Origin of the sequence: Shinella granuli, assembly GCF_004341885.1 — a bacterium.
Classification (GTDB): Bacteria; Pseudomonadota; Alphaproteobacteria; order Rhizobiales; family Rhizobiaceae; genus Shinella; species Shinella granuli.
This window is the reverse complement of record NZ_SLVX01000002.1, coordinates 165,907-222,114: the sequence shown is the minus strand read 5'-3', so window position 1 is coordinate 222,114 and position 56,208 is coordinate 165,907. Positions and strand designations below refer to the sequence as shown.

At 65.1% G+C, this 56,208-nt stretch carries 52 protein-coding genes and 1 tRNA gene (1 of these 53 only partly in view); 33 read left to right on the top strand and 20 right to left on the bottom strand.

Going from position 1 to position 56,208, the window contains the following annotated elements:
* Positions 1–43: 43 nt before the first annotated feature.
* The 5 genes from acpS to rpoZ form a co-directional block, all read right to left on the bottom strand.
* Positions 44–454: a holo-ACP synthase gene (gene acpS, locus EV665_RS04240; protein ID WP_133033202.1), complete on the bottom strand. Its 411-nt coding sequence runs from the start codon at positions 452–454 to the stop codon at positions 44–46.
* Complete coding sequence (locus EV665_RS04235; RefSeq protein WP_064329581.1) at positions 451–1,044, bottom strand: DUF2062 domain-containing protein; 594 nt, start codon at positions 1,042–1,044, stop codon at positions 451–453. The genes acpS and EV665_RS04235 overlap by 4 nt, the downstream gene beginning before the upstream one ends.
* A gap of 105 nt (positions 1,045–1,149) precedes the next feature.
* A complete protein-coding gene (locus EV665_RS04230) occupies positions 1,150–1,302 on the bottom strand; it encodes a DUF3563 family protein (protein ID WP_064496053.1) in 153 nt (50 codons plus the stop codon).
* Between the two features lie 169 nt (positions 1,303–1,471).
* Positions 1,472–3,703 carry a RelA/SpoT family protein gene (locus EV665_RS04225; RefSeq protein ID WP_064329580.1) on the bottom strand — a complete coding sequence of 744 codons (2,232 nt, stop codon included), beginning with the start codon at positions 3,701–3,703 and terminating at the stop codon, positions 1,472–1,474.
* A 194-nt stretch (positions 3,704–3,897) separates the two neighbouring features.
* Complete coding sequence (rpoZ, locus tag EV665_RS04220; RefSeq protein WP_064329579.1) at positions 3,898–4,302, bottom strand: DNA-directed RNA polymerase subunit omega; 405 nt, start codon at positions 4,300–4,302, stop codon at positions 3,898–3,900.
* A 411-nt stretch (positions 4,303–4,713) separates the two neighbouring features.
* Between rpoZ and EV665_RS04215 the strand changes: the two genes are divergently transcribed.
* Both EV665_RS04215 and EV665_RS04210 read left to right on the top strand, forming a co-directional pair.
* Positions 4,714–5,289, top strand: coding sequence for a LabA-like NYN domain-containing protein (locus EV665_RS04215; RefSeq protein ID WP_064329578.1), 576 nt, complete (start codon positions 4,714–4,716; stop codon positions 5,287–5,289).
* A 230-nt stretch (positions 5,290–5,519) separates the two neighbouring features.
* Positions 5,520–5,996 (top strand): hypothetical protein, encoded by a 477-nt coding sequence (locus EV665_RS04210; RefSeq protein WP_133033201.1) that lies wholly within the window; start codon positions 5,520–5,522, stop codon positions 5,994–5,996.
* Between the two features lie 126 nt (positions 5,997–6,122).
* Here EV665_RS04210 and smpB read toward each other — a convergent pair whose 3' ends face one another.
* Together smpB and dapA are read right to left on the bottom strand one after the other, a co-directional pair.
* On the bottom strand, positions 6,123–6,602 hold the full coding sequence (gene smpB / locus EV665_RS04205) for an SsrA-binding protein SmpB (protein ID WP_064329576.1): 480 nt from the start codon (positions 6,600–6,602) through the stop codon (positions 6,123–6,125).
* A gap of 1 nt (position 6,603) precedes the next feature.
* Complete coding sequence (dapA, locus tag EV665_RS04200; protein ID WP_133033200.1) at positions 6,604–7,488, bottom strand: 4-hydroxy-tetrahydrodipicolinate synthase; 885 nt, start codon at positions 7,486–7,488, stop codon at positions 6,604–6,606.
* Positions 7,489–7,811: 323 nt separating this feature from the next.
* Between dapA and EV665_RS04195 the strand changes: the two genes are divergently transcribed.
* A complete protein-coding gene (locus EV665_RS04195; RefSeq protein ID WP_162852969.1) occupies positions 7,812–9,881 on the top strand; it encodes a lytic transglycosylase domain-containing protein in 2,070 nt (689 codons plus the stop codon).
* A gap of 249 nt (positions 9,882–10,130) precedes the next feature.
* Positions 10,131–11,006, top strand: coding sequence for an alpha/beta fold hydrolase (locus EV665_RS04190; RefSeq protein ID WP_133033199.1), 876 nt, complete (start codon positions 10,131–10,133; stop codon positions 11,004–11,006).
* 142 nt (positions 11,007–11,148) lie between these two features.
* On the opposite strand, the gene EV665_RS04185 is transcribed toward EV665_RS04190, so the two are convergent.
* Positions 11,149–12,189, bottom strand: a complete 1,041-nt coding sequence (locus tag EV665_RS04185) for a porin (protein WP_064329573.1) — start codon at positions 12,187–12,189, stop codon at positions 11,149–11,151.
* A 798-nt stretch (positions 12,190–12,987) separates the two neighbouring features.
* Between EV665_RS04185 and EV665_RS04180 the strand changes: the two genes are divergently transcribed.
* Positions 12,988–13,077, top strand: a tRNA-Ser gene (locus EV665_RS04180).
* 276 nt (positions 13,078–13,353) lie between these two features.
* Positions 13,354–14,466, top strand: coding sequence for a calcium-binding protein (locus tag EV665_RS04175; RefSeq protein ID WP_133033198.1), 1,113 nt, complete (start codon positions 13,354–13,356; stop codon positions 14,464–14,466).
* Between the two features lie 185 nt (positions 14,467–14,651).
* Here the strand turns inward: EV665_RS04175 and EV665_RS04170 are convergent, their stop codons facing one another.
* Both EV665_RS04170 and EV665_RS04165 read right to left on the bottom strand, forming a co-directional pair.
* Entirely contained in the window at positions 14,652–18,002 is a 3,351-nt protein-coding gene (locus EV665_RS04170; RefSeq protein ID WP_133033197.1) for a caspase family protein, read from the bottom strand.
* 98 nt (positions 18,003–18,100) lie between these two features.
* On the bottom strand, positions 18,101–19,222 hold the full coding sequence (locus tag EV665_RS04165; protein ID WP_064329559.1) for a Gfo/Idh/MocA family protein: 1,122 nt from the start codon (positions 19,220–19,222) through the stop codon (positions 18,101–18,103).
* A gap of 213 nt (positions 19,223–19,435) precedes the next feature.
* Between EV665_RS04165 and EV665_RS04160 the strand changes: the two genes are divergently transcribed.
* The 5 genes from EV665_RS04160 to iolB all read left to right on the top strand — a co-directional run bounded on the left by EV665_RS04160 (position 19,436) and on the right by iolB (position 26,145).
* Complete coding sequence (locus EV665_RS04160) at positions 19,436–20,308, top strand: MurR/RpiR family transcriptional regulator (RefSeq protein ID WP_133033196.1); 873 nt, start codon at positions 19,436–19,438, stop codon at positions 20,306–20,308.
* A gap of 106 nt (positions 20,309–20,414) precedes the next feature.
* Entirely contained in the window at positions 20,415–22,343 is a 1,929-nt protein-coding gene (locus EV665_RS04155) for a bifunctional 5-dehydro-2-deoxygluconokinase/5-dehydro-2-deoxyphosphogluconate aldolase (RefSeq protein ID WP_133033195.1), read from the top strand.
* An 81-nt stretch (positions 22,344–22,424) separates the two neighbouring features.
* Positions 22,425–24,275, top strand: coding sequence for a 3D-(3,5/4)-trihydroxycyclohexane-1,2-dione acylhydrolase (decyclizing) (gene iolD / locus EV665_RS04150; protein WP_133033194.1), 1,851 nt, complete (start codon positions 22,425–22,427; stop codon positions 24,273–24,275).
* Between the two features lie 122 nt (positions 24,276–24,397).
* Positions 24,398–25,315: a myo-inosose-2 dehydratase gene (iolE, locus tag EV665_RS04145; RefSeq protein WP_133033193.1), complete on the top strand. Its 918-nt coding sequence runs from the start codon at positions 24,398–24,400 to the stop codon at positions 25,313–25,315.
* A gap of 35 nt (positions 25,316–25,350) precedes the next feature.
* Complete coding sequence (gene iolB, locus EV665_RS04140) at positions 25,351–26,145, top strand: 5-deoxy-glucuronate isomerase (protein WP_133033192.1); 795 nt, start codon at positions 25,351–25,353, stop codon at positions 26,143–26,145.
* 7 nt (positions 26,146–26,152) lie between these two features.
* Here iolB and EV665_RS04135 read toward each other — a convergent pair whose 3' ends face one another.
* A complete protein-coding gene (locus EV665_RS04135) occupies positions 26,153–27,181 on the bottom strand; it encodes an extracellular catalytic domain type 1 short-chain-length polyhydroxyalkanoate depolymerase (RefSeq protein WP_064329553.1) in 1,029 nt (342 codons plus the stop codon).
* A gap of 229 nt (positions 27,182–27,410) precedes the next feature.
* Between EV665_RS04135 and EV665_RS04130 the strand changes: the two genes are divergently transcribed.
* From EV665_RS04130 to EV665_RS04115, 4 genes are all read left to right on the top strand, one after another.
* Entirely contained in the window at positions 27,411–28,634 is a 1,224-nt protein-coding gene (locus EV665_RS04130) for an acyl-CoA dehydrogenase (RefSeq protein ID WP_064329552.1), read from the top strand.
* A gap of 116 nt (positions 28,635–28,750) precedes the next feature.
* Entirely contained in the window at positions 28,751–29,107 is a 357-nt protein-coding gene (locus EV665_RS04125; RefSeq protein ID WP_064329551.1) for a hypothetical protein, read from the top strand.
* Positions 29,108–29,234: 127 nt separating this feature from the next.
* Positions 29,235–29,663 (top strand): PilZ domain-containing protein, encoded by a 429-nt coding sequence (locus EV665_RS04120; RefSeq protein ID WP_064329550.1) that lies wholly within the window; start codon positions 29,235–29,237, stop codon positions 29,661–29,663.
* A 121-nt stretch (positions 29,664–29,784) separates the two neighbouring features.
* Positions 29,785–30,906 (top strand): pyridoxal phosphate-dependent aminotransferase, encoded by a 1,122-nt coding sequence (locus EV665_RS04115; RefSeq protein ID WP_133033190.1) that lies wholly within the window; start codon positions 29,785–29,787, stop codon positions 30,904–30,906.
* A gap of 98 nt (positions 30,907–31,004) precedes the next feature.
* Here the strand turns inward: EV665_RS04115 and EV665_RS04110 are convergent, their stop codons facing one another.
* The gene (locus EV665_RS04110) at positions 31,005–31,274 is read right to left on the bottom strand and encodes an SEL1-like repeat protein (protein ID WP_024270734.1); all 270 of its coding nucleotides are present in this window, start codon (positions 31,272–31,274) and stop codon (positions 31,005–31,007) included.
* Positions 31,275–31,740: 466 nt separating this feature from the next.
* Here EV665_RS04110 and EV665_RS04105 point away from each other — a divergent pair, with 466 nt between their 5' ends.
* From EV665_RS04105 to vapC, 7 genes are all read left to right on the top strand, one after another.
* Positions 31,741–32,079: a DUF2147 domain-containing protein gene (locus EV665_RS04105; RefSeq protein WP_133033189.1), complete on the top strand. Its 339-nt coding sequence runs from the start codon at positions 31,741–31,743 to the stop codon at positions 32,077–32,079.
* 349 nt (positions 32,080–32,428) lie between these two features.
* A complete protein-coding gene (locus EV665_RS04100; RefSeq protein ID WP_064329547.1) occupies positions 32,429–32,608 on the top strand; it encodes a hypothetical protein in 180 nt (59 codons plus the stop codon).
* A 31-nt stretch (positions 32,609–32,639) separates the two neighbouring features.
* Positions 32,640–32,816: a hypothetical protein gene (locus EV665_RS32220; protein ID WP_162852968.1), complete on the top strand. Its 177-nt coding sequence runs from the start codon at positions 32,640–32,642 to the stop codon at positions 32,814–32,816.
* 120 nt (positions 32,817–32,936) lie between these two features.
* A complete protein-coding gene (locus EV665_RS04095) occupies positions 32,937–33,257 on the top strand; it encodes a YnfA family protein (protein ID WP_064332465.1) in 321 nt (106 codons plus the stop codon).
* 60 nt (positions 33,258–33,317) lie between these two features.
* The gene (locus EV665_RS04090; RefSeq protein WP_064329546.1) at positions 33,318–34,820 is read left to right on the top strand and encodes an AMP nucleosidase; all 1,503 of its coding nucleotides are present in this window, start codon (positions 33,318–33,320) and stop codon (positions 34,818–34,820) included.
* Between the two features lie 62 nt (positions 34,821–34,882).
* Complete coding sequence (locus EV665_RS04085; RefSeq protein WP_133033188.1) at positions 34,883–35,122, top strand: type II toxin-antitoxin system VapB family antitoxin; 240 nt, start codon at positions 34,883–34,885, stop codon at positions 35,120–35,122.
* Positions 35,106–35,495, top strand: coding sequence for a type II toxin-antitoxin system VapC family toxin (vapC, locus tag EV665_RS04080; protein WP_133033187.1), 390 nt, complete (start codon positions 35,106–35,108; stop codon positions 35,493–35,495). The genes EV665_RS04085 and vapC overlap by 17 nt, the downstream gene beginning before the upstream one ends.
* A 6-nt stretch (positions 35,496–35,501) precedes the next feature.
* Here vapC and EV665_RS04075 read toward each other — a convergent pair whose 3' ends face one another.
* Entirely contained in the window at positions 35,502–36,875 is a 1,374-nt protein-coding gene (locus EV665_RS04075; protein ID WP_133033186.1) for an aspartate aminotransferase family protein, read from the bottom strand.
* Positions 36,876–37,022: 147 nt separating this feature from the next.
* On the opposite strand from EV665_RS04075, the gene EV665_RS04070 reads away from it, so the two are divergent.
* Positions 37,023–38,381: a glutamine synthetase family protein gene (locus tag EV665_RS04070; RefSeq protein WP_133033185.1), complete on the top strand. Its 1,359-nt coding sequence runs from the start codon at positions 37,023–37,025 to the stop codon at positions 38,379–38,381.
* A 168-nt stretch (positions 38,382–38,549) separates the two neighbouring features.
* On the opposite strand, the gene EV665_RS04065 is transcribed toward EV665_RS04070, so the two are convergent.
* Complete coding sequence (locus EV665_RS04065; RefSeq protein ID WP_133033184.1) at positions 38,550–39,488, bottom strand: diacylglycerol/lipid kinase family protein; 939 nt, start codon at positions 39,486–39,488, stop codon at positions 38,550–38,552.
* 355 nt (positions 39,489–39,843) lie between these two features.
* Here EV665_RS04065 and EV665_RS04060 point away from each other — a divergent pair, with 355 nt between their 5' ends.
* Positions 39,844–41,082: an MFS transporter gene (locus EV665_RS04060; protein WP_245507642.1), complete on the top strand. Its 1,239-nt coding sequence runs from the start codon at positions 39,844–39,846 to the stop codon at positions 41,080–41,082.
* Positions 41,083–41,294: 212 nt separating this feature from the next.
* Positions 41,295–41,711: a DoxX family protein gene (locus tag EV665_RS04055; RefSeq protein WP_064329539.1), complete on the top strand. Its 417-nt coding sequence runs from the start codon at positions 41,295–41,297 to the stop codon at positions 41,709–41,711.
* 109 nt (positions 41,712–41,820) lie between these two features.
* Here EV665_RS04055 and EV665_RS04050 read toward each other — a convergent pair whose 3' ends face one another.
* Positions 41,821–42,291 (bottom strand): Lrp/AsnC family transcriptional regulator, encoded by a 471-nt coding sequence (locus EV665_RS04050; RefSeq protein WP_064329538.1) that lies wholly within the window; start codon positions 42,289–42,291, stop codon positions 41,821–41,823.
* 140 nt (positions 42,292–42,431) lie between these two features.
* Here EV665_RS04050 and EV665_RS04045 point away from each other — a divergent pair, with 140 nt between their 5' ends.
* Positions 42,432–43,340 (top strand): DMT family transporter, encoded by a 909-nt coding sequence (locus EV665_RS04045; RefSeq protein WP_133033183.1) that lies wholly within the window; start codon positions 42,432–42,434, stop codon positions 43,338–43,340.
* Between the two features lie 66 nt (positions 43,341–43,406).
* On the opposite strand, the gene EV665_RS04040 is transcribed toward EV665_RS04045, so the two are convergent.
* The 5 genes from EV665_RS04040 to EV665_RS04020 form a co-directional block, all read right to left on the bottom strand.
* The gene (locus tag EV665_RS04040; protein WP_064329536.1) at positions 43,407–44,294 is read right to left on the bottom strand and encodes an ABC transporter permease; all 888 of its coding nucleotides are present in this window, start codon (positions 44,292–44,294) and stop codon (positions 43,407–43,409) included.
* Positions 44,295–44,443: 149 nt separating this feature from the next.
* Positions 44,444–45,442, bottom strand: a complete 999-nt coding sequence (locus EV665_RS04035) for an ABC transporter substrate-binding protein (protein WP_064329535.1) — start codon at positions 45,440–45,442, stop codon at positions 44,444–44,446.
* A 375-nt stretch (positions 45,443–45,817) separates the two neighbouring features.
* Positions 45,818–46,447, bottom strand: a complete 630-nt coding sequence (locus tag EV665_RS04030) for a L,D-transpeptidase (protein WP_133033182.1) — start codon at positions 46,445–46,447, stop codon at positions 45,818–45,820.
* Positions 46,448–46,524: 77 nt separating this feature from the next.
* Positions 46,525–46,935, bottom strand: coding sequence for a DUF3592 domain-containing protein (locus EV665_RS04025; RefSeq protein WP_162852967.1), 411 nt, complete (start codon positions 46,933–46,935; stop codon positions 46,525–46,527).
* A gap of 557 nt (positions 46,936–47,492) precedes the next feature.
* Positions 47,493–49,157, bottom strand: coding sequence for an electron transfer flavoprotein-ubiquinone oxidoreductase (locus EV665_RS04020; protein ID WP_133033180.1), 1,665 nt, complete (start codon positions 49,155–49,157; stop codon positions 47,493–47,495).
* Positions 49,158–49,420: 263 nt separating this feature from the next.
* Between EV665_RS04020 and EV665_RS04015 the strand changes: the two genes are divergently transcribed.
* From EV665_RS04015 to EV665_RS03995, 7 genes are all read left to right on the top strand, one after another.
* Positions 49,421–50,836 carry an FAD-binding oxidoreductase gene (locus EV665_RS04015; RefSeq protein WP_133033179.1) on the top strand — a complete coding sequence of 472 codons (1,416 nt, stop codon included), beginning with the start codon at positions 49,421–49,423 and terminating at the stop codon, positions 50,834–50,836.
* An 11-nt stretch (positions 50,837–50,847) separates the two neighbouring features.
* Positions 50,848–51,636: an SDR family oxidoreductase gene (locus EV665_RS04010; protein WP_064329532.1), complete on the top strand. Its 789-nt coding sequence runs from the start codon at positions 50,848–50,850 to the stop codon at positions 51,634–51,636.
* Between the two features lie 395 nt (positions 51,637–52,031).
* Positions 52,032–53,324 carry an Hsp70 family protein gene (locus EV665_RS04005; protein ID WP_133033178.1) on the top strand — a complete coding sequence of 431 codons (1,293 nt, stop codon included), beginning with the start codon at positions 52,032–52,034 and terminating at the stop codon, positions 53,322–53,324.
* Between the two features lie 50 nt (positions 53,325–53,374).
* Entirely contained in the window at positions 53,375–54,241 is an 867-nt protein-coding gene (locus EV665_RS04000) for a uracil-DNA glycosylase (RefSeq protein ID WP_133033177.1), read from the top strand.
* A gap of 212 nt (positions 54,242–54,453) precedes the next feature.
* Positions 54,454–54,630, top strand: coding sequence for a hypothetical protein (locus EV665_RS32215; protein ID WP_162852966.1), 177 nt, complete (start codon positions 54,454–54,456; stop codon positions 54,628–54,630).
* 57 nt (positions 54,631–54,687) lie between these two features.
* Positions 54,688–54,831 (top strand): hypothetical protein, encoded by a 144-nt coding sequence (locus tag EV665_RS32210; RefSeq protein ID WP_162852965.1) that lies wholly within the window; start codon positions 54,688–54,690, stop codon positions 54,829–54,831.
* Between the two features lie 648 nt (positions 54,832–55,479).
* Positions 55,480–56,208: the 5' portion of an MFS transporter gene (locus EV665_RS03995; RefSeq protein ID WP_064329529.1), read on the top strand. Its footprint extends 552 nt past the window's final position; only the first 729 of its 1,281 coding nucleotides appear in the window; its start codon is at positions 55,480–55,482; its stop codon lies beyond the right edge, outside the window.

Sequence of the window (56,208 nt, the reverse complement as noted above, 5' to 3'; positions counted from 1 at the left end):
TGGCGTCGGTGGGTGGGCAAGGTTCGTCAGCAAATCGCGCCCCTTATCCCGGCGTTCCGGCCGGCAGCGCCTCGATGATCACGAAAGCTTGAGCGAGCGGGAAGTCGTCCGTGATGGTGATGTGGATGCGCGCCTCGTGGCCCTCGGGCACCATCTGCTTCAACCGCTCCAGCGCGCCGCCGGTGAGCTTCATGGTCGGCTTGCCGCCCGGCAGGTTGACGACGCCCATGTCCTTCCAGAACACGCCCTGCGCGAGCCCCGTGCCGAGCGCCTTGGAACAGGCCTCCTTGGCGGCGAAGCGCTTGGCATAGGAGGCGGCGCGGTTCCTGCGCTTGTCGGACTTCGCCCGCTCGATCTCGGTGAAGCAGCGCTGCGTGAAGCGCTCGCCGAACCGCTCCAGCGACTTCTCCACCCGGCGGATGTCGATGAGGTCGCTGCCGATGCCGATGATCATAGGGATTTGTCTCCACGGGAAAGGACGGGGCTGGCCGCCGCAAGACCGGCGCGCTCCAGAAGACGCGCATGGCGGCGGGCCTTGAAGGAGCGCACGGCAAAGCGCGTGACGGCGTAGGCCAGCACGGCGGCGGCCGTGCCCAGAAGGCCGGCGCCGGCCAGCATGGGCTTCAGGACGGGCTGCCACAGCTCGGACAGCTCCAGGTGCTCCAGCCGATGAAAGAGTTCGGCGGCCGTCACCGCCTCGGCGGATTTTATGCCGAGCAGCGCCTCGCCGACGCGGAAGGTCGCGAGCGCGATGAGCGGAATGGTCAGCGGGTTGGCGATGGTGGTGGCGAGCGCGGCGGCGAGCAGGTTGCCGGCCATCAGATAGGCGAGCGCCAGCGCCAGGATGACATGAAAGCCGATGAGTGGCGTGAAGGCCGAAAAGGCGCCGGCCGCAACACCTGCGGCCACGGCATGCGGCGAGGCGGACAGGCGCAGAATGCGCTTGGCAAGATAGCGCGCCGGACGCGTGAAGCCCTTGCGCGGCCAGAAGAATTCGCGCAATCGGTCAAGCCAGCCGGCCTTCTTTCGGCGTCGGAACAACATGGCCCAGACATAGCCGATCCGTTAGTGGCATTTCAATGGCGCCCTCATGGGGCCACATAGGGCGGTCGCCGTGGCGCCGGAGGGGCGCCACACGGTTCCGCGGGCTTAGTAGGACTTGCGGAAGAGGCCGCGGTCGATCTGACGCTGGCGGTATTCCAGGTCGATCCGGTCGATGGCGCCATTGAGGTAGGCCATTTCGCGGTCTTCGGCGGTCGGGATGCGCAGGGCGCGGGTGAAATTCTTGATCTGCTTCAACATTGGTAAACCTCTTTCGGTTGACCTCCCGATGCAGAAGATAGGATCTCCACCCCAAAGACACCAGCGACACTATGCCAATACAGCTATGCAAGGCGCGCATAATGACTGGTCAAATCTTGGGCAAACCTGCCTTATTCAGGGCAGGATGCCACATTTTTGCATAGAACCGTCATGTGAAGACCCGGCTGATCGTCGAGACGCACTGGAGTTCCTTGAGCTGGCTCATCAGTTGGTTGAGCTGGCGCAGGTCCCAGACCTCCAGATCGATATGCACCTCTGTGAAGTCGGCCGCGACCCGCGTCATCGACATGGAGCGGATGTTGACGTCGCTGGTGGCAATCGTCTGGGTGACTTCGGCAAGCGTCCCAGGCTCGTTCAGCGCGTTGATCATGATGCGCGCCATGAAGCGGGTGTTGTTCGCTTCGTCGAGGTCCCAGCGCACGTCGATCCAGCGCTCCGGCTCGTCGTCGAACTTCTGCAGTGCCGGCGACTGGATCGGGTAGATGGTGATGCCCTTGTCCTTTTCCATGATGCCGACGATGCGATCGCCCGGCACGGCGCCGCCGGCGGAGAAATGCACCTCGGCATTGCCGGAGAGGCCACGGATCGGCAGGGCCTCGGGGCCGGTCTCCTGGGCCGCGCCTTCGAGAGCCGCCTTGGTCTTGCCCGGCAGCTTGAACACCATGCCGGCGGCGCTGCGCATGTTGAACCAGCCGTCGTCGGAGCTCGGCTTCACCGTGACGCGTTCGTCCTGGTAATCCGGGAAGACGGCGCGCAGCACGTCGAGCGAGGAGAGCTCGCCGCGGCCGACCGCGGCGATGGCATCCTCCACCTCCTTCTGGCCGAGCCGGTGCAGCACGGGCTTCAGGCCGTCGCGCGAGAAGGATTTGCCGGCGCGGTCGAAGGTGCGCTCCAGGATGCGGTAGCCGAGGCCGGAATATTGCTTGCGCACGGCGGCGCGGGTGGCGCGGCGGATGGCGGCGCGCGCCTTGCCGGTGACGACGATCTCCTCCCAGGCCGGCGGCGGCACCTGGATGCCCGAGCGGATGATCTCCACCTCGTCGCCGTTGCTGAGGCGGGTGACGAGCGGCATGATGCGGCCGTTGATCTTCGCGCCGACGCAGGTATCGCCGATATTGGTGTGGACCGCATAGGCAAAGTCGATCGGCGTCGCGCCGCGCGGCAGGGTGATGAGCTGGCCCTTCGGGGTGAAGGTGAAGACCTGGTCCTGGAAGAGCTCCAGCTTGGTGTGTTCCAGGAATTCCTCGGGATTGTCGCCTTCCGCCAGCGATTCGATCGTCCGGCGCAGCATGGCATAGGCGTTGGAGCGGGGCGAACGCGTGCGCTCGTCGCCGTTCACCACTTCCTTGTCCTTGTAGAGCGAATGGGCGGCGATGCCGTATTCGGCAATCTCGTGCATGCGCTTGGTGCGGATCTGCAGCTCGATGCGCTGGCGCGACGGACCGACGATGGTCGTGTGGATCGACTGGTAGTCGTTCTGCTTCGGCGTCGAGATGTAGTCCTTGAAGCGGCCGGGCACGACGCGCCAGCGCGTGTGCACGATGCCGAGCGCCGCATAACAGGCGGGAATGTCGTCGACGAGGATGCGGAAGGCGTAGACGTCGGAAAGCTGCTCGAAGGACAGCGACTTCGACTGCATCTTGCGGAAGACCGAATAGGGCGTCTTCTGCCGGCCCTTGACGAGGGCGTCGGGCAGGCCGTTCACCACCAGCAGCTCGCGCAGTTCGTCCTCGATCTTGCGGATCAGGCCCTCGTTGCGCTGGGAAAGGTCCTCCAGCTTGCGGGTGACGGTGTCGAAGGCTTCCGGGTTGATGTGGCGGAAGGAGAGGTTTTCCAGCTCCTCGCGCATGTCCTGCATGCCCATGCGGCCGGCGAGCGGCGCATAGATGTCCATCGTCTCCTCGGAGATGCGGGCGCGCTTTTCCGGCGTCATATGGTCGAGCGTGCGCATGTTGTGCAGCCGGTCGGCGAGCTTGACGAGGAGCACGCGCACGTCATCGGAAATGGCGAGCAGGAGCTTGCGCAGGTTTTCCGCCTGCTTGGCCTTCTTGGAGACGAGATCGAGCTTCTTGATCTTGGTGAGGCCTTCGACCAGCGTGCCTATATCCTCGCCGAACAGCTCGTCGATCTCGGCACGGGTCGCACTCGTGTCCTCGATCGTGTCGTGCAGCAGGGCGACGGCGATCGTCGATTCGTCGAGGCGCATGTCCGTGAGAATGGCGGCGACTTCGAGGGGATGCGAAATGTAGGGGTCGCCGCTCGCCCGCTTCTGCTGCCCGTGCTTCTGCATGGCATAGACATAGGCCTTGTTCAGCAGGGCCTCGTTGGCATCCGGCTTGTATTTCTGAACCCGTTCGACGAGTTCATATTGACGCATCATTCTCGGTCGGCTCCCTCCCCGGCGCGGCGGGGCAAAAAAAAGTGCGCCCCGACCTTAAGAGGGGCGCACCGGCATCCGCAATATAAAAATAGGCAATAGGAATTAGGCAATAGCCAATAGGGATTGGCATGTCGGCCGTCTTGTGGGCGCAATGCCTACTGCCTACTGCCTACTGCCTACTGCCTGCCCCGGCATCAATAATCGTCGCTCTTTTCCGGCGGCACGAGGCCTTCGATGCCGGCCAGCAGCTCTTCTTCCGACATGCGGTCGAAGGCGATGGTCTCCGGCTGATCCTCGTCCTCCTCGATCGCAGCGATGCCGGAAGCGGCATCGGCGACCAGGCTTGCCGGATCGGGCTCGGGCTCGTCGACTTCCACATGCTTCTGCAGCGAGTGGATCAGGTCTTCCTTGAGATCGTCGGGCGAAAGCGTCTCGTCGGCGATCTCGCGCAGCGCGACGACAGGGTTCTTGTCGTTGTCGCGGTCGATGGTGATGGCGGCGCCCTGCGAGATGAGGCGGGCGCGATGGCTTGCAAGGAGAACCAGCTCGAAGCGGTTGTCTACCTTGTCAATGCAATCTTCAACGGTGACACGGGCCATTGCCTGTCCTTTGTGATCGAGAATTTCATGAGTTTGCATGCCCGATACAGGCAATGGAAGGCAAATTCAAGTTTTTCCTTCCCCGTGCCGCTGCGGCGCGTGTCGTAAGGCTGCCCATGTAACTTCTGATTTAGCCCTCACGTTACGGAAAGTAAAAGGCCGAAATATCGGACAAATAGGATAAAGCGCGGGAACTATTCCCCAATTCCGGAGCACCCGAATTTGCTGAAACGATGCCGGAGGGAAAAATCGCCTTCGCAACCTAGATTTGCTTGGAAAGCCGGGCCCTCTGCCCTAAATGAAGATTATATGAAAAAGAGTTAATTCAACCGGATAGTGCATCCGGCCACCTCGGCACTTGGCCAAAACCCAACCGTTTACATCAACTTCTATTTAAAAGGATTTCGCAGTATGTTCGACCCCCGCGAGAAAATCGCCCTCTTCATCGACGGTGCAAATCTCTATGCGGCTTCCAGGACACTCGGGTTCGACATCGACTACAGAAAGCTCCTGAAGGCCTTCCAGAAGCGCGGCTATCTGCTGCGCGCCTATTACTACACGGCGCTGATCGAAGACCAGGAATATTCCTCCATCCGCCCGCTGATCGACTGGCTCGACTATAACGGCTACAAGGTCGTCACGAAGCCGGCCAAGGAATTCACCGACTCGCTCGGCCGCCGCAAGATCAAGGGCAACATGGACATCGAACTGGCCATCGACGCGATGGAACAGTCCGAAACCGTCGACCACCTCGTCATCTTCTCCGGCGACGGCGATTTCACCACGCTCGTCGAGGCGCTGCAGCGCCGCGGCCGCAAGGTCTCCGTCGTCTCGACCATGCAGACGCAGCCGCCGATGATCGCCGACGACCTGCGTCGCCAGGCCGACTATTTCATCGATCTCGGCTCGCTGAAGGCCGAGATCGGCCGCGATCCGTCCGAGCGCCCGCAGCGCGCCGTGGAGCCGGTGGAGAATGTCGCCGATTGAGGCGATCTTGCAGGCCTGCCTGCCTCTCCTTCGTCGTGGTCGGGCTCGCCCCGACCATCCGTGCTCCGGGTGCGGCTGTGGATTCTATGAGGGCAAAGTCCCCGAAAACCAGGCTTTTCAAGCTTTCCTTAAACATTGAATCAAATTCCCCCGCCAGGTCTTAAGGTTCTTCAAGACTCCCCTGCTATTCCCGATGCCGGACAGTCATTTCGCATTGGGACATCGGCACGATGGTGGACGCAGTATCGCTTTCGGCAAACAGCTACCGGGGAGCATCGGGCACGCTCGACATGCGCGCACCGGCCATGGCGGCGGAAACCCGCCCCGCGGTCTCCGCCCTCGCCGCGCTTGCCGCGCCGCAGCCGGTCACCCAGGTCTCGACCCCATCCGACATCGCCGAGGAGATCGGCGACCTCGGCTTCCTCTACACGTCGAACGGGCTACCGGGCGTCTCCGCCCTGCCCTCCTACGCCGTTCCGCCCTCGCAGGCGGCAGCGGATGGGCGCGTCACCGGCGGCAGCAACCCGACCGCGCGCCTTGCCATCGACAGCAACGACCTCAACAGCCTGATGTCGAGCTTTCTGACCGCCCGCACGCCGAGCGCCAACCCGGCCGCCTCGCCGGACGTGCCCGCGGAGGTCGGCAACGAACAGCTTGCCCGCAGCGCGCGCCAGTCGGTCATCGCGCAGCTCTACAACCAGTTCTAGAGCATTTCCGCTTTTCTTCGAATCGCGAAAACGCTCTATCTGTTTGTTTTACGCAATTTCGGACGCAAAAGCGCTTCGCACTTTTGCTGGAATTGCTCTAGGGAAAGAAGCGGGGAAGAAGACGCCTCAGCCGCGGTCGCGCAGCAGGCGGCTCTTCTGGCGATTCCAGTCGCGCTCCTTCTCGGTCTCGCGCTTGTCGTGCAGCTTCTTGCCCTTGGCGAGCGCGAGTTCGAGTTTCGCCCGACCGGCATCGTTGAAGTAGATCTTCAGCGGCACCAGCGTCATGCCCTCGCGGTTGATCGCATTGCGCAGACGGTGGATTTCCCGCCGCGACAGCAGGAGCTTTCGCCGCCGGCGGGTCTCGTGGTTGAAGCGGTTCGCCTGCAGATATTCCGGCAGGTAGGAATTGATCAGCCAGATCTCGCCGCCCTCGTCCGAGGCGTAGGATTCCGCGATGTTCGCCTTGCCCTCGCGCAGCGACTTGACCTCCGTGCCGGTCAGGACAAGACCGGCCTCGTAGGTATCAATGATCTCGTAGTTGAAGCGGGCCTTCCGGTTCTCCGCCACAATCTTCTTGACCGTCGTCGGACGCGCTTTCGTCGCCATGTCAGTTCAAGAGGCCGGCGTGGCGAAGCGCCGCGTCGATGGCCGCCTCCGTGGCCGGCTCCAGCGCGGAAAGCAGCGGCGAACGGACGAAGCGGTTCATGCCGCGCGTGCGGTTCAGCGCATATTTCGCGCCGCAAAGGCCGGGCTCGAGGAAGATCGCCTTGTGCAGCGGCATCAGCTTGTCCTGGTATTCCAGCGCCGTTGTATAATCGCCGGCAAGCGTCGCCTGCTGGAACTCCGCGCACAGGCGCGGGGCGACATTGGCCGTCACCGAGATGCACCCCGTCCCGCCATGGGCGTTGAAGCCGAGCGCGGTCGCGTCCTCGCCGGAAAACTGGACGAATTCCTTGCCGCAGGTGATGCGCTGTTCGGAAACGCGCTCGATCTTGCCGGTCGCATCCTTGACGCCGACGATCGAGGGATGCGCCTTGTGAAGCGCGCCCATCGTCTCCGGCGACATGTCGACCACCGAGCGACCGGGAATGTTGTAGATGACGATCGGCAGCTTCACATTCTCGGCGATCGCCGCGAAATGCGCAAAGAGCCCCTTCTGCGTCGGCTTGTTGTAATAGGGCGTGACAACGAGAATGGCGTCCGCGCCCGCCTTTTCGGCGTGCTGGGCGAGGTCGATCGCTTCCTTCGTGTTGTTCGAGCCGGCGCCGGCGATCACCGGCACGCGGCCGGCCGCCACCTTGATGCAGAGTTCCACCACCCGTTTGTGCTCGTCATGCGACAGCGTCGGCGACTCGCCGGTCGTGCCGACCGGTACGAGGCCGTGGCTGCCTTCGCCGATCTGCCATTCGACATGCGCGGCAAAGGCGTCTTCATCGACGGCGCCGGCATCGGTGAACGGGGTGACGAGAGCGGGAAAGGATCCCTTGAGCATCGAGAACTCCTGAGGCCAGAGCCGCCCGTGGGCTTACATGCTTTGGCCGTATTCCGTGGTTAAAAACGCCCGCACAATAATCATGTGACAGTCTTGCGGCAAGCGGCGCGAGGGGCGTTTTTCATGCATGATCAAGGCGGAAGGGCGGCGGATGCGCGAATATTCGCCTCCTCTGATCCGTCGCCTGGAAAGCGGGCCCATTCACGGCTTGGTGAGCGCTGCGCTTAAGGTTTCGTTAAGGCAACAAAGGGTTAATTGATTGTCAAGGATCCGGCGGAAAATGACGTTCGCAACGCGCCGCCGGCCAGGCACCGGGATATGACATGATCTCGAGAAACAGTTTCGCCCTTTGCGCCTTGCTCCTTGCCGGTGTGGCCGGCCTTGCGCTGCGCTCCTCGCCCGTCGAGGCGGACAATAGCGTCGTTCCGGCGATGAAGCCGCTCGGCTTTGCCGCGGACATGCCCTCGAAGGACATCATCACCAATGCCATTCCGCGCGCGGACAGCCTGGAGCCGGCAAGCGCGGAACTGCGCGAAGGGCTCGATGCGCTTTCCAACCGCGACGCGGCCACCGCCCTTGCCGCCCGCAACCGCCTGCCCAAGGACAGCCTCGACCGGCATATCCTGACCTGGGCGATCGCCGTTTCCGGCCAGCGCGGCGTGCCCTCCTGGGAAATCGCCGCCGCGCAGAACGAATTGAAGGGCTGGCCGGGCCTGAAGGCGCTGCGCGCCCATTCCGAACGGGCGCTCGCCCGCGAAAACCCGCCGAGCGCCGACGTCATCGCCGCCTTCGGCACGACGCGTCCGGAAACGGCCGAAGGGGCCATCGTGCTCTGCCGCGCGCTCGTTGCGGGCGGCAACACGGCGCGCGCCGGCGAGGTGCTGCGATCCTTCTGGCAGAAGGAGACGCTTTCCAAGGATATCGAGACGAAGATTCTCGATGAGTTCGGCGCGCTTCTGACCGAGGCCGACCACAAGTTTCGCATGGAGATGCTGCTCTATCGCGACCGCGCCGACCAGGCGCAACGTTTCGGCGATCTCGGCAAGGCGCAGTCGCTCTACCGCGCCTGGGCGGCGGTCATCCGCAAGAACAAGACCGCGGGCGCGCTCATCAAGGCCGTCGATGCCAGTTGGCAGAAGGACCCGGCCTATACGTTCCTGCGCATCCGCCATCTGCGCAACAACGAGGAATATCGTGCGGCCGGAAAACTCTTCTCCGCCATGTCGGAGGATCCGGCGCGGCTGATCAATCCCGGCGCCTGGTGGAACGAGCAGCGCATCGTCAGCCGGGGCCTTGCCGATCTCGGCGATTTCCGCGATGCCTATCGCGTCGCGGCCCGGCACGGCGCGGACGAGCCGACCGACATCGTCGAGGCGGAGTTCCATGCCGGCTGGTATGCGCTGCGCGATCTCGACGATCCCAGGACCGCGGCCGGCCACTTCCAGCGCATCCTGCAGGTCTCCGACCGGCCGCTCTCCGTCTCCCGCGCCTGGTACTGGCTGGGACGGACAGCGGAAAAGGGCAATCCGGCGGAGGCAAGGGAGTATTTCACCAAGGCGGCGAACTTCCCCGGCACCTTCTACGGCCAGCTTGCCGCCGCGCGGCTCGGCCGCACGGCGCTGAACGTCGCCTATCCGAAGCCGACCGTCGAGGAGCGCACCCGCTTCAACCAGCGCGAGGCGGTGCAGGCGATCGCCCGCCTGCAGGCCGCCGGCCACGGCTGGCGTGGCGACAGCCTCTACCGGGCGCTCGCCGGCGAGCTGATGAGCCCGGGCGAACTTGCACTTCTCGCCGCGCAGGCGGAAAAGGGCGGCAACCACCAGCTTTCGCTGCAGATCGGCAAGATCGCCTTCGGGCGCGGCATCGATGTGGCGGCGCTGGCCTTCCCGATCGGCGTCATCCCCGACAGCGCCGACATTGCCGGCTCCGGCAAGGCGCTCGCCTATGCCATCGCCCGGCAGGAAAGCGCCTTCAACCCGGCCGCCGTCTCCCCCGCCAATGCGCAGGGCCTGTTGCAACTGATGCCCGGCACGGCGCAGGGCGTGGCAAAGCGCCATGGCCTTGCCTATTCCAAGGAGCGGCTGACGACGGACGCCGCCTACAATGCCACGCTCGGCGCCCACTATCTCGGCGAGCAGATCAGCGATTTCGGCGGCTCCTATGTGCTGACCTTCATCGCCTACAACGCCGGCCCCCGCCGCGTGCCGCAATGGATCGCCCGCTATGGCGACCCGCGCGGCAAGCCGATCGACGAGGTCGTCGACTGGATCGAGCGCATCCCCTTTTCCGAAACCCGCAGCTATGTGCAGCGCGTGATGGAGAACTACCAGGTCTACAAGACCCGCCTTGGCCAGAAGGCCGATATCGTGCACGACCTCCGCGTCGGCCGCTGACGCGGCCGGCCACAGGCCCTGCCGCCTGCATGGCCGCCGGCGCCTTTCGGCTTTTTTCCGAATCGCAAAGACGCCACCTTTCGTCTCGCTGCGATTGCCGGCGCGAAACCGACTCTTGTTCCTGCCGCATTATCCGGCACCGAAGCGATACCGCTGCGGCGGGAAATGCTCTAGGCTGGCCTTCCTCTTCCCGCTCGGCGCGGTCCAGGCCCGAGCGTCCTTCCCCGTTGCCGAGGCGAGTGCACAGACATGGACGGATTCGAAAGCCGCTTCTTTTCCGCCGAGGACGGCGTGCTGCTGCATGCACGCGATTATGCACCGGCCACGGCCGGCGGCCGCCTGCCGCTCGTCTGCCTGCCCGGCCTCAGCCGCAACGCGCGCGATTTCCACCCGCTCGCCCTGCGCCTCGCGCGGGATCCCGCAGAGCCGCGCCGGGTCATCGCCCTCGATTATCGCGGACGCGGCCTGTCTGGGCGTGAGGCCGATCCAGCCAGCTACAACGTCGCGGTGGAATGCCGGGACGCCCTCACCGTCCTGTCCGCCCTTGGCCTCACCCGCGCGCTCTTTGCGGGAACCTCGCGCGGTGGGCTGATCCTGCATGTCATGGCGGCCGTAGAACCCGGGTGCATTGCCGGCGCGATTCTCAACGATATCGGACCGCAAATCGAGGCGGACGGTCTCAGGGAGATCAACGACTATCTTTCGCGCACGAGCGCTCCCGCCAGTTTCGAGGCGGCGGCCGAAGGGCTCAAGGCCATTCACGGCGCCACCTTTCCCGCCCTTGCGCCCGCCGATTGGCACGACATGGCCGAAGCGATCTATGCCGAGCGGGATGGCCGGATCGTCGCCGACTTCGACCCGAGGCTGACCGACCAGTTGAAGGCCATCGACTTTTCAAAGCCGCTGCCGACGCTCTGGCCGCAGTTCGAGCTCCTGGCGAAAAAGCCGCTGCTCGTGGTGCGCGGCGAACGTTCCCGCCTGTTTTCCCGGCAGACGCTCGCCCGCATGGCCGCCCATGCCGCAACCGTCCAGACGCTGACCGCGCCGGGCCAGGGCCACGCCCCGCTCCTGCACCACGCCGATGTCTTCCCGTCGGTCAGGGCATTCCTCTCCGGCCTGGGCTGACCCCTACCCCGTTTCGCCGAATCCGCCCGCACCTTTTGCAAGGCGTGGAGGAGGCGCGCGCATTCCGCAATCCAGCATCCTGAAACGAAAAAGACCCGGCTCGAAAGCCGGGTCTCCCATCACTGACAGATGTCAGATCAGATTAGAACGAACGCTGCAGACGGACGAAACCGCCCCAGGTGTCGTCGCCAGCGCCCTTGTTGCCAGCGCCGTTGTCGATGTCCGTGTACTGCAGGCTGACCTTGGTGGTCAGGTCCGTAACGATCGTGTAGTCGAGCGTTACGCCAGCGCGCCAGGCGTCGCGGCTGCCGCGGTAGTCGCCATTGGCGTTATAGTCGATCGTGTTCCAGTACTGGAAGCCGGGGGTGATGGCCAGCTTGTCGGTCAGGTTAGCCTTGTACGAGGCAGCGACCGACCATTCGGAAGCGTCCCAGTAACGGTTTGCACCCGACGACCAGACGACTGCGCCCTGCAGGGTGCCCGGACCGAGGTCAGCGGAAACGAGGCCACGGATGTTGCCGTTTTCAGCGTCGAAGTCGTAGGAGCCGAGCAGGTCAACGCTGACAGCGCCGAACGAGCCGGTGACAACGCCGGAGATGCCGAGGTTGTCTTCGAAGCGCGACCAAGCCTTGTTGGCGAAGGACTCGAGAGCAACGGTAGCGGAGAAGGCGCCGCCTTCGTACTTGTACGAAATGGCGTTCAGCAGCGAGTTGCCGCCGATGAGGTTCAGGAAGCCGCCGTCGAGAGCGTCGGTCTCGCCGTTGATGCCCTTATCCCACTCGGTGTAGAAGTAACCGGCCTTGAAGCCGCCGAGCTGGATCCATGCGCCATCGAGGAAGACGTCCTGGTGGGAGTCAGCCTGGAGGTCGATGTGGCCGGTCAGCGTGCCGAGCTCGGTGTCGCTCTTGGCGTCGAGCGAGATGTAACCACGCGTACCAACGCGGTAGCCAGCGTCGTTGCCGACAACGTCATCCTGGAAATCAACCTGGAAACGGACGTAACCGCTGATCTGCAGGCAGGTTTCGGTGCCCGGAATGTAGAAGTAACCCGTGCCGAATGCGTCGCAAACGCGAACGTATTCCAGCGGCTCCGGCTCAGCGGCAACGATAGCGTCGGCGGCCTGGGCGCCGGATACTGCTGCGAGAGCGGCAGCGGAGCCGATGAGAAGGCTCTTGATGTTCATTTTCTGACCTCCAGTCAAAAAGTTTCAAACGGGTCTGGGTTTTTTGCTGAAGGACAGCGTTCCCTGCCCCATCCCCAAGTTCAGGAAGCGGACGATCAACCGCCCCTGCTTCCGAAGGTGAAAATACAAGACGCGCCTCCGTAAGCAATCTCCAAACTGAAAGCAGGTCGGGTTTGTGTCAGCCTTCGCCCCGCGCTGTTGCGGAAAGGACACAAAATGGCCGGGCGGATCGCTAAAAGTTTATGGATCATTAACAAAAGGCCTTATGAAGCGGGCACTTAGCGAAGCGGATTTCCTCAATTCCCCTGCCATAGACCGGGCAAAAGAAGGGCAAGGACCGCCCTTTCCCGTGGCACGAAGACGATTTGCGCGCCGCCGCCCGCCCGCCGGAGACGCCGCGGCAGCCCGTACCGGGGGCCTGGACACCCGCTTTTCGCGTTTCGATTCGGGGAATCACGCGGCGGGTTTTCCGGCTCCAACGAGGCGGTTCGCCCGCCGGGATCATGGGCCTGGGAACAGGCCCTCCGACACGACCCTATATATAAGGTCGCAAACCTGCGGCCCGGCTGTGCGCGAAAACGCCCTTTCGAACCCGCCCGCGTCGTCAATCACGCCTCGGAGCCGACGCCGCTATCCGCGGGGCACCCTTTTCAGGAACGGCCTTGCGCGCGGGAGGCCGAATTCGGCAGCGCCGCCATCCGGCTTTCACCCCGAAGGCCCGGCGCTGTCATCAAAATGTGGGCGAAAAACAAAAAGGCCTTGCAATCGCAAGCTCTGCCGCATAGTGAAACCGCGAGCGGAGAGGTGGCCGAGTGGTCGAAGGCGCTCCCCTGCTAAGGGAGTATACCGGAAACGGTATCGAGGGTTCGAATCCCTTCTTCTCCGCCAGTTCCCCCACAGAAAGAAGACCTTGCGGCACGCAGCCGGCAAACGGCCTTTTGTGCCTTCGGGTCTGCCTCGAAACCAGCGGCTTTCCGGGAATGTGATTCTCCCGGGCGGCGGCCCGGCAGGTTTTCCGCTGTGGCCGCGCCGGCTTGCGGCTGCGGATTTTTTGGCAACCGGCCTCGAAAATGCCTTCTGTCTCCCCACTTTGTTCAACAGCGGTTCAGCTTGCCGGCGCTAGAAGTCGGACAACGGCACGTGGTTGCAGAAAGGAACGAGGACATGGCCTATGTATACAGAGGCACGAATGGAGACGATTACGTCGTCCAGAACTCTCGCACCGAGGTGGAAATCTACACCTATGGCGGCGATGACGAAATCGTTCTGAACCGGACCGACAGCCGGGGCGGCCTCAACTATGTGGAGGCCGGCAGCGGCAACGATCTCGTGCGCAACAGCTTCGAGGGCGGCAACGATATCTTCCTCGGCTCCGGCAACGACGTCTACAAGCACAGCGGCGCGGCCAGGGCCAGCGGCGAATATGACAAGGTCCACGGCGGCGACGGCAACGACCGGTTCGAAGTGAAGACCTATGCCAGCGACTATTGGGGCGACAGCGGCAACGACACTTTCTACTCCGTCGGCTACCGCAACGCGTTCAACGGCGGCTCCGGCACCGACACGGTCAACTATTCGCTGCAGGATTCCTCCAGCGAGAAAGGCCGCGGCATCTATGTCGACCTCGACAAGGGCTTCGCCAAGGCCGTCGACGGGCGCAACGAGAAGCTGACCAGCATCGAGAACGCCACGGGCACCAGCTCCAATGACACGCTGATCGGCACCGGCGGCAAGAACATCCTGCGCGGCGGCAACGGCAACGACCAACTGGAAGGCCTCGGCGGCAACGACAGGCTCTATGGCGGCGCCGGCAAGGACATCCTTTACGGCGACAACGGCAACGACGACCTTTACGGCGACAGCGGCAACGACAAGCTCTACGGCGGTTCGGGCAATGACGACCTTCTCGGCGGCGCGGGCAACGACCTCCTGGTCGGCGGCAGCGGCAACGATTTCCTCGTCGGCGGCTCCGGCGCCGATACGTTCCGCTTCACCCGCGTTTCCGACAGCAAGGTCGGCTCGCAGCGCGACGTGATCGACGACTTCAAGCCGGACAGCGAGGGCGACGTCATCGACCTCAGAGACATCGACGCCAATACGGGCCGAAGCGGCAACAACGCCTTCACCTTCATCGGCAAGGATGCCTTCTCCGGCACGGCGGGCGAACTGCGCTACTCCGGCACGATCATCTCCGGCGACGTGAATGGCGACGGCCGCGCCGATTTCGAGATTGACGCCGGCCTCACGCGCTACTATTCGAGCGACTTCCTGCTCTAAGCTCCGCCCCTGGCACAGGGGGCGCTCCCGAGCTTGTCATGCCGCACGCGCCAGCAACGCGTGCGGCATTTCTCTTTGCAGCGCCCGAATCATCGGCACTCCGGAAAGCTGTTCCTCAACGAAAACCGCCAGCGCCCTTTCGGACGCTGGCGGTTTTCTTTCCGGGTGCTGGGCCGGTGCTGTGTTTACGTGCGGGCGGCCAGGCGGTCGATCGCGTTCTGCGTCGAGGTGCCGAAGTCGCCGTCGATCGGGCCGCTGTAGTAGCCGCGATCCTTGAGGATCTGCTGGAACTCCTTGCGGAACTGCGGCGTGAAGTTCGCCGGCGAACCCTTGAGTTCCTGCAGCTTGCCCTGGTCGCCGCCCTCGACGCTGGCGGCGGCCCAGCGGGCGGCCTCCTTGGCGTTGGCGCGCGTGCCGAGGCCCTGGTCGTAGAGGCGCGAGAGATTGCCCATGGCATAGGTGTTGCCGCCGTTGGCCGCCTTCTCGTACCAGTTGCGGGCCTCGGCATAGTCCTGCTTCACGCCGTTGCCGACGTCGTAGAGCCAGCCGAGCGAGGCCATCGAATAGTAGTCGTTGAAGCCCGCGGCCTTCTCGTACCACTTGCGCGCCTCGACATAGTCGACCGCGACGCCGAGGCCGGACTGGTAGGCATAGCCGACGGAGGACATGGCGTTGACGTCGCCGCCTTCCGCGCCCTTCAGGTACCAGTCGAGCGAGACATTGTAGTCGCGCGGCGTGCCGAGGCCTTCGCGGTAGAACCAGCCCATCGTGGCCTGCGCATTGGCATAGCCCTGCTCGGCGGCCTTGCGATACCACTTGATCGCCTCGTCATAGTCCTTGCGCGTGCCGTTGTAGCCTTCGCGGTAGAGCCAGCCGAGGGAGGCCTGGGCGTAGGGATTGCCGGCATTCGAGGCCTGCTCGAACATGCGGGTGCCCTTGGCCATGTCGACCGGGCCGTCCGTGCCGTAGATCGAGTACCAGGCAAGGTTGGTCAGCGCGTAGAGGTTCCCCTCGTCGGCGGCCTTCTGGTACAGCTCGCGCGCTTTCGGGAAGTTGCGCGCGGCGTCATGGGCGCGGCCCAGCATGTTGCGGATCGAGTTGTCCGTCGGATTGGCGTTGAGCGCCGCCTCGCAGACCGGGATCGCACGGCCGTAGTCGATCTGCGCGAAGAGCTTGCCGAGGAAGCCCGGGCGCAGGTTCGGTTCGCCGGCGAGCTCGTAGCACTGGTCGGTATCCGAGCCGCCGAGGGTCACCGTCGACTGGCTGTCGTCGGTGGTGGTGGTCGTGTTGGTGTTCGTCAGCGAGCTGCTCTCGTTGCGGCCGGTCGCCAGCTTGTCGATGGCGGCGAGCGTCGCCGGGCCGAATTCGCCGTCCGAGGAGCCGCTGTAATAGCCGCGCTCCTTCAGGAGGTTCTGCATCTCCTTGCGGAAGGCGACGGTGAAGTTGCCCGGATTGTCCTTGAGCTCCGTCAGCTTGTTGGCATCGCCGCTTTCGACGGAGGCGGCCGCCCAGCGGACGGCTTCCTTGGCGTCAGCCGGCGTGCCGAGGCCCTGGTCGTAGAGGCGCGACAGGTTGCCCATGGCATAGGCGCTGCCGGCATTGGCGGCCTTCTCGTACCAGTAGCGGGCTTCGACATAGTCCTGCTTCACGCCGTTGCCGACGTCATAGAGCCAGGCGAGCGAGGCCATCGAGTAGGAATCGCCGATATTGGCGGCCTTCTCGTACCAGACCTTGGCCTCCGTATAGCTCTGCGCCGTGCCGAGGCCGTTCTGGTAGGCCCAGCCGAGCGAGGACATGGCGTTGGCATCGCCGGCCTCCGCCGCCTTGCGGTACCAGTTGAGCGACTGGACGTAATCCTGCGAAACGCCGAGGCCTTCGCGGTAGAACCAGCCCATGGTCGCCATGGCGTTGGCATAGCCCTGGTTGGCCGACTGCTGGTACCATTTCACCGCCTCGTTGTAGTCCTGGCGGGTGCCGCCGTAGCCTTCGCGGTAGAGCCAGCCGAGCGAAGCCTGCGCATAGGAATTGCCGGCGATCGAGGCCTTCTCGAACATCGACAGGCCCTTGGCGACGTCGACCGGGCCATCCGTGCCGTAGACGGAGAACCAGGCAAGGTTCGTCAGGGCGTACATGTTGCCGAGCTCGATCGCCTTCTCGTAGTTGCGGCGGGCTTCGACATAGTTGCGGTCGGCGTCGTGCGCGCGGCCGAGCAGGTTGACGAGCATGCCGTCGGACGGGTTCTCGTTGACGGCCTGGGCGCAGGCGGTGAGCGCCCGCTTGGCATCGATCTTCAGGAAGTTGACGCCCATGAAGCCGGGCAGCGACTGCGGCTCGCCGGCGAGCAGGAAGCAGTCGCGCGAGGCCGGCGTCTCCTTGCCGGCGACGTCGACGCTGAGGCCCTTCTTCGGCTCCAGCGCGGCGATGAGCTGTTCGGCATCGCTGCGGTGCTGGCTGTCCGGATAGCGCTCGATGAAGCGCTGGAGCGCGGCCGCGTCGGTCGAGCCCTTCAGGGCCTCCCATGCGATGCCGGCCGCGTCCTGGCCGTCGTTCTGGGTGGCTTCCTTGAGGCTGGCGAGCTTCTTTTCCGCCAGCATCTTGTAGACGGGATCCTTGCCGTGCTTGGCGATGAAGGCGGCGATCAGGTCCTCGTCGGCGAGGTCGCGGATGTTCTGCCAGTCGGCCGCCGCCTCGGACTGGCCGTTCGGCGAGACCTCCTGCGTGTTGCCGCTGTTGGTGACGTTGATGTTCACTTCCTTGATGTTCAGGAAGATCTGCGCGCCGCCGAGCGAACCGTAGACGAAGGGCTCCTGCTCGCGGTTGGTGGCTTCCACCACCTCGTCGCGCACCTTGCCGAGCGCGATGCGCACGTCGAGGCCGGGTTCCGTCAGGTATTTGGAGAGTGCCGTCGCGAACGGGCTGTTCCTGCCCTCGCCGTCCAGCGCCACCGTGCCGGCCTTCGAGGCGAAGGCGATCAGCGTGTCGGCCGATTCGGGCTCGACGCGGGCAAGGCCGCGCGTGACGGCGCGGGTGCCGATCGACCGCGTCATCGAGGCGGCGAAGGGATTGTTGCGGCAGGCATCGAGGATGAAGAGCTTCAGTCTCTTGGCGCCTTCCAGCGAGCGCTGTACGCGGTCGATGGCGACGCTCTCGTCTTCGACGTCCCGGTCGCTCCTCAGCGCCGCGTCGACGGGGATCAGGTAGTTGATCCCGTTCATCTCCATGGCGTGGCCGGAATAGTAGACCACCGCCATTTCCGCATCCATCGAATCGTCCTCGAACTCGCGCAGCGCCTTCACCATGGCGGCGCGGTTGAGATCGTGGACGGTCCTGACGGAATCGAAGCCTGCATTTTCGAACGAGGCGCGCATCAGCTCGACGTCGTTCGCAGGGTTGTTGAGCTGGGCGGTCTCTTCGTATTTCTGGTTGCCTATCAGCAGTGCAACGCGTTTCGCCTCGGCGGCGCCCGCATTGAACACGACGACAGCAACCGAGACGAAGAGGACCGGCGCCCAGCGTCTCTGCAATTGCTTGATCATGCCCTTCCCTCCGGCATTATTGCCGAGAGTATTACGTATGGCCCCCGCCGTTTCAATGTGCGGGCGGCCGGATTTTTTTGGTCCGGCCGCCGAAAAAATCACGCGGCGGCGATCTCGACCCAGCGGCCTTCCCGAAAAGATTGCGCCATGGCATGAACGGACTTCTCGATGCGCAGGCCATGGTTGAAGTCGATGGAATGCGAGGCCATGCCCGATATGGCGGCGATCAGCTCGCGGCATTCGATGACCTTGAGATCGTTGAAGCCGAGGCCGTGGCCGGGGGCCGGGATGAACCGGTCGTAGGGCTTGTGGTGCGGGGCCGTCAGGATCGTGGAAAAGCCCTGCTCGCTCGCACGGCCGTCCACCGTATAGAGCTGGAACTCGTTCATGCGCTCCTGGTCGAAGAGGATCGAGCCTTTCGAGCCGTAGACCTGCAGCGCGATGCGGCCCTTGCGGCCCCAGGCGGAACGGTTGGCCATCAGCACGCCGGAAATGCCGCCGGGAAGGCGCATCAGCACGCTGGCAATGTCGTGGTTCTCCACGGCGCGGCGGCCGCCCTCCTTCAGCGGGCGGTCGGCATAGGGCTTTGCCAGCGAGGCGATCACCGCCTCGACATGGCCGAACAGGCTCCACAGCAGCGAGAGCGGATGCACGGCGAAATCGTCGAGCGCGCCGTAACCGGAAGCGGCCTCGCTCTTCCAGTAGAACGGCGCTTCCGGATCAGCCATGAAATCCTCGTCCATCTCGACGCGGACATGGTTGACCGTGCCGATCGCGCCCTCGTCGATGAGGGAACGGATGTGCCGCATGACCGGGTTCTGGATATAGTTGTAGCCCATGACCGCGACCCTGCCGGAGGAACGCTGGGCGGCGAGCATGCGCTCGGCATCGGCCAGCGCCGGCGCCATCGGCTTTTCGCACCAGACGTGTTTTCCCGCCTCCAGCGCAGCGATCGCCATCTCGGCGTGGAACTGGTTCGGCGTCGTCACCGAGATCACGTCGACCTCGGGATCGGCGAGAAGATCACGCCAGTCGGCAGTCGATCTGGCAAAGCCGAATTCGCGGGCGCGGCTGGCGGCAAGCGCCGCGTTGGCCTCGGCCAGATGCACGAGGCGCGGGCGTTCCACGTCGCCGAAGACCGCGCTGACATTGTTCCAGGCGAGCGCATGGCACTTGCCCATGTAGCCGGTACCGATCAGTCCTATTCCCAAGGCCTTCATGCCGTCTCCTCCATCTGCCGGGGTTGCCTTTCCACGCGAATGCGGCTGCAAAACCGCTACGCATTCGCGCCGGATTTGCTCTATACCTCGCCGCATGGGCGTCTTCGGCACCATGCATAGCGGGAAAGATTTGGAACGAAAACTATCTTTTCCGATAAAATAGAATATTTATTTCGTTTGTCGCAGAATGGCCGCACGAGGGAGGACAGAACCATGAACAGCACCGAAGCGGCCCTGGCACGCGTGCCCCGTGATTTCGACAGCCTGCGCAGCGTCATCATCGAGCGCAAGGTGAGCATGCCTAAGCGTCTGGCGCAGGTGGCGGCCTATGCGCTTTCCAATCCGGACGAGATGGCCTTCGGCACGGCGGCGAGCATCGCGACGGCGGCCGACGTGCAACCCTCCACGCTGGTGCGCCTTGCCCACCACCTCGGCTATGAGGGCTTTTCCGACCTGCAGAACGTTTTTCGCGCCCGGCTGCGCGACCGCACGCTCTCCTATGAGGAACGCCTGCTCTCCCTAGAGGCCGGGCCGGCGTCCAACAGCGACACGGAGCTGCTCTCCGGCTTCCTCACCGCCGCCAGCCAGTCCGTCGCGCGGCTTGCCAGCACGATCGACGGCGAGACCTTCTCCAGGTCCGTCGAGCTTCTGGCGCGGGCCGAAACGATCTATCTCGTCGCCAAGCGCCGCTCCTACCCGCTCACCGCGCACATGGCCTACGCCCTCGGCAAGCTCGGCATCCGCCACCAGATCATCGCCTCGCCGAACGGCATCGACGCCGAGATGGCACAGTTCGCCACCCGCAAGGATGCGGTGATCGCCGCCAGCTTCGCCCCCTATGCCGCCGAAAGCCTGGCGCAGGCGCAGGAACTGGCCGCCCGCGGCGTTCCGATCGTCGCCATCACCGACTCGGTCTTCTCGCCGCTGGCCGCCTCCGCCACCCACTGGTTCGAGGTGTCGGAGGCGGACTATGCCGGCTTCCGCTCGCTCTCGGCCTCCATGGCGCTCGCCATGGCGCTGCCGGTCGCCATTGCCGAAAAGCGACGCAGCCTCAAACGCTCCTCGAAGGGAAATGCTGTGGAATAGAAACGGAATGTATATTCCGAATTGACATAATTATGGAATTCATGTTTCATTTTCCGCACGGACCGCCGCACCCTGAATGACGGCGCCGCGAGACCGGGAGGAAGACATGCCGCACACTGACCAGGGCCAGGACAAGACGCTCGACGTCATCACGATCGGCCGTTCGTCCGTCGATCTCTACGGCCAGCAGCTCGGCACGCGCCTGGAGGACACCGCCTCCTTCGCCAAATCCGTCGGCGGCTGCCCGGCCAACATCGCCATCGGCACCGCCCGCCTCGGTCTCCGGTCCGCCCTCATCACCCGCGTCGGCGACGAGCAGATGGGCCGCTTCATCCGCGAGCAATGCGCCCGCGAGGGCGTGAACGTCGAGGGTATCAGGACCGACAGGGAGCGGCTGACGGCGCTCGTACTGCTCGCCATCGAGGCCGAAGGCGTCTCGCCGATGATCTTCGTGCGCACCGACTGCGCCGACATGGCGCTTAACGAGGGCGACGTGGACGAGGCCTTCGTGCGATCTTCCCGTGCGATTCTCGTTTCCGGCACGCATTTTTCCCGCCCCAACACCGAAGCCGCCCAGCGCAAGGCGATCCGCATCGCCAAGGAGAGCGGCGGCAAGGTCATCTTCGACATCGACTACCGCCCGAACCTCTGGGGCCTTGCCGGCCATGCGGAAGGCTTCGAGCGCTATGTGAAATCCGACCGCGTCTCCGCCATCCTGAAATCCGTGCTGCCGGATTGCGACCTCATCGTCGGCACCGAGGAGGAGATCATGATCGCCTCGGGTGCCGACGACGTGCTGTCCTCGCTGAAGGCGATCCGCGCCGTCTCCGCGGCGACGATCGTCCTGAAGCGCGGCGCCATGGGCTGCATCGTCTATGACGGCCCGATCTCCGACGACCTGGAGGACGGCGTCGTCGGGCAGGGATTCCCGATCGAGGTCTACAACGTGCTCGGCGCGGGTGACGCCTTCATGTCGGGCTTCCTGCGCGGCTGGCTGACGGGCGAGGATCACAGGACCTCCGCCACCTGGGCGAATGCCTGCGGCGCCTTCGCCGTCTCCCGCCTGCTCTGCTCGCCGGAATATCCGAGCTGGGACGAACTCGCCTTCTTCTTGGCGAACGGCAGCAAGCACCGGGCGCTGCGCAAGGACGAGGCGATCAACCACATCCACTGGGCGACCAACCGCAAGCAGGACGACATCCCGCTGCTGATGGCGCTTGCCTGCGACCACCGCATGCAGCTCGTCGACGTCGCCGACGAGCTGAAGGTGCCGCACGAGAAGATTTCCGAATTCAAGCGCCTGACCGTCAAGGCCGCCGCGCGGGTCGCGGACGGCCGCCCCGGCTACGGCATGCTGATCGACGAGCGCTTCGGCCGCGACGCCTTCTTCGACGCCGCGACGCAGAATTTCTCCTGGCTCGGCCGGCCGGTCGAGCTGCCGGGCTCCAGGCCGCTGCGCTTCGAGTTCAGCCAGGATATCGGCTCGCAGCTCGTCGAATGGCCGCTCGACCATTGCATCAAGTGCCTGTGCTTCTATCATCCCGACGATCCGGCCGCGCTCAAGACGGAGCAGCAGGAGAAGCTGCGCGCGCTCTTCGAAGCCGCGCGCCGCGTCGGGCGCGAACTGTTGATCGAGATCATCGCGGGCAAGAACGGGCCGCTCAAGGATGATACGGTGTCGACGGCGCTGCAGGAGCTCTATGACCTCGGCATCAAGCCGGACTGGTGGAAGCTGGAGCCGCAGGCCTCCAGCGGCGCGTGGGAGAACATCGAGGCCGTCATCGCGAGGAACGACGCCTATTGCCGCGGCATCGTGCTGCTCGGCCTCGAAGCGCCGACCGAGGAGCTGGTGAAGGCCTTCGAGGCGACCAGGGTGGCGCCGGCCGTCAAGGGCTTTGCCGTCGGCCGCACGATCTTCGTCGACGCCGCCCGTGCCTGGATGGCCGGAAAGATGGACGACGAGGCGGCGATATCGGACATGGCCGGCCGCTTCCGCGCGCTGACCGACGCCTGGCTGCGGACGCGCGGCCTTTAAGGGACAGGGCAATCCCGCAAGACGTGAGGCGGTTCGCCCGGTCAGGGATTGCGGCAAGCAAGAGAATTCGGGAGGAAGACCATGGCAAAGACGATCCGGCTGACGATGGCGCAGGCCGTCGCGCATTTCCTGAAGGCGCAGATGACGGTCGAGGGCGGCAAGAAGGTGCCGATCTTCGCGGGCGTCTGGGGGATTTTCGGCCACGGCAACGTCGCCGGCATGGGCGAGGCGCTCTACCAGGTGCGCGAAGAGCTGCCGACGCTGCGCGCCCACAACGAGCAGGGCATGGCGCATGCCGCCGTCGCCTTCGCCAAGGCGAGCTTCCGCCAGCGCTTCATGGCCTGCACGACCTCCATCGGCCCCGGCGCGCTGAACATGATCACCGCGGCGGGCGTCGCCCATGTCAACCGCCTTCCCGTGCTGTTCCTGCCCGGCGACGTCTTCGCCAACCGCATTCCCGACCCGGTCCTCCAGCAGATCGAGAATTTCGGCGACGGCACCGTCTCCGTCAACGACGCCTTCCGCTGCGTCTCGCGCTATTTCGACCGCATCACCCGGCCGGAGCAGATCATCCCCGCGCTGAAGCGCACCATGCAGGTGCTGACCGATCCGGTCGATTGCGGGCCGGTGACGCTCTCGCTCTGCCAGGACGTGCAGGCCGAAGCCTATGACTATCCGGCGAGCCTCTTCGAAGAGAAGGTCTGGACGCACCGCCGGCCGCGCCCGGACAGCGACGAGCTCGCCGCCGCCATCGCCACGCTGCGCAAGGCGGAAAAGCCGCTGATCATCGCCGGCGGCGGCGTGCTCTATTCGCAGGCGACCGCCGAGCTGAAGGCCTTTGCCGGCATGCACGGCATTCCGGTCGCCGTCACCCAGGCCGGCAAATCGGCGCTGCCGGACGACCATCCGCTCTGCATGGGCTCGATCGGTGTCACCGGCACTTCGGCCGCCAATGCGTTTGCCGAGGAGGCGGACGTCATCCTCGCCGTCGGCACCCGCATGCAGGACTTCACCACCGGCTCCTGGGCGCTCTTCAAGAACGACGCCGTGACGATGATCGGCCTCAACACCGCCGCCTTCGATGCCGCCAAGCACAACAGCCAGCCGCTCGTCGCCGATGCACGCGAGGGCCTGACGCTGCTTTCCGAGACGCTCGGCGGCTGGAAGGCGCCGGCCGCGGTGGAGGCGGCCGCAAAGTCCCGCAAGGACGAATGGATGGCCGCCGCCAACCGGGCGACCGCCGCCACCAACGCGGCCCTGCCCTCCGATGCGCAGGTCATCGGCGCGGTGCAGCGCGCGATCGGCGGCGACAATTCGGTTCTCGTCTGCGCCGCCGGCGGCCTGCCGGGCGAGCTGCACAAGCTGTGGCGGGCCAACAGGCCCGGCGGCTACCACATGGAATACGGCTTCTCCTGCATGGGCTACGAGATCGCCGGCGGCCTCGGCGTCAAGCTGGCGCGGCCGGAGGCCGATGTCGTCGTCATGGTCGGCGACGGCTCCTACATGATGATGAACTCCGAGCTGTCGACCTCCATCATGCTCGGCCAGAAGCTGACGATCGTGGTGCTCGACAACCGCGGCTACGGCTGCATCAACCGGCTGCAGATGGCGACCGGCGGCGCGAACTTCAACAACCTGCTGAAGGACTCGATGATCGAGACGATGCCGGACATCGACTTCAGGGCGCATGCCGAGAGCATGGGCGCGGTCGCGGTGAAGGTGTCGTCGATCGCCGACCTCGAAACCGCCATCGAGAGAAGCAAGGGCAACGACCGCACCTCTGTCATCGTCATCGACACGGACCCGCTGATCACCACGAAGGACGGCGGTCACTGGTGGGATGTCGCGGTTCCGGAAGTCAGCGCGCGCGACGAGGTCAACACGGCGCGCGAGGCCTATGTGAAGGCGCTCGAAGCCCAGCGGATCGGCTAGGATAGATAACGCCCTCTCCTCCTCTCCACCGTCATCCTCGGGCTTGACCCGAGGATGACGAAAGAGAGGGAAGAGATAATGACAATGCAAGGGAAGTCCCGCTTCCCGCCAAGGAGACGATAATGAAAGCCAAACTCGGCATGTCGCCCATCGCGTGGTGGAACGACGACCTTCCGGAGCTCAGCGACGACGTATCCCTGGAAGAGTGCCTGCGGCAATCCCGCAGCGCCGGCTTCACCGGCATGGAGAAGGGCCGCCGCTTCCCCGAGGATCCCGCCGTCATGCTGCCCATCCTGCGCGCGGCCGACGTGACGCTGTGCGGCGGCTGGTTCTCCGGCACGCTGGTCGACGAGGAGCTTGCGGTCAACAAGGACCGCATCCTGCCGATGATCGAGCTGTTCAAGGCGGTCAACGCGCCCTGCATCGTCTATGGCGAAGTCGGCCGGTCCATCCAGGGCGACCGCTCCAGGCCGCTTGCCACCAAGCCGCGCCTTTCCGACGACGAGATGAAGGCCTATGGCCGCCGCCTCACCGCATTCGGCGAATGGTGCGCCGACCAGGGCATGCCGCTTTCCTACCACCATCACATGGCCGCCGTCGTCGAGACCGAACCGGAGCTCGACGCCTTCATGAAGAATTCGGGCGAAGGCATTCCGCTGCTGCTCGATGCCGGCCATCTCGCCTTTGCCGGCGGCGACGTGCTGCGCGCCATCGACAACCACCACGCCCGCATCAACCATGTGCACGTCAAGGACATCCGCCGGTCCGTGGTCGACGGGCTCGACCGCACGAAACAGTCCTTCCTCGACGCCGTGGCGCTCGGCGCCTTCACCGTTCCGGGCGACGGCTCACTCGATTTCGGCGCCATCGTGCAGCGTTTCGCCGATCATGGCTATGAAGGCTGGTTCGTCGTCGAGGCCGAGCAGGATCCGCGTGAAGCGCCGCCGCAGAAGATGGCCGAGGTCGGTCATGCGGAATTGATGCGCGTCATGACGGCGGCCGGCTATACCGTGGAGACGGAAGGGTTTCCGAAAGGATAGTCCTCCCCCCGATGCCGACTGAAAGGAAGAAGCCCATGTCGACCCTGCTCATCAAACCCGAAGGCAACCATGGCCGCGTCAGCCATGTGACACCCGAAAGCGCCGGCTGGACCTATGTCGGCTTCGACCTGCACCGCATGAAGCCGGGCGAGATCCTGGCGGCCGAGACGGGAAGCCGCGAGGTCTGCCTCGTGTGGATCTCCGGCAAGGGCAAGGCGACGGCGGCGGGCAAGGATTTCGGCATCCTCGGCGAGCGCATGAGCCCCTTCGACGGCGCCCCGCATGCGCTTTACATCCCGGCCGATTCCAACTGGTCGGTGACGGCGGAGACGGACCTGGAGCTCGCCGTCTGCTCGGCCCCGGGCGGCGGCGACTACAGGGCCAAGGCCATTCCGCCGGGCACGCATCCGAAGATCAGCCGCGGCAAGGGCTCGAATGTCCGGCATGTCCACAACATCATGCCGGAAGACGACAGTTCGGCTCATTCGCTGCTCGTCGTGGAGGTGATCACGCCGAGCGGCAACACCTCGTCCTATCCCTCGCACAAGCACGACCAGGACAACCTGCCGCACGAAAGTTTCCTGGAGGAGACCTACTACCACCGCCTCAACCCGCCGCAGGGCTTCGCCTTCCAGCGCGTCTATACGGACGACCGTTCGCTCGACGTGGCGATGGCGGTGGAGGACGGCGACGTGACGCTGGTGCCGAAGGGCTACCACCCCTGCGCCACCATCCACGGCTACGATCTCTATTATCTCAACGTGATGGCCGGGCCGAAGCGCGTGTGGAAGTTCCACAACGCCAAGGAGCACGAGTGGCTGCTGGCATGAGCGCCGGCTACCGCTTCCACCTGCGCGTCAGGCCCCAGGTCCTGGCGATCTCCAGCGTCGAGGAAAAGCCGGCCTCCAGCATGAAGGGCTCGACGGTGGCGGCGTAACCGCCGCCCTCGCCGCGCTCCACCGGCGTGCCGTGGCCCATGCCGTCGATTTCATGGAAGGTGACGAGGGGCTTGCCCTCCCTGTCCGGCCAGATGCGCGTGCGGCGGCCCTTCATGCGCTTTTCCACGAAGGCCTCCTGCGGCAGGCGATAGAGGTCGCGCCATTGCTCGACCAGGGCGAGGCCGTTCGAAAGGGCGACGGTTTCGTCCGCCGTGCCGTGCCAGATGGAGATGGCCGGCTTGCGCGAGATGCGCGGGGAGACGGTGCGCACCAGCTCGCTCCATTCGCGCGGGCTCTTCTCCGGCGCCTCGCCCATCGCGTCGAAGGCGCGGGTGGCGTCGCGCGCGGCGCCGAAGGGCAGGCCCGCAATGATCGCGCCGCCGGCAAAGAGCTCGGGATAGTTGGCAAGCATCGCCGCCGTCATCGCGCCGCCCGCCGAAAGGCCGGTGATGAACACGCGCTCCGGGTCGCTTGCCGCACGTTCGGCCGTATGGGCCACCATCTGGCGGATCGACATCAACTCGCCCCGGTCGCGCGTCACCTCGCTCGGCCGGAACCAGGTGAAACAGCGCCGCGGATTGTTCGCCTCGCGCTGCTGGGCATAGACGACCGAAAAGCCGCGCTCTTCCGCCAGCGACGCCCAGCCGGCCCCACGATCATAGCTTTCGGCATCCTGCCGGCAGCCGTGCAGCACCAGAACGAGCGGCCGTCCTGCCGGAAGGTCCTCCGGAATATGCTCGAACATCAGAAGGCAGCCCGGATTGCTGCCGAAGCCGGCGACTTCGGCAAGCCTGGAGGCGCCGGCCGGGCGCCGCCGGGCGGTGGGCGCCTTGCGTTCCGGGTTGCGGTGAAACGGCCAGAACAGGTCACCCAGGCGCGCTTCGGTCGGCAGCAGCCGTTCGACCGATCGCTTGAAACGGTCCCGCATGCTTGGCCTCTCTTTCGTGGAATTGCTCATCGTCAGGTTATTTGCTCATCCGGCACGGCAGGATCAAGGCGGAACGGGAAAAATGCGGGGGATGGCTCATTCTCCAGGCTCATGAGGGCATTCACAAATAGCCAAAGGGTTTGGCGATCCCTTTCGTTCCCGGCCTTTCGAAGAGGGGCGAGCTGATGTAGCACTTCTGCAACGACAAAACCGCGACAGGAGGACATCCATGAGCGAGCATCACAGCGCCACCCCGCAGCAGGCCCGCGCCAAGATGGCGCCCTTCGACTGGGCAGACCCCTTCCTCCTGGAAGACCAGCTCACCGACGAAGAGCGCATGATCCGCGACACGGCCCGCGCCTATTGCCAGGACAAGCTCGCCGCGCGCGTCACCGAGGCCAACCGCCACGAGATCTTCCATCGCGAGATCATGAGCGAGATGGGCGAACTCGGCCTGCTCGGCCCGACGATCCCGGAAGAATATGGCGGCGTCGGCGCCAACTACGTCTCCTACGGCCTCGTCGCCCGCGAAGTCGAGCGCGTCGATTCGGGCTACCGCTCGGCCATGTCCGTGCAGTCCTCGCTCGTCATGCACCCGATCTTCGCCTACGGTACGGAAGAGACCCGCAAGAAGTATCTGCCCAAGCTCGCCTCCGGCGAATGGGTCGGCTGCTTCGGCCTCACCGAGCCCGACCACGGCTCGGACCCCTCCTCCATGATCACCCGCGCCAAGAAGGTCGACGGCGGCTACCTCGTCTCCGGCGCGAAGAACTGGATCACCAATTCGCCGATCGCCGATGTCGCCGTCGTCTGGGCGAAATCCGACGCGCATGACAACAAGATCAAGGGCTTCGTGCTGGAACGCGGCATGAAGGGCTTCGAGACGCCGAAGATCGAGGGCAAGTTCTCGCTGCGCGCCTCGGTGACGGGCATGATCATGATGCAGGACGTCTTCGTGCCCGAGGAGAACCTGCTGCCCGAGGTCGCCGGCCTTGCCGGTCCCTTCGGCTGCCTCAACCGCGCCCGCTACGGCATCGCCTGGGGCGCCATGGGCGCCGCCGAGTTCTGCTGGCATGCCGCCCGCCAGTACACGCTCGACCGCAAGCAGTTCGGCAAGCCGCTCGCCGCCACGCAGCTCATCCAGAAGAAGCTCGCCGACATGGAGACCGAGATCGCCCTCGGCCTGCAGGGGGCGCTGCGCCTCGGCCGGCTCTTCGACGAGCACCGCGCCCCGGCCGAGCTCATCTCGCTGATGAAGCGCAACAATTGCGGCAAGGCGCTCGACATCGCCCGCGTCTCGCGCGACATGCATGGCGGCAACGGCGTGTCCGACGAATACGGCGTCATCCGCCACGTCATGAACCTGGAGGCGGTCAACACCTACGAGGGCACGCACGACATCCACGCCCTCATCCTCGGCCGCGCCCAGACGGGTCTCCAGGCCTTCCAGTAAGCCCCAGCCCTTTATCCATCCGGCGGCCGCTTGTTCGAATGCAAGCGGCCGTCTTCACGTTTTGTCCATCCCGTTTCGGTACACTCGGTCACGAGCCACAGGAGCGGGAGGGAGCCATGCCCCTCGAACACGTCCACGACCAGCTTCGCCTGCGCCATCCCAAGCGCAGTTTCGTCCAGTATCGCATCGACAGGCCCGGCTTCGTCACGCCGATCGGCCACCATCTCAGCACGGCGATGCGCTATACCTGCCTCATCCGCAGCATTTCCAGCGCCGGCGCGGTGCTTTCGATCAACAAGGCGCTGACCCTGCCGGAGAACTTCTACCTGGAGATCCACGGCATCCGCGACGAAATCCCCTGCACGGAATTCAAGCGCGACGGCGAGGAGCTGGTGGTGCGCTTCAACATGTTCCTGGATGCGGATTTCCTCGATCTGGTGCTCGGCCGCACGCCGCAGGACCACGAGGCCTGAGCGTCGCCTGCGCCGAAAAGCGGAGCGTTTAAACTTTTAAATATTTGTTTCAACGAAACAAAATAATCGCCTGCGACACTCTGCCCGTCTCTGTCGGACATGACGTCCTCTTTGGGAGAAAGCGGCAATGAGTGACGACGCCAAGCAGCGCACAGGCGCAGGCCTCTACGAGCGGAAATGGGAGCGGTTCGCGGTCAACCGGCAGGGCATGCTGATGACGGTCGGTTTCGACCTGATGGCACCCAAGACGCGCAGTTGCAGGCTGATCGACATATCGCTCGGCGGCGCGAGCTTTACCGTCGGCACGACGATCGGCCTGCCGCTGCACTACTACCTCTCCATCGTCGGCGTCGCCTCGCGCATCGGCTGCGCGGAAGTCTATCGCAACGACAACCGCATCGGCGTGCAGTTCATCAAGGAGATCGACGAGGAGCTCCTGCGCATGATCGTGCGGTCCGATTATTTCACCGGCGGCATCACCGGCCGCCTCAAGCAGCCGGAACGGCGCTACATGGTGGGCGTGGAGAAAGCCGGCATCGGTTCGGCCGCCAACTGATCGTTTCGCGTCACGATATTATTGGCTAGGCTGCCCGCCGGGAACCGATTCCGGCGGCGCGATCTTGCGGCGCATCGGCAGCGGCCTCCCGCATCCGTCTCGATCGATCCCAGCAGGTCCCATGTCCGCATTCTCCCGCTTCACCGCCCTCGCCCAGTCCCTGCCCGCAACCGTGCCCTTCGTCGGGCCGGAAGCCATCGAGCGCAATCGCGGCCTTGCCGTGCGCGCCCGCATCGGCGCGAACGAGAGCGGCTTCGGCCCGGCGCCGTCCGTCCTGGCGGCGATCGGCGCTGCCGCCGGCACGACCTGGATGTATGCCGATCCGGAGAATTTCGACCTGCGGGAGGCGCTTGCCCTTCATCACGGCATTTCGCGCGACAACATCGCCATCGGCGGCGGCATCGACGGGCTGCTCGGCGAGATCGTGCGGCTGGTCATCGAGCCGGGTACGCCGGTCGTCACCTCGCTCGGCGGCTATCCGACCTTCAACTACCATGTGAACGGGTTCGGCGGCCGGCTCGTCACCGTGCCCTATGTCAACGACCGGGAGGACCTCGACGGCCTCCTCGAAGCCGTGCGGCGGGAGAATGCGCCGCTCGTCTATTTCGCCAATCCGGACAATCCGATGGGAAGCTGGTGGGACGCCGACAGCGTCGTCTCCTTCGCGCGGGCGCTGCCGGAAACGACGCTGCTCATTCTCGACGAGGCCTATGGCGAGACGGCGCCGGCGGGCACCATTCCCCCGATCGGCGCGCTGATCGGCCAGCCGAACATCCTGCGCATGCGCACCTTCTCGAAGGCCTACGGCCTTGCCGGCGCGCGGATCGGCTATGCGATCGGCACGCTCGGCAATGCGCAGGCCTTCGACAAGATCCGAAATCATTTCGGCATGGCCCGGATTTCGGTCCAGGCGGCGCTCGCCGCGCTGAAGGACCAGGCCTATCTTGCGGACGTCATCGTCCGTATCGGCGCCTCCCGCGAGCGCATCTCGCAGATCGCGCGGTCCAACGGCTTGTCCCCCCTCGCCTCCGCCACCAATTTCGTCACCATCGATTGCGGCCGGGACGGCACCCACGCCCGCGCCATTGTCGACGGCCTGATGGAACATGGCGTCTTCATCCGCATGCCGGGCATCGCCCCCCTCAACCGATGCATCCGCATCAGCGTCGGGCCGGAAAACGATATGGCGTTGCTGGAGGAGGCGTTGCCGCAGGTGTTGGAGGCAATAGGCAGTAGACAGTAGGCAGGGGAATTTGGTCGGTCGCGGTCGGATGAGGCTTTTTCTTTTGACCGTGGAGCCTTCCTGTTCCCCATTGGTTACTGCCTACTGGCTACCCCCCATCAATGAACCGTCATCCACTCGCGCGCTGCACGCAGCGCCAGGGCGAGGTCGGTCTTCGTCATCGTCGCGGCAAGGTCGGCGCGCAGCTCGGCGGCGCGTTCGCAACCCTTGATGGCGGCGATGTTGAGCCATTTGTGCGCCTGCACCACGTCGACGGCGCAGCCGCGGCCGGTGGCATACATGAGGCCCATGTCGCAGAAGATCTCGGCGCGGTTCTCGCCGCCCGTCATGGCGGCCGTTTCGGTGTTCTGAAAGTCAAAGCGTGCCATTTCGATTGTCCCTGTCTACCTGGTTTTCTGCTCGTATTGTCCTGTTTTACCTGCCCTTTCGGGCCTCCTTGGGCGCCTGCCGTCTTCAGCGGCCTTGGTCTTCCTTCAGAGTTTTGCCGGCGGGTTTTCCCTGCTCGTCTTATGGCTCCACTATGCCGCGGGCCTTTCAAAATGCGCTTAAAATGCATGCTTAATTTGAGACAAACAAAGTCCAAACGCTTGGTAAAATTGGGTTTTCGTTAAACATCGGAAGCGCTGGAAACCGCCGCATTCGCTTCAAAATTTACCGATTGTTCAACCGGCGATTTCAACCTTTCGCTAACCACGCAAACCGGTCGGGTTTTCCCAGGATGCAAATTTTCGTCGGCGCCGAGGGCGAAAACGCGCGCAAATCCGCCCTTCCGGCATATTTACCTTTACGTTCGCGTAAGATATCGTTCTCCCCGCATTCTGGAGGAGGAAAAGAATGAAGCTGAAGACATGGATGGCCGCGGCGCTGTTCGCCGTTCCCGGCATGGCCCTTGCCGCCGAGCCGATCGAGGGCACCTGGAAGACCGCCAGCGGCGAGACCGCGGCCATCGCCAGATGCGGCGGCAGTTTCTGCATCACATTGAAAACCGGGAAATTCGCCGGCAAGCGCATCGGCAGGCTGGAGGGCGCCGGCGCGGACTATACCGGTTCGATCACCGATCCGGCAGCCGACAAGACCTATAGCGGCTCCGGTTCGGTCAGCGGCCATTCGCTGAAGATGAAGGGCTGCGTCCTGAAGGTGCTCTGCAAGTCGCAGACCTGGTCGCGGCTTTGAACGGCAGGGATTGAGGAAACCGGCCGGCGCCCCGGCGCCGGCATTCGGCCGTTCCCGCGATTTTCAGCGCGCCGGCGCGCTGCTCGCCCTTTCCCGGGCCAATCTGTTTCTCCACATGAAAATGCCAGTTCCCCCGGGCCGAATATTGGGCTCATAGCCGCCTGATGCCGGCCAACCGGCCGACTCGATGAGTGGCCACCCCTTCTGGTGCGCCCTGCCTGCTGCCGCTCCACGCGGCCCGTTCCCTCCCCGCAAGGCGCGATCACAGCTTTCCTGAACGGGAGATGAACCGGCCTCTCAGGGAGTGTTCAGTCCCGCAATGCGACAAGGGTCACACTGAAACATGTCAATGAGGGACGACACCATGGACATCCTCGCGCGCCGCCTGACGATCATCACCCTGCTGATGGCCATTTTCGCGATCATGCTCGCCGCCGCCGTCGAGACCGACTACCGCCGCAGCACGCACAACACGACCGGCAAGTTCGTCGCCTGCGCGACGCCGGACATGTGCCGCGCCTCGCTCTGATCCTCCCTCCAAGACTGCTGGACACACCGAAATGACGACCGCCCTTGCCCATACCTGCGCCACCGCCCTGCGCATCCTCGCTCTTTCGGCGATGATGATCGCCCCGGTCGGTGCGCTCGCCTGGAGCAATGCCGGCGGTCTCGGCATCGAAAAGCAGGGGGCGGGCCTCGTCCTCTTCGTCACGCTCCAGCGCCAGTCGATGAGCTGAGATTACGCTTTCCCCTCCTGCCATTCGTGCTAAACCGGTCAGGCCAGCGCATATCCGTTCCCGTCGGCGGAAATCCGAAAGAGGGGGCGCATGGCGACGTGCCTGAGCCTGGAGCCGCGGATGAAATCCCTTCTTGTCTTTTCCGCCGCGGCCCTTGCCGAGATCGCCGGATGTTTCGCCTTCTGGGCCTGGTGGCGGCTCGATAAAACCATCCTCTGGCTGCTGCCCGGCATGGTCTCGCTCGCGCTTTTCGGCTGGCTGCTGACGCAGGTCGACAGCGCCTTTGCCGGCCGCGCCTATGCGGCCTATGGCGGGGTCTATATCGCCGCCTCCCTCCTGTGGCTCTGGTTTGCCGAAGGGCTTCGCCCCGACCGCTTCGACATGGCGGGCGCAACGCTGGCGCTCGTCGGTGCCGGCATCATCCTGGCGGCCCCGCGTTAGGTCTTGCGGGCGCGCTGAAGTTGTCGTTTGCTTGTCAGAAAGCAACACCTATAGTGATTCATGAGCAAACGAATCTTTTCCCCGAAGCCCCTTTCCTTCGCGACGCCCGAGCCCTATGAGCCGCAATCCTTCGAGGATCCGGTGGCCGCGGTCGATGCCCTGCAGGCCCTCTACGACCGCAACACGACCTTCCTGACCGACGCCTTCGTCTCGCTCGGCAAGAACGGCAGCCCGGACAAGCGCTTCCGCGCCTGCTATCCGCAGGTCTCCATCGAGACGACCAGCTTCGGCCATGTCGATTCCCGCCTGTCCTACGGTTATGTCGCCTCGCCGGGCGTCTACACGACCACCATCACGCGCCCGAAACTCTTCCGGCACTATCTCAAGGAACAACTCGGCCTGCTGATGCGCAACCACGGCGTCCGCGTCATCGTGTCGGAATCGACGACCCCGATCCCGCTGCATTTCGCCTTCGGCGAAGGCGCCTATGTGGAGGCGGAGATCGCCGAGGGCATCGAGCTGCCGCTGCGCGATCTCTTCGATGCGCCGGACCTCACCACCACCGACGACGAGATCGCCAACGGCGCCTATGAGCCTGGTCCCGGCGAGCCCTCGCCGCTCGCGCCCTTCACCGCGCAGCGCATCGATTATTCGCTCGCCCGCCTCAGCCACTACACGGCGACGAGCGCGAACCATTTCCAGAACTTCGTGCTCTTCACGAACTACCAGTTCTATGTCGACGAGTTCTGCGCCTGGGCGCGCCTGCAGATGGCCGAGGGCGGCAACGGCTATACGGCCTTCGTCGAGCCCGGCAACATCGTGACGCCCGCCGGCGCCGACAAGCCGGAGACCGACCTGACGCTCGCCCGCCTGCCGCAGATGCCGGCCTATCACATCAAGAAGAAGGGCCATGGCGGCATCACGCTGGTCAATATCGGCGTCGGCCCTTCCAATGCCAAGACGATCACCGACCATATCGCCGTGCTGCGCCCGCACGCCTGGCTGATGCTCGGCCATTGCGCGGGCCTCAGGAACAGCCAGACGCTCGGCGACTACGTGCTGGCCCACGCCTATGTGCGCGAGGACCACGTGCTCGACGACGACCTGCCCGTCTGGGTGCCGATCCCGGCGCTGGCCGAAGTGCAGGTGGCGCTGGAAAGCGCCGTCGAGGAGGTGACGGGCCTCGAAGGCTACGACCTCAAGCGCATCATGCGCACCGGCACCGTCGCCACCATCGACAACCGCAACTGGGAGCTTCGCGACCAGCGCGGCCCCGTCAAACGCCTCTCCCAGTCCCGCGCCATCGCGCTCGACATGGAATCGGCCACCATCGCCGCCAACGGCTTCCGCTTCCGCGTGCCCTACGGCACGCTGCTGTGCGTTTCCGACAAGCCGCTGCATGGCGAGCTGAAGCTGCCGGGCATGGCGACGGCCTTCTATAGGACGCAGGTGAACCAGCATCTGCGCATCGGGATCCGGGCGCTGGAGAAGCTGGCAGGCATGCCGACGGAGAAGCTGCATTCGCGCAAACTGAGGAGCTTCTTCGAGACGGCGTTTCAGTGATTTCGTTGTGATCTGCCTCATTTTGGTGTATGATTTTCTTACTTCATGCACACGAGGCCGCCATGCGCACGAACATCGATCTCGATGACGATTTGATTGCGAAAGCAAAAGAATTCACCGGCCTTCCCACGAAGAAGGCTATCGTGGATCTGGCGCTTCGTGAATTCGTGCAAAATTGCCAGCGCCGCGAAGCTCTCGAAAACCTTCGCGGCATGGGCTGGGAGGGCGACCTCGACGAGATGCGCACGGATATCGATCCGAAGAATTGCTTCAAGACGCTGCGGAATGATCGCCGTCGATAGTTCTGTTTGGATCGCGCTGATCCACGACCGCGATACGCCCGAGGTCATGCGGCTCAGGGCAATTTCGAACCCGGCACAAATCATCGTTGGCGATATCGTCTTATTGGAAGTTCTGCGCGGCGCTCGTAGCGATAAGCATGCGACTTACCTGCAGAAAGAGTTGGCGGCCTTCGCGCAAGCCGCGATGCTTTCGCCAGAAATTGCAGTCAAAGCCGCCGCGAATTTCCGCCTTCTCCGTTCAAAGGGCATCACCATCCGCAAGACCGCCGACCTCATCATCGGCACCTATTGCATGGAGCACGGCCACAGCCTGCTCCATGCCGACAGGGATTTCGATCCGATGGCCGAGCATCTCGGCCTTCGGATCGCGTAAGGCCAATCAGGCCGTCATCACTTTCCACGCATGCTCCAGCCCCTTCCGCGTGATGTCGATCATCTGGTCGACCTCCGCATGGGTGATGACGAGCGGCGGGGAGAAGAGCATGCGGTCGCCGGTGGCGCGCAGGACGAGGCCGTTTTCCAGGCAATGGTTGCGCACGGTGACGCCGGCCTTTTCCTTGTCCTCGAAGCGCTTGCGGCTCGCCTTGTCCTCGGCGAGCTGGACGGCGGCCATCAGGCCGACCTGCTGGACCTCGCCGACGATCGGCAGGTCTTCCAGCGATTTCAGGCCTGCGGCGAGATAGGGTCCGATATCGTCGTGCACGCGCTCGACGAGCTGTTCCTCCTCGATGATGCGCAGGTTCTCCAGCGCCGCGGCGGCGCAGACGGGGTGGCCGGAATAGGTGAAGCCGTGGTTGAAATCGCCGACCTCTTCCACCAGCACATTGCCGACGCGGTCGGAGACCATCACGCCGCCGATCGGCAGGTAGCCGGACGAAAGGCCCTTGGCGATCGGCGCGAGGTCCGGCTCCACGCCAAAATGCTGGTGGCCGAACCAGTGGCCGGTGCGGCCGAAGCCGCAGATCACCTCGTCGGCGACGAGCAGGATGTTGCGCGCCTTGCAGATGCGGGCGATCTCCGGCCAGTAGCTGGCCGGCGGCACGATGACGCCGCCCGCGCCCTGGATCGGCTCGGCGACGAAGGCGGCGACATTGTCCTCGCCGAGTTCGTCGATCTTCTCTTCGAGCTGGCGGGCCATCTTCAGGCCGAACTCTTCCGGCGAGAGGTCACCGCCCTCGGCATACCAGAAGGGCTGGTCGATGTGGTGGATGCCGGCGATCGGCAGATCCCCCTGCTCGTGCATCCACTTCATGCCGCCGAGCGAGGCGCCGGCGACGGTGGAGCCGTGATAGCCGTTCTTGCGGGCGATGATCGCCTTCTTGGTCGGCTTGCCCATGGCGCCCCAGTAGACGCGGGCCATGCGGAACCAGGTGTCGTTGGCCTCCGAGCCGGAGCCGGTGAAGAAGACGCGGTTGATGTTCGGGCCGGCATGCGACGTGATCTTCTGCGCGAGCAGCACGGCTGGCGGCGTCGTCGTGCCGAAGAAGGTGTTGTAGTAGGGCAGCTCGTTCATCTGGCGCACGACGGCCTCGGCGATCTCCTTGCGGCCATAGCCTATGTTCACGCACCAGAGGCCGGCGAAGCCGTCGAGATAGCGCTTGCCGTGGTTGTCGAAGATGTACGAGCCCTCGCCGCGCTCGATGATGCGCGTGCCGGTCGCGTTCAGCTTCTTCATGTCCGAGAAGGGATGAAGGTGATGGGCGGCATCGAGGGCACCGAGGTTGGATACGGCTGCTGCACTGCTGTTCGACATTTGACTACATCCTTGGGGGTAGATCCCGCCTTATTGAACGGCGGGACAGAATGGGTTACGAAAATGCCCATACAACAGGCATTTGGCAAGAGATCGAGCGAAAGCAAATTTCTTGTCCATGCCTCCCGCCAAACCGAAGCAGGCACCATGACAAACGACACCAAGGCAGCCGGTTCGCCGCCCGCCAATACCCCGCCCCGTATCGAAATCCTCCTCGTCGGCATGAATGGCGACCTGCGCGGCAAGCAGGTTCCGCCGGAAGGCGAGAAGAAGATCTGGGACGGTTCGGTGCGCCTGCCCTCCTCCACCCAGTCGCTCGACATCTGGGGCGACGACAATGACGACATCACGGGCCTGTCCCTTTCCGTCGGCGACCCGGATGGCGTGTGCATTCCCGACCGCCGCTCGCTGACCGCCATGCCCTGGGCGCCGGAAGGCTCCCGCCAGGTGCTCGCCACCATGCACGAATTCGACGGCACCGCCTCCTTCATGGACCCGCGCGCCATCCTTGCGCGCATGCTGAAGCGGTTCGAAGACAGGGGCTTGACACCCGTCGTCGCGACGGAGCTGGAATTCTACGTGGTGGAGGACGATTTTCGCGTGACCGGCAAGCCGCGCCCGCCGGCGGCGCTGATGTATCGCGACCAGCCGAACGGTTTCCAGCTCTACGACATGCGCGCGACCGATGCGCTCGACGACTATCTCCAGACGGTGCGTGCCTGGGCGAAGGCGATGGACCTGCCGGCGGACGCAACCACGGCGGAATTCGGCCCCGGCCAGTTCGAGATCAACCTCCTGCACCGGCCGGACGCGCTCGCCGCGGCGGACGACTGCATCTACCTGAAGCGCATCGCCGAGCAGGCCGCGCGCCGCTTCGGCCTCAAATCCACCTGCATGGCGAAACCCTATGCGGACCAGGCGGGCTCGGGCCTGCATGTGCATTGCAGCGTCATCGACCGGGACGGCAGGAACATCCTCGACGCCAGGGGCGGCGAGCCGACGAAGCTGAAATCGGTCTCAGCCGGCATGCTGCAGACGATGCGCGACGCGCAGCTCGTCTTCGCGCCCTTCGCCAATTCCTACCGCCGCTTCCAGCCCGGCTCCTTCGCACCGGTCGATCTCACCTGGGGCTTTGGCCATCGCGGCACCGCCATCCGCATTCCGGACAAGGACGGCCCGGCGGCGCGCGTCGAGCATCGCGTGGCGGGTGCCGACGTCAATCCCTACCTGCTCTTGACGGCGATCCTCGGCGGCATCCTGCTCGGCCTCGATGAGGATCTCGATCCGGGTCCGGTGACGGAGCCCGGCAAGGACGCGCCGGACGCCAAGCGCCTGACGCACGACTTCCTGACGGCCGTGGAAGAATTTTCGGCCTCGCCCTTCATCAAGGATGCGTTCGGCGCGGAGTACCAGAAGCTTTACGGCGATACGAAGCGCAAGGAGGCGATCACCTACCTGCGCACGGTCTCGGATTTCGACTACCAGACCTATCTGCCGCGGATTTAGGGCACCGCCCGCCCCTCATCCGGCCTGCCGGCCACCTTCTCCCCGCAAGCGGGGAGAAGGGGATATGCCGCGCCGTTTTCCTCAAACAATATCCGCTCGCGGGGCACGTCCCCTCTCCCCGCTTGCGGGGAGAGGGTTAGGGTGAGGGGCAACCCTAGACGCCAACCCTCAAGCCGCCGCCGTCTCCGCCGTCGCCATGGTCTTCGCCTGCACCTTCGGCACCATCACCTTCAATTCGCCCGGATGCAGCCGGATCGAGACGTCGCGGTCCATCGGCAAGAGTTCGCCGTCGATGACGCAGTTGATCGCCCGGTCGACCCTCGGGAAATGCAGGTCGACCTCCGTGCCGGTCATCTCGGTGACGTCGGCATTTTCCCGCAGTTTTCCGCGCAGGATGTCGAAGGCGAGTTTCGCCACGCCCGCCGGCTTCAGCGGCTTCGTCGTGTAGAAGCCGAGATGGCCGCCGGTGAGGTCGTCGGCATAGAGCAGGCCGTTCTCGCCGAAACGGTTGTTCGAGACATTGATGGCGGAGACCTTTCGATGCTCCTCGACGCCGTCGACATTGAACTCCACCTCGAATTCCGGCGGATCGAGGATGACGCCGACGGCAGCGCGGGTGTTGGCGGCGATCTTGCCCAGGCGCGAGCGGTAGGTCATGGCGTTGCGCAGGCGCACCATGCGGGCATGCAGGCCGGCGGAGAACTGGTGCACGAAGGCCCGGTCGTCCGCCGTGCCGATGTCGGCCGCCGCGATGTCGCCGTCCGCCAGCGCGTCGATCGCCTGCCAGATGTCGAGCGGGATGTTCAGCGAGCGCGCGAAAAGGTTCATCGTGCCCGCGGGAATGATGCCGAGCGGCATCTTGCTCTGCCAGGCAAGGCCGGCCGCGGCCGAAACCGTGCCGTCGCCGCCGCCCGCCAGCATCGCATCGAGATCCGTGCGCTCCGAACAGCGGCGCAGCGCCATCTCGATATCGGCCCCCTCCACGATATCGCAGTCGAGGTGGTGCCCCGCCTCGTAGAAGACCTTCTCCGCGTGGCGGGCATAGGCCTCCATGTCGGTGGTGCGGAACGTCCCCCCGTCCCTGTTGAATATCGCCTGTACTCTCATTCGCATACTCCGCGTCTTGGCCGAGAACGCCTGAAGGGTGATGATCGATCCATTAGATTAAGCGAGAAAGCGGCGATTAGCGGGCGAGCGTGAAACATGGCGCAATAATTCGTGAGCATACCGCCCCATGGCCAAATGGGGGACGGGTTAAAAATCGTAGTAGGCAGCGCGGCCGGCTCTGATATAGTGCCGCCCGGTCGCCTGCGTCGGGAGTACGCTTGCCGGCCGGACTGTACCTTCCCCATCGTGGCCTTTCCGGCCGGACCATACCGCATCAGCAGCCAGGAGGAGTGGCCGCCCGTGCCGGGTCTGTCGCCGGTTCGTCGCGCCTGGGCAATCCCTGCGGAGCCATCCCGTGTCCGAACATGCCTTGCCCCATGCCGCCCTCTCCTCCGGGCAGCCGCCGCTTTCGGCGCTCACCGTCACCCTCATCATCCTGGCGCTCGCCGTCGGCAGCTTCGGCATCGGCACCGGCGAATTCGCCATCATGGGCCTCCTGCCGGATGTCGGCACCACCTTCGGCGTGACGACGGCCGAGGCCGGCTATGTCATCAGCGCCTATGCCTTCGGCGTCGTGGTCGGCGCCCCGGTCATCGCCGTCATCGGCGCGCGGTTCCGCAGGCGCGATCTTCTGCTGGTGCTGATGGGCCTGTTTGCCGCCGGCAACCTTGCCAGCGCCATCGCGCCCACCTTCGAGAGCTTCATCCTCTTCCGCTTCCTCTCCGGCCTGCCCCACGGCGCCTATTTCGGCGTCGCCGCGCTCGTCGCCGCCTCCATGGTGCCGGTCAACAGGCGCACGCAGGCGGTCGGCAAGGTCATGCTGGGGCTTACCGTCGCCACGCTGATCGGCACGCCGCTCGCCGCCTTCTTCGGCCAATTGTTCGACTGGCAGTTCATGTTCGTCGCCGTCGGCATCACCGGCCTGCTGACCGTCGCGCTCATCGCCATCTTCCTGCCGCGCGACAAGGCGCCGAAGGGCATCAACGCGCTCACCGAGCTCGGTGCGCTGAAGCGCAAGCAGGTCTGGCTGACGCTCGGCATCGCCGCCAGCGGCTTCTGCGGCATGTTCGCGGTCTTCTCCTACATCTCGCCGATCGTCACCGAGGTCGCGGGGCTGAATGTCGGCATGGTACCGGTCATCATGGCGATCTTCGGCTGCGGCATGATCGTCGGCAACATCTTCGGCGCCAAGCTGGCCGACCTTTCGCTGATGCGCACCATCGGCTGGTCGCTGGTGCTCTATTTCTTCGTGCTGGTCAGCCTGTCGCTGACGGCGGAGAACCCGGTCCTGCTCGGCATCTGCTGCTTCCTCATCGGCTGCAGCTTCGTCGTCGGCCCGGCGCTGCAGACGCGGCTGATGGATGTCGCCGGCGATGCGCAGACGCTTGCCGCCGCGCTCAACCACTCCGCCTTCAACGTCGCCAATGCGCTCGGCGCGCTGTTCGGCGGCATGGCGATCAGCGCCGGCTACGGCTACGGCGCGATGGGCTTCGTGGGGGCGGCGACCGCGGTCGTCGGCTTCGGCGTCTTCCTCGTTTCGCTGACGCTCGAAAAGACCGAGCGCGCGGCAGCGCCGGCCTGCCCGGCCGAGTAACCCGCCACAACCGGAAAACGACTTGCACGGCGCCCGCTTCGGGCGCCGTTCTCGTTTCCGCACCCTGTTACCGGGGTGACAGGGCCGGGCCGGGACTCTGGTAGATATAGGCCATCGCAACCCGCTGAACGCAACGAATGAAACGGCGGGTTGCAATCGGAGAACGGTCGAAAGACACTCCGCAGGCCCCTGAACACCCCTGGAGACATCGCATGTCCGCGCTTATCGACAGCATCACCGGCAGCCGCGCCTTCGGCGTCCTCGCCCGCACGATCTTCACCTCGATGTTCTGGCTCTCCGGCATCGCCAAACTCGCCGATTTCAACGCCGGCGTCGCCGAGATGGCGCATTTCGGGCTGGAGCCGGCACTGCTCTTCAACATCGCCGTCGCCATCACACAGCTCGTCGGCTCGGCGCTGATCATCGCCAACCGCTGGACCTGGCTCGGCGCCGGCATGCTCGCCGTCTTCACCGCCCTCACCATCCCGATCGCGCACAATTTCTGGACCATGCAGGAGCCGCTGCGCACGATCGAATTCTACGTCGTGATGGAGCACATCACCGTCATCGGCGCGCTGATGGTCGTCGCCTGGAAATCCTCAAAAGCGCCTGTCGTCCCTGCGCATTGACGGCAGGCCGGGCGGCGTCTCCCTCTCTCCGGGAGCACCGCCCAGGACGGCCCCGCCTCTCCGGCCGTCCCAACCGCCCCGACGCCGCTCGTCGGGGCGGTTTTCCGCGTCAGAGGGTCGGCAGCTTCAGCGGGCCGCCCGTCTTGATGCTGCGGATCGCGAAATTGGAGCGGATGTCGGTGACGCCGGGCAAGGCGAGCAGGGTTTCGGTCAGCAGCGTCTCGTAGGCCGACAGGTCCTCCACCACCACTTCCGCCAGGAAATCCGCATTGCCGGAAATCAGGAAGCAGGAGACGACTTCGGGAATGGCGAGCAGCGCCTCCTGCTGGGCGGCCGCATTCTCCCGGCTGTGCTGCCCCACCTTGATCTCCACGAAGACGGTGAGGCCGAGGCCGACCTCCTTGCGGTCTATATCGGCGCGATAGCCGCGCAGCACGCCGGATTTCTCCAGGTTGCGGATGCGGCGCAGGCAGGGCGACGGCGACAGGTTCACCCGCTCGGCGATCTCCACATTGGTCGCCCGCGCATCCTCCTGCAGCACCTTGAGGATGGCGATGTCAAATTTATCCAGATTTGGCATATTCGAGAACTTTTCTGGCTGTTCCTGGCATGATCATGCGCATCCTACATTTCAGACGGCACAACACGCAAGGACATGCCCCAGCCTTCGGCGCTAAGTTGCGGCCATGAATTGAGCCACAGCGCGGAAAGGACATCGCCATGGCCATGGTCTCGCTTTCTTCCGAGGGGAAGACCAATCCCCTCGTCGCCGGTTATGCCGGCGCGGTCGTCACGGTCCTGATCTGGGCGACCTGGGTGCTCGCAACGCGCCACACGGCGGCAACGCCGCTCGGCACGATCGATATCGGCCTCATCCGCTACGGCGTGCCGGCCCTCCTCCTCGCGCCGGTCTGGCTGAAGACCGGGCTGATGCCGAAGCATGTGCCGGCAAGACTCGTCGTCGTGATGGTTGCGGGCGCCGGCGCGCTGTTCTTCCAGGTGACGGCGGCGGCGCTGCACACCACGCCCGCCGCGCCCGGCGGCATCCTGCTCGGCGGGTCCATGCCGCTCGCGACGGCCCTCATCGGCATCACGCTGTTCGGCGAGCGGCCGGATCGCATGCGGCTTGCCGGGCTTGCGGCCATCGTCGCCGGCGTCGTCATCCTGCTTGCCGCCAGCCTGCAGAAGAGCGGCATGACCATGACCGGCTTCCTGCTGCTGCCGCTCGGCGCCGTGCTCTGGGCCGGCTTCACCCATGCCTTCCGCCGCTCGGGCCTCTCGGCCCTTGAGGGCGCGGCCCTCATCGCCGTCTGGTCCTTCCTGATCCATCTTGTCCTGGCCGCGCTCTTCGGCACGCATCTTGGCGAGGCCTCCCTGCCCGACCTCGCGCTGCAGGTCACCAGCCAGGGTGTCCTTTCCGGCCTTATCGCCACCTTCGCCTATGGCACCGCCATCCGCACGCTCGGTGGCAGCCAGGCCGCCGCCTTCACCGCCATCACGCCGGTGCTGGCAACGCTCGGCGGCGCGGTGTTCCTCGGCGAGAGCTTCGGCGCGGCGGAAATCACGGCAGCGCTGGTCGTCGGGGCGGGCGTCGCCCTTTCCACCGGCGTCCTCTCGCCGAAACGCTGACCGGCAAACAGGAAGGGCACCCGCGGCGCTCGCCGGGGTGCCCTTCTTCGTGCCATGTGCCCGTTATCAACCGTGAATGATCTCGCGGTGCTTCTGCAGGCGCTTGCCGAAGGCCTGGCTGACGCGGTCGAAGATGATCGCGATGCCGACGATGGCGAGGCCATTGAAGATGCCGAGCGTGAAATACTGGTTGGAGATGGCCTTCAGCACCGGCTGGCCGAGGCCCTGCACGCCGATCATCGAGGCGATGACCACCATGGCGAGCGCCATCATGATCGTCTGGTTGATGCCGGCCATGATGGTGGGCAGCGCCAGCGGCATCTGCACGTTCTTCAGCTTCTGCCAGCTCGACGAGCCGAAGGCGTCCGCCGCTTCCAGGACGTCCTTGTCGACGAGGCGGATGCCGAGATTGGTCAGGCGGATCATCGGCGGGATGGCGTAGATGACCACCGCGATGAGCCCCGGCACCTTGCCGATGCCGAGCAGCATGACGACGGGGATCAGATAGACGAAGCTCGGCATCGTCTGCATCACGTCGAGAATCGGGTTGACGACGCTCTGCACCCGGTCCGAGCGCGACATGAGAATGCCGATCGGAATGCCGATGACGATGGACAGCACGGTACAGACGAAGATCATCGAGACCGTCTTCATCGTGTCGTCCCACATGTCGAAATAGCCGATCACCAGCAGCGTGCCGATGGCGCCGGCGACGATCTTCCAGTTCCGGCTGGCGAACCAGGCGACGAGCGCGATCAGCAGGAGGATGATCGGCCAGGGCGTGCGCGTCATGAAGCGCTCGGACCAGATGAGAAAGTGCTGCAGCGGCTCGAAGATCGATTCGATCCCGTCGCCATAGGCGCGGGTGAAGGTGCGGAAGCCCTCATCGATCGTCTTCTTGAGATCGCGCAGGCTATTTGCGTCCATCGTCGGAAATTTCGTGAACCATTCCATGTCGATCCCCTTCCGGCCTTGACCGATCTGCGCCGGTCTTCAAGCCAACCCTGATAGATGCCGCCCGATGATGCGCCGGCGGCATGTGATGAAACGAAGGTGAGGCGGCGCGCCCGAAGACGCGCCGCCCGGTTGGTTCGATCAGCCGGTCAGAGCGCGGCCTTGATCTTTTCGGCCGCTTCCGGCGAGACCCAATCCTTCCAGAGGGCTTCATTCTCCTCCAGGAAATGCTTGGCGCCGTCGTCGCCGCTCGCCTGGTTGTCGGTCATCCAGGCCATCAGCTTGTTGACCGTGTCGTTCGACCAGGCGCGCTTGTTGAGATAGCCCATGACGTCAGCGCCGGCGCGGTCGGAGAAGGCCTTGGTCACCAGCGTCTGGACCTTGTCCTTCGGCCAGTCGTTCTTCTGCGGGTCTGCGCAGTCGGCAACCGTGTTGCAGCGCTTCCACTCGGCCTCGTCGAAGGGAACGCCGTGGTCGAGCTTCACCATCTCGTACTTGCCGAGAAGGGCCGTCGGCGCCCAGTAGTAGCCGACCCAGCCTTCCTTGCGCTCGTAGGCTTTGGCGATCGAGCCGTCGAGGCCGGCGGCCGAGCCGGTGTCGACCAGCGTGAAATTCGCCGCTTCCCCGCCATAGGCCTTGTAGAGCTGGCCGGTCACGACCGTGCCGCCCCAGCCCTGCGGGCCGTTGTGCACGGCGCCCTTCGACTTGTCCTCCGGATCCGGGAACAGTTCGGGATGCTTCAGCGCGTCGTCGATCGTCTTGATGTCCGGGTTGGCGTCGGCGATGTATTTCGGGATCCACCAGCCCTGCACGGCGGCGTCCGAAAGGGCGACGGCAGCGCCGATCAGCTTGCCTTCCTCGATGCCGCGGTTGACGACGTCCGGCAGCAGGTCGACCCAGCCTTCGGGCGCCAGGTCCGGCTCGCCCTTCTCGATCATCGAGGTGATGGTCGGAACCGTGTCGCCGACGATGACTTCGGCATTGCAGCCATAGCCTTCGGTGAGGATGAACTTGTCGAGCGCGGCGAGAACCTCGGCGCTCTGCCAGTTCATGCTGGCAATGGTCACGTCGCCGCATTCGGCGCGCGCCGCGCCCGTCATGGCCAGGAGGCCGGCGACGAGGCAGGTGGAAGCAAGTAGATGTTTCATGTCCGTTCCCTCATTTCGGCGGTGTCATTGTGCCGACAAGGGCCCGCTGCACCGCCGGCGCCGGGCCCGTGATTCCTCTGCGGATCCATCCTGGACAGGGCCAGTCGGGGGCCTTCTCTTTCCACGATGCCGCATCCTCGACTTTTGCAGCTACGCGGTCGAATGCCGGTACGAATGCGTCTGCCATTGACCCCTATGCGTCATGGAAAGGCCAAATTCGCAAGACCGCCCCGACTTTGTCCAAGCGTGGGGTCGCGACGGCAATGTTATGATGCAATTCAGCTTTTTCAAAGAATGAAAACACCGAAAGGGCCGGCGAACGCCGACCCTCTCTTGCCGCGCGTCAGGTGCGCGCTGTTTCGACCGTGCCGCCCGTCAGGCCATGCGCCGGCCCTGGATGACGTGGACGCGTCCGCCGGTCTTCACCCGGTCGTAGAGGTCGATCACGTCCTGGTTGAGCATGCGCACGCAGCCGCTCGACATGGCCTCGCCGATCGACCACGGCTGGTTGGTGCCGTGGATGCGGAACATGGTGTCGTTGCCGTTCTGGTAGAGGTAGATGGCGCGGGCGCCGAGCGGGTTGTTGAGGCCGCCGGGCACGCCGCCGGCATATTTCAGGTTCTTCTTGGGATCGCGGCGGATCATGTTCGGCGTCGGCGTCCAGCTCGGCCATTCCGCCTTGCGGCCGATATAGGCGCTGCCGGCCAGCGAATAGCCCTGCCGGCCGACGCCGATGCCGTAGCGCATCGCCCGGCCGTTGCCGAGCACGTAGTAGAGCCGGCGGGCCGGCGTGTCGACGACGACGGTGCCGGCGGCATGGCCGGTGTCATAGGCGACTTCCTGGCGGCGCAGCTCGGGTTTGATCTTGTCGATCGGAATCGCCTTCAGCGGGAATTTCTCGTCCAGCCTGTCGCCGTAATTGGCACGGTCGCTGGTGCCGTTCGTCGCGCAGCCGGCAAGCAGTGCGGATGCGCCGAGCAGGAATCCGCGGCGGGAAATCGACATGTCCAAAGCCCCTAATATGTCATCTATGGGGCTGAAAATTATGCGTTTATGGTTAATGCCAGGTTAAGCGCCGGCATTCACGGCCGCGCAAGGCCGGCCCGCAGCAGGATGCCGCCGACCAGGAGGCACAACAGGCTGAAAGCACCGATCGCCCAGACCGTGCCATCCGGCCAGGCCGAAAGGGCCGAGACCGGCATGGCAAGCGCCGGATCCGCCGCCGAATAGATGACCGTCACCCGGGCGGCCGGTGTGTAACCGGCGGGGGCGATGGCGGTGTAGGAGGTGGTGCGGATCCGCTGCCCCTCGGCCGTCGTAAATTCGATAATCGGGTAATAGACCTCGCGGCGGCTGGCGCGGCTTCCCACCCAGGCGGCCTCGAAGCCCGTCATCTCCGCCTCGACGGTGTGGCCGGACGAGGCCAGGTCCCGGTAGATGCCATGCACCGACCAGAGCCCCCAGGCCGCCAGCAGCCCGACGACGACGAGCACGGCGCCAATGATGGCCGCAATGGCGGTTCGCCACCCGCGCCCAGCCCTTCCGAATACCGGCCCGGCCTGCATGTCGCCGATCCCTCCCCCGTTCGGCAAGAACTATACAGGGCCGGCCCGGCAACTTGAAGCTGCCGGAAAGCGACAGGCAGGCGCCTTCGCACCGCTCCCGGCCGCAGGGTTATCGCCTATGGAAGGAAATCGTTGCCACATCCCCTTCTCCCCCACGGGGAGAAGGGGCCGGCAGGCGGATGAAAGGGTTGGCGGAGGCGCAATCGATCCGTCCGAGCCGCCCCCTCATCCGGCCCGGAGCCTCTCCTCGGACTCGCCCCTGGCGAGACCCGTGGGGACCACCTTCTCCCCGCGAGGGAGAAGGGAGGAGCGGCATTATCGTACTCCACATGCGGCTGCCCTGCTCCCGGCCGGATGGATCGGACCTTCGCCAGTGCCTCCGGCGCGCATCCCTGCGGCCGGCCGAAGATCACATATCGGGACAGACCGGCCCCTCAACGTGCTCTTTCAGGCGAGGGTCCGTGCGGTCCGGCCTCTCCCAGACATCACATATTCGGATAGACCGGCCCTTCGCCGCCCTGCGGAGGCACCCAGTTGATGTTCTGGTTGGGGTCCTTGATATCGCAGGTCTTGCAGTGCACGCAGTTCTGCGCGTTGATGACGAACACTTGCCTGCCGTCCTTCTCCACCCACTCGTAGACACCGGCGGGACAGTAGCGCGTCGACGGACCGGCATAGACGTCGAGCTCCGAGGTCTTCTGCAGCTCCGGGTTCTTGAGCTGCAGGTGGATCGGCTGGTCCTCCTCATGGTTGGTGTTCGACAGGAACACCGAGGAGAGACGGTCGAAGGTCAGCACGCCATCGGGCTTCGGATAGTCGATGCGGCTGTGCCTGGCCGCCGGCTCCAGGCTCTGCGCATCCGTCTTGCCGTGCTTCAGCGTGCCGAAGATCGATCCGCCGAACAGCGTGTTCGTCCACATGTCGAGGCCGCCGAGGGCGACACCGACTGCCGTGCCGAACTTCGACCACAGCGGCTTGACGTTCCTGACCTTCTTCAGGTCCGAGCCGATGGCGCTGTCGCGCCAGCCCTGCTCGATCTCGATCGGCTCGTCATTGGCGCGGCCCGCCGCAATCGCATCCGCCAGCTTCTCCGCGGCGAGGATGCCCGAGAGCACCGCATTGTGGCTGCCCTTGATGCGCGGCACGTTGACGAAGCCGGCCGAGCAGCCGATCAGCGCGCCGCCCGGGAACGACAGCTTCGGCACCGACTGGTAGCCACCCTCGGTGATGGCGCGCGCGCCATAGGACAGCCGCTTGCCGCCCTCGAAGGTGCCGCGGATCGCCGGATGCGTCTTGAAGCGCTGGAATTCCTCGAAGGGGAAGAGGTACGGGTTCTTGTAGTTGAGGTGCACGACGAAGCCGACGGCAACGAGGTTGTCTTCCAGGTGATAGAGGAACGAGCCGCCACCGGTCTTCATGCCGAGCGGCCAGCCGAAGGAGTGCTGGACGAGGCCGGGCTTGTGGTTCTCGGGCCTCACCTGCCAGAGTTCCTTGAGGCCGATGCCGAACTTTTGCGGCTCGCGGCCCTCGTCCAGCCTGAACTTCGCGATGAGCTGCTTGGCCAGCGAGCCGCGCACGCCCTCGGAGATCAGCGTGTATTTGCCGAGAAGGGCCATGCCGCGGGTGTAGTTCGGGCCGGGCTCGCCACTCCGCTCGATGCCCATGTCGCCGGTGGCGACGCCGATGACGGCGCCCTCGTCGTTGTAGAGCACTTCGGTCGCGGCAAAGCCGGGATAGATCTCGACGCCGAGTTCTTCCGCCTTGGTCGCGAGCCACCGACAGACGTTTCCGAGCGAGACGATGTAGTTGCCGTGGTTGTTCATCAGCGGCGGCATGGCGAAGTTCGGCAGGCGCACGGAGCCGGCGGGGCCGAGCAAGAGGAAATGGTCGTCGGTCACCTCGGTCTTGAAGGGATGGTCGGCGTCCTCGCGCCAGTCGGGCAGCAGGCGGTCGATGCCGATGGGATCGACGACGGCGCCCGACAGGATATGCGCGCCGACTTCCGCGCCCTTCTCCAGCACGACGACGGTGAGGTCAGGGTTCACCTGCTTCAGCCGGATCGCAGCAGACAGGCCCGCAGGACCCGCGCCGACGATCACAACGTCGAATTCCATGCTTTCGCGTTCGGGGAGTTCCATTTCTTCGCTCATTCGCCTCTCCACCCCGCAACCCCTCAAAAGCCGCGGCAATTCCCTCTGGTTAGCCTGTCATGGCAAATGCCGGAAGCCTTGTCGAGCCGTTCTGCGACAGAGTTTCCCTGCATTTGCGCATGACATCATGACAGGGTCGAAAGTTTATTGACTTTCACGTAAACGTCAATCTATTGCCGCCCGTATCAGCCGGTGCGCGCTTGATTCCGCCTCTCCGCCGCACTACGCATTCGAGCCGGCCCATCGGCAGAGGAAACGGGAACATGTCCGAGATTATCCGATCGCTCGAACGCGACTTGAACGATTTCGGCGACACGCTCCACCTTATCGGAAGCGACCGGCTGGCGAACCGGCATCCCGGCGAACATGCCGGCAATTTCGGCGCGGGCGCCATGGCCGAGCCGGCGACGCCCGAGGCGGCCGCCGCCGTGGTGCGCTGGTGCTTCGAAAACGACGTGCCCGTCGTGCCGCAGGGCGGGCGCACCGGCCTTGTCGGCGGCGGCATCAGCCGGCCGGGCGAGCTCATCCTCTCCACCGCCCGCCTCGACCGCATCGAGGCCATCGATCCCCTCGCCCGCACCGTCACGGTCGGCGCCGGCGTCACGCTGCAGGCCCTGCAGGAGGCGACGGCGGACGTCGGCCTCATTCCCGGCATCGACCTTGCCGCGCGCGGCAGCGCCACCATCGGCGGCATGATCGCCACCAATGCCGGCGGCATCCTCGCCTTCCGCAACGGCGTGATGCGCCACCAGGTGCTCGGCATCGAGGCGGTGATGCCGGACGGCAGCCTCGTCAGCGACCTGACGCGCGTGCTGAAGGTCAGCGCCGGGCCCGACATCAAGCAGTTGCTCATCGGCTCGGAAGGCGCCTACGGTTTTGTCACCCGCGCCGTGCTGAAGCTCGAAAGCTTCAACCCGATGCGCGCCACCGCGCTCGTCGGCGTGCCCGACGCCACGGCCGCCCTCGCGCTCATCGCCCATTTCCGCAGCCGGCCGGCCCTGCAGCTGGAGGGCGCCGAGCTGATGTGGCAGCGCTATCTGCGCGACAGCGCGGCGGACAAGGGCTTCGACCTCGGCTGGCTGGAGGCCGATACGCCCGCCATCCTCCTGATGGAAGTGTCCGCCGGCAGAGAGGCGGACGCCCGCGAGGCGCTGGAAGAGGGCCTCGCCGCCCTCTGGGAGGAGCACGGTCTGACCAGCGGCATCGTCGCCGCCTCGCTCGACCAGGCCCGGCGCTTCTGGGCGCTGCGCGAGGACGGCGACTTCATGTACCGGCATTTCCCGGCCGCACCGTCCTTCGACGTCTCCGTGCCGCCGGGCGCGCTCGACGGATATGTCGACGGCCTGCGGCAGCGGCTGAAGGCCGTCGATCCGGGTTTCGACGCCTATGTCTACGGCCATGTCGCGGACGGCAACCTGCATATTTCCGTCATCGGCAACGGCGTGGCCGCACCGGGCGTCAAGGAACCGATCGAGGACGCCGTCTATACCGGCGTCGCGGAGCTCGGCGGCAGCTTTTCCGCCGAGCACGGGGTGGGAACGGAGAAGCGCCGCGCCTATCTCAGCTACGGCAATGCATCGCGCCGCGCGGTGGCGCAGGCCATCAAGGCCGCGCTCGACCCGAAAAACCTCTTCAATCCGGGCAAGGTGCCCTATCGCGCCGACGCGCCCCGAACATAGGACAGACCACGATGGATCTCGGAATTGCCGGCAAACGCGCCCTCGTCCTCGCCTCCTCCCGCGGCCTCGGCAAGGGCATTGCCGAAGCGCTCGCCCGCGAGGGCGCGCATGTCCTCCTGTGCGGGCGCAGCGCCGAGACGCTTGCGGCCAATTGCGCGGCCATCAATGCGGCAGGTCCCGGCCGCGCCGACTGGGTGCAGGCCGATCTTAGCGACGAGGACGTCGTCGAGACGCTCGTGAAGGCGACGCGGGAAAAGCTCGGCGGGGTCGATATCCTCGTCAACAATTCCGGCGGGCCGACGCCCGGCTCCACCGAGGACATGAGCGAGGAAAAGCTGGCCACCTATTTCCAGTCCATGGTGCTGCGCATCATCACGCTCACCAACCGGCTGCTGCCCGTCATGAAGGAGCAGCGCTGGGGCCGCATCCTGACGGTCGCCTCCTCCGGCGTGATCGAGCCGATCCCGGGCCTGGCGCTGTCCAACACGCTGCGCCCGGCGCTGGCCGGCTGGTCGAAGACGCTGGCGAGCGAGGTCGCTGAATACGGCATCACCAGCAACATGCTCCTGCCCGGCAGCATCCTGACCGACCGGCTGAAGAGCCTCGATGCCGCCGCCGCCGAGCGCAGCGGCAGGAGCGTCGCCGAGGTGCGCGCGGCCTCGGAACGGGCGATCCCGGCCCGACGCTACGGCGCCGTGGAGGAATTCGCGGCGACCGCCGCCTTCCTGTGCAGCGCGCCGGCCAGCTACGTCACCGGCAGCCTCATCCGCTGCGACGGCGGTGCGGCGCGCTCGGTCTGAGGCGTCGGGGGCCAACCCTCGTCCGGCAGGCCATCGCACAGGGAAGGGAACCGTTGCCGTTCTCCCTCCCCCCGCGGGGAGAAGGTGGCCCGAAGGGTCTGATGAGGGGGTGGTTCGGACGGATCGTCTGCGCCTTCGCCATCCCCCTCATCCGCCTGCCGGCACCTTCTCCCCGTGGGGGAGAAGGGGATGGGGCAACGCCGAACTCCATAGGCAACAGGCCTCCCACCTCGGGGAGAAGATCAGGCTGAGGGGCAATCATACCTTCCCCCTTGCCTTCCCCGCCCGCCTGTGCCATCTGGCGCGCTCTCCCATTTCCGGGCGCGCCGACGCGCCTTTCGCGCGGGGCTTTCGCTCCGCTTCAACACATTTTCGACGATCGAAGGGGCACGGCGATGGCACGGGCACTCGGGCTTGATTTCGGCACGACGAACACGGTTCTGGCGCTTTCCGAAGGCGCCGGGGCGACACGGTCCATGACCTTCACCAGCAGCGTCGGCATCACCGACACGATGCGCACGGCGCTGTCCTTCATGAAGGATCCGGTCGTCGGCGCCCAGGCGCTGAAGGTGGAGGCCGGACAGGCGGCCATCCGCCAGTTCATCGACAATCCCGGCGACTGCCGCTTCCTGCAGTCGATCAAGACCTTTGCAGCGAGCGCCCTCTTCCAGGGCACGCTGGTCTTTGCCCGCCGCCATGCCTTCGACGACCTGATGGAGGTGTTCCTGCGCCGGCTGAAGGCCTATGCGGGCGATGGGTGGCCGGCGGACGTCTCGCGCGTCATCGCCGGCCGGCCGGTGCAGTTCGCCGGTGCCAGCCCGGACCCGGCGCTCGCGCTTGAACGCTACAACGCGGCGCTGACGCGGCTCGGCTTCCCGGAGATCCACTATGTCTACGAGCCCGTCGCGGCGGCCTACTACTTCGCCCAGACGCTGAAGAGCGACGCCACCGTGCTGGTCGCCGATTTCGGCGGCGGCACGACGGACTATTCGCTGATCCGCTTCGAGCGGCAGGCCGGCCGGCTGACGGCGCAGCCGATCGGCCATTCGGGCGTCGGTATCGCGGGCGACCACTTCGATGCCCGCATGATCGAGCGCCTCGTCGCGCCGGAGATCGGCAAGGGCAGCTTCTTCAAGAGCTTCGACAAGGTCCTGGAGGTGCCGTCCGGCTATTATGCCAACTTCGCCCGCTGGAACCAGCTCTCGATCTTCAAGACGACGCGCGAATTCGCCGACCTCAAGTCGCTGGTCCGTTCGTCGCTCGAGCCGGAAAAGCTGGAGCTCTTCATCGATCTCGTCGAGCATGACGAGGGCTATCCGCTCTATCAGGCGATCTCGGCCACCAAGATGGCGCTGTCGGCGGCGGACGAGGCGGAATTCCACTTCGCCCCGCTCGGCGCCGCCGGCCGCAGGATGGTCAGGCGCTCCGATTTCGAGGAGTGGATCGCGCCGGACCTCGCCCGCATCGAGGGCGCGCTGGACGAGGTGCTGGAGAAGACCGGCACCGCGCCCGGCGCCATCGACAAGGTGTTCCTGACCGGCGGCACCTCCTTCGTGCCGGCCGTCAGGCGCATCTTCACCCGCCGCTTCGATGCGGATCGCATCGAGAGCGGCGGCGAGCTGCTTTCGATCGCCCACGGCCTTGCGCTGATCGGCGAAAGCGACGATGTGGCGCAATGGGCGGCGTGAGGATGACGGCGGCGCTTTCCTCCGGCAGGCCGCTTCGCTAAGGTGCAGCCATGAACGCCGCGAACGACCTCAATCCCGCACAGCTCCGATCGCTCCTGCATTTCTATGCGGATGCCGGCGTCGAATGGCTGCTGGAGGAAGAGGCCGTCGACCGCATCGCCGAATTCGAGGCGATGCGCGCGGCGCGCGGCATGCAGGCGCCGCGGGAAACCGCCCCCGCCCCGCAGCAGGCCACCCGGCCGGCGCCGGCCCGGCAGGAGCAATCGCGCGCCGCGGCCCCTGCCCCGAACGTCCTGCCCAATGTCGCGATACCGGACAGCCAGGCGGTGGCGGAGGCCGAGTTCGCGGCGGGCAGCGCCCGCTCGCTGGAGGAATTGCGCACGGCCATGGAGGCCTTCAACGGCTGCAACCTGAAGACCAGCGCCCGCTGCCTCGTCTTTGCCGCGGGCAATGCGAAGCCGTCGGTCATGGTGATCGGCGCCATGCCGAATGCCGACGACGACCGCGACGGCCAGCCCTTCTCCGGCCGTCAGGGCACGATGCTCGACCGCATGCTCGCGGGCATCGGGCTCGACCGGGCCGATCTTCTGCTGAGCAATGTCGTGCCGTGGCGGCCGCCCGGCAACCGCCCGCCCTCGCAGCGCGAGGCCGATATCTGCCGGCCGTTCATCGAGCGGCAGATCGCGCTCGCCGAGCCGAATCACCTGCTGATCCTCGGCAATTTCGCCGCGCGATTCCTGCTGCGCTCCAGCGACACGATCCACCAGTTGCGGGGAGAATGGCGGGAGGTTGCGATTTCCGGCCGGACCATCCCGGCTTTTGCGACGCTTCACCCGCAGGATCTGGTGACGGCGCCCGTCAGCAAGCGTCTCGTCTGGCAGGACCTGCTTGCTTTTCGTGCAGGGCTCCGGGCCTAGCCGGCAAGACAATATCGATATTTATCAATGGCTTGATTTTGAAAGCCCGCTCGCCATCGGCAGCCAATGCCAAAAACATGCCGCAAGCATGAACAAAATGTTTCACCAGTCATGCGATTTGCACATATCTGCCGGGCAGAATGTCGCATTGCAAAATCGATGCTGCGGCGCAATATAACGATACGGGAGGACAGGATTTAAGGAATCGACCCATGACCGCCCGCTTTCGGCCCATCCATTCGAGCTTCGAGACGCTCCGCCATTGCGGTCTTCGCACCGGCCACGGCTTCGGCGGCATCGCTGCCCCGGCCAACGAGCAGCTCACCGCCTCCGGTTTCGCCCGCATCCACCGCCCCGTCCAGCTCTTCGCCGAGTTCATCCAGCGCTGAGCCGATGCCGGGCGCCCGCCGGCGCCTTCCGATGCAGACCGACCCCAGGAGCAGACCATGGCCACTCTTCGCAAGCTGATGTCCGACATCGCCGATATCCGCGCCGCCGTGAACGCCGCCCGGGAATATGCCGTGCTGGCCTCCCTGCCGCGCGACGCCGCGCAGCGCCGCGACCCGCTCAAGGCCTTCCTGCCGAACTGAGCCCGGCCGTGGCTTTGAAGCCGGCCGACGCTGTGCTATTGTCTTCATCGTGAGGAGGTGAGACGCCTTTTCCTCCGGTGGAGACCGGGCCGAAGCCCGATCCCCGTTTCTTAGCTGATCGTCAGGGTGAACCGCCAAGTCCTGAACCTGATCGTCAGCGTAAGCCGGAATTTCAAACGTCTCACCTCCTTTCGTTTTGCCGCGGCTTTTTTGCCTGGCGCCTTCTCATAGCACAACCAGGCCGCGTTTCCCGCCCGTTCTGGCGATGCAAATAGTCCTGTGCGACTTTGAAGCCGGCCGGCGCTGTGTTATTGTCCTCATCGTGAGGAGGTGAGACGCCTTTTCCTCCGGTGGAGACCGGGCCGAAGCCCGGCCCCCTATTTTATCGGCTGACTGTCAGGGTTAGGCGCCAACCAAACAGCCTGACAACAACCGAAATCCGGATTCGCAAACGTCTCACCTCCTTTCACTTCGCCGGGCATTCGCCCGACACTCACCCATACCACAACCCAACCGGGAATTCCTTCTGTTCGCCGGGGCGTTTCGGAAGTCTGATTGCTTTACGCCAGCCACTGTCGCAGTGGACAGCGCGCGGCCGTCGCAATAGAGCGACATTCCGACACCGAACGCGCCTTCCCCGGAGCCCCCATGCTGGCGAGCCTCATCTCCATTCTCAGCCTGATGCTGTCCACCCTCCTGATGATGGTCGCCTTCGGGCTGCAGAGTTATGTCGTGCCGGTGCGCGCGGTCGCGGAGGGCTGGTCGACGCAGACGATCTCGATGATCGCGACGGGCTATACGATCGGCTTCACGCTCTCCTGCATCGTCACGCCGAAATTCGTGCTGCTGGTCGGGCATGTGCGCGTCTTCGTGGCGCTGATCACGCTGCTGGCCATCGGCATCCTGCTCTGCGCCCTCGTCGTCGACTGGCGCGCCTGGATGGCGTTTCGCGCCATGTCGGGCTTTGCCATTTCCGGCAGTTACCTCATCATCGAAAGCTGGCTGAACGAACGCGTGACGAACGAGAACCGCGGCTCGATCTTCTCCGTCTACCTGATCACGACCATGGTGGGCACGATCGGCGGGCAATATCTCGTACCGCTCGGCGACCCGTCCAACACCTCGCTCTTCATTCTGTGCGGCATCATCTTCTCCGTCGCCCTGCTGCCGACGGCGCTCACCTCCTCCCCGCTGCCGGCCCCGCCGACGCAGGCGCGCTTCGATGTCGCAAAACTCTACCGGCGCTCGCCTGTCGCTGTTATCGGTGCTTTCCTTGCCGGGGCGATGTCCGGCGCCTGGCTGAACCTCGGCGGCGTGTTCACGCAGCGCAGCGGGCTTTCAACCGCCGAGGGGGCAACGCTGCTCGCCTGCGTGCTC

Coding starts and splice junctions, on each gene's coding strand:
- EV665_RS04030 (WP_133033182.1), bottom strand. CDS start 46,447: ATGTCGATTTCCCGCCGCGGATTCCTGCTCGGCGCATCCGCACTGCTT.
- EV665_RS04225 (WP_064329580.1), bottom strand. CDS start 3,703: ATGATGCGTCAATATGAACTCGTCGAACGGGTTCAGAAATACAAGCCG.
- EV665_RS04035 (WP_064329535.1), bottom strand. CDS start 45,442: ATGAAACATCTACTTGCTTCCACCTGCCTCGTCGCCGGCCTCCTGGCC.
- EV665_RS04135 (WP_064329553.1), bottom strand. CDS start 27,181: ATGCGGGACCGTTTCAAGCGATCGGTCGAACGGCTGCTGCCGACCGAA.
- EV665_RS04190 (WP_133033199.1), top strand. CDS start 10,131: ATGGACGGATTCGAAAGCCGCTTCTTTTCCGCCGAGGACGGCGTGCTG.
- vapC (WP_133033187.1), top strand. CDS start 35,106: ATGATCGCCGTCGATAGTTCTGTTTGGATCGCGCTGATCCACGACCGC.
- dapA (WP_133033200.1), bottom strand. CDS start 7,488: ATGCTCAAGGGATCCTTTCCCGCTCTCGTCACCCCGTTCACCGATGCC.
- EV665_RS04055 (WP_064329539.1), top strand. CDS start 41,295: ATGTCCGCGCTTATCGACAGCATCACCGGCAGCCGCGCCTTCGGCGTC.
- EV665_RS04230 (WP_064496053.1), bottom strand. CDS start 1,302: ATGTTGAAGCAGATCAAGAATTTCACCCGCGCCCTGCGCATCCCGACC.
- EV665_RS32215 (WP_162852966.1), top strand. CDS start 54,454: ATGACCGCCCGCTTTCGGCCCATCCATTCGAGCTTCGAGACGCTCCGC.
- EV665_RS04085 (WP_133033188.1), top strand. CDS start 34,883: ATGCGCACGAACATCGATCTCGATGACGATTTGATTGCGAAAGCAAAA.
- EV665_RS04070 (WP_133033185.1), top strand. CDS start 37,023: ATGACAAACGACACCAAGGCAGCCGGTTCGCCGCCCGCCAATACCCCG.
- EV665_RS04110 (WP_024270734.1), bottom strand. CDS start 31,274: ATGGCACGCTTTGACTTTCAGAACACCGAAACGGCCGCCATGACGGGC.
- EV665_RS04185 (WP_064329573.1), bottom strand. CDS start 12,189: ATGAACATCAAGAGCCTTCTCATCGGCTCCGCTGCCGCTCTCGCAGCA.
- EV665_RS04100 (WP_064329547.1), top strand. CDS start 32,429: ATGAGGGACGACACCATGGACATCCTCGCGCGCCGCCTGACGATCATC.
- EV665_RS04075 (WP_133033186.1), bottom strand. CDS start 36,875: ATGTCGAACAGCAGTGCAGCAGCCGTATCCAACCTCGGTGCCCTCGAT.
- EV665_RS04170 (WP_133033197.1), bottom strand. CDS start 18,002: ATGATCAAGCAATTGCAGAGACGCTGGGCGCCGGTCCTCTTCGTCTCG.
- iolB (WP_133033192.1), top strand. CDS start 25,351: ATGTCGACCCTGCTCATCAAACCCGAAGGCAACCATGGCCGCGTCAGC.
- EV665_RS04165 (WP_064329559.1), bottom strand. CDS start 19,222: ATGAAGGCCTTGGGAATAGGACTGATCGGTACCGGCTACATGGGCAAG.
- EV665_RS04040 (WP_064329536.1), bottom strand. CDS start 44,294: ATGGAATGGTTCACGAAATTTCCGACGATGGACGCAAATAGCCTGCGC.
- EV665_RS04235 (WP_064329581.1), bottom strand. CDS start 1,044: ATGTTGTTCCGACGCCGAAAGAAGGCCGGCTGGCTTGACCGATTGCGC.
- EV665_RS04015 (WP_133033179.1), top strand. CDS start 49,421: ATGTCCGAGATTATCCGATCGCTCGAACGCGACTTGAACGATTTCGGC.
- EV665_RS04045 (WP_133033183.1), top strand. CDS start 42,432: ATGGCCATGGTCTCGCTTTCTTCCGAGGGGAAGACCAATCCCCTCGTC.
- EV665_RS04020 (WP_133033180.1), bottom strand. CDS start 49,157: ATGAGCGAAGAAATGGAACTCCCCGAACGCGAAAGCATGGAATTCGAC.
- EV665_RS04160 (WP_133033196.1), top strand. CDS start 19,436: ATGAACAGCACCGAAGCGGCCCTGGCACGCGTGCCCCGTGATTTCGAC.
- iolD (WP_133033194.1), top strand. CDS start 22,425: ATGGCAAAGACGATCCGGCTGACGATGGCGCAGGCCGTCGCGCATTTC.
- EV665_RS04005 (WP_133033178.1), top strand. CDS start 52,032: ATGGCACGGGCACTCGGGCTTGATTTCGGCACGACGAACACGGTTCTG.
- iolE (WP_133033193.1), top strand. CDS start 24,398: ATGAAAGCCAAACTCGGCATGTCGCCCATCGCGTGGTGGAACGACGAC.
- EV665_RS04125 (WP_064329551.1), top strand. CDS start 28,751: ATGCCCCTCGAACACGTCCACGACCAGCTTCGCCTGCGCCATCCCAAG.
- EV665_RS04050 (WP_064329538.1), bottom strand. CDS start 42,291: ATGCCAAATCTGGATAAATTTGACATCGCCATCCTCAAGGTGCTGCAG.
- rpoZ (WP_064329579.1), bottom strand. CDS start 4,302: ATGGCCCGTGTCACCGTTGAAGATTGCATTGACAAGGTAGACAACCGC.
- EV665_RS04195 (WP_162852969.1), top strand. CDS start 7,812: ATGATCTCGAGAAACAGTTTCGCCCTTTGCGCCTTGCTCCTTGCCGGT.
- EV665_RS04065 (WP_133033184.1), bottom strand. CDS start 39,488: ATGAGAGTACAGGCGATATTCAACAGGGACGGGGGGACGTTCCGCACC.
- EV665_RS04095 (WP_064332465.1), top strand. CDS start 32,937: ATGAAATCCCTTCTTGTCTTTTCCGCCGCGGCCCTTGCCGAGATCGCC.
- smpB (WP_064329576.1), bottom strand. CDS start 6,602: ATGGCGACGAAAGCGCGTCCGACGACGGTCAAGAAGATTGTGGCGGAG.
- EV665_RS32220 (WP_162852968.1), top strand. CDS start 32,640: ATGACGACCGCCCTTGCCCATACCTGCGCCACCGCCCTGCGCATCCTC.
- EV665_RS04215 (WP_064329578.1), top strand. CDS start 4,714: ATGTTCGACCCCCGCGAGAAAATCGCCCTCTTCATCGACGGTGCAAAT.
- EV665_RS04010 (WP_064329532.1), top strand. CDS start 50,848: ATGGATCTCGGAATTGCCGGCAAACGCGCCCTCGTCCTCGCCTCCTCC.
- acpS (WP_133033202.1), bottom strand. CDS start 454: ATGATCATCGGCATCGGCAGCGACCTCATCGACATCCGCCGGGTGGAG.
- EV665_RS04105 (WP_133033189.1), top strand. CDS start 31,741: ATGAAGCTGAAGACATGGATGGCCGCGGCGCTGTTCGCCGTTCCCGGC.
- EV665_RS32210 (WP_162852965.1), top strand. CDS start 54,688: ATGGCCACTCTTCGCAAGCTGATGTCCGACATCGCCGATATCCGCGCC.
- EV665_RS04120 (WP_064329550.1), top strand. CDS start 29,235: ATGAGTGACGACGCCAAGCAGCGCACAGGCGCAGGCCTCTACGAGCGG.
- EV665_RS04175 (WP_133033198.1), top strand. CDS start 13,354: ATGGCCTATGTATACAGAGGCACGAATGGAGACGATTACGTCGTCCAG.
- EV665_RS04210 (WP_133033201.1), top strand. CDS start 5,520: ATGGTGGACGCAGTATCGCTTTCGGCAAACAGCTACCGGGGAGCATCG.
- EV665_RS04000 (WP_133033177.1), top strand. CDS start 53,375: ATGAACGCCGCGAACGACCTCAATCCCGCACAGCTCCGATCGCTCCTG.
- EV665_RS04115 (WP_133033190.1), top strand. CDS start 29,785: ATGTCCGCATTCTCCCGCTTCACCGCCCTCGCCCAGTCCCTGCCCGCA.
- EV665_RS04090 (WP_064329546.1), top strand. CDS start 33,318: ATGAGCAAACGAATCTTTTCCCCGAAGCCCCTTTCCTTCGCGACGCCC.
- EV665_RS04130 (WP_064329552.1), top strand. CDS start 27,411: ATGAGCGAGCATCACAGCGCCACCCCGCAGCAGGCCCGCGCCAAGATG.
- EV665_RS04155 (WP_133033195.1), top strand. CDS start 20,415: ATGCCGCACACTGACCAGGGCCAGGACAAGACGCTCGACGTCATCACG.